Origin of the sequence: Agathobaculum ammoniilyticum (genome assembly GCF_025567315.1) — a bacterium.
GTDB classification, from domain to species: Bacteria; Bacillota; Clostridia; order Oscillospirales; family Butyricicoccaceae; genus Agathobaculum; species Agathobaculum ammoniilyticum.
In genome coordinates this window covers 1-56,358 of the sequence record NZ_JAOQJE010000002.1, presented here as the reverse complement: position 1 = coordinate 56,358, position 56,358 = coordinate 1, and the positions used below count along the sequence as shown (strand labels likewise).

57 protein-coding genes and 1 tRNA gene (1 of these 58 only partly in view) are annotated in these 56,358 nt (G+C 55.1%); 42 read left to right on the top strand and 16 right to left on the bottom strand.

All coding sequences use genetic code 11. The annotated features are described in order from the left end of the window. The 7 genes from dnaN to gyrA all read left to right on the top strand — a co-directional run. Positions 1 to 971, top strand: partial view of a DNA polymerase III subunit beta gene (dnaN, locus tag OCV66_RS02810; protein ID WP_107631350.1) — the 3' portion only. Its footprint begins 139 nt before the window's first position; the window shows 971 of its 1,110 coding nt (coding positions 140–1,110); its start codon lies beyond the left edge, outside the window; it ends in the stop codon at positions 969 to 971. Then, positions 964 to 1,206, top strand: a complete 243-nt coding sequence (locus tag OCV66_RS02805; RefSeq protein WP_107631349.1) for an RNA-binding S4 domain-containing protein — start codon at positions 964 to 966, stop codon at positions 1,204 to 1,206. Before dnaN ends, OCV66_RS02805 begins: the two co-directional genes overlap by 8 nt. Then, the gene (locus OCV66_RS02800; protein WP_107631348.1) at positions 1,190 to 1,714 is read left to right on the top strand and encodes a hypothetical protein; all 525 of its coding nucleotides are present in this window, start codon (positions 1,190 to 1,192) and stop codon (positions 1,712 to 1,714) included. The genes OCV66_RS02805 and OCV66_RS02800 overlap by 17 nt, the downstream gene beginning before the upstream one ends. Further along, a complete protein-coding gene (gene recF / locus OCV66_RS02795) occupies positions 1,711 to 2,811 on the top strand; it encodes a DNA replication/repair protein RecF (RefSeq protein WP_054326597.1) in 1,101 nt (366 codons plus the stop codon). Before OCV66_RS02800 ends, recF begins: the two co-directional genes overlap by 4 nt. A gap of 174 nt (positions 2,812 to 2,985) precedes the next feature. Then, the gene (gene remB / locus OCV66_RS02790) at positions 2,986 to 3,246 is read left to right on the top strand and encodes an extracellular matrix regulator RemB (protein ID WP_054326598.1); all 261 of its coding nucleotides are present in this window, start codon (positions 2,986 to 2,988) and stop codon (positions 3,244 to 3,246) included. Positions 3,247 to 3,301: 55 nt separating this feature from the next. Next, complete coding sequence (gene gyrB, locus OCV66_RS02785; protein ID WP_054326599.1) at positions 3,302 to 5,242, top strand: DNA topoisomerase (ATP-hydrolyzing) subunit B; 1,941 nt, start codon at positions 3,302 to 3,304, stop codon at positions 5,240 to 5,242. 70 nt (positions 5,243 to 5,312) lie between these two features. Continuing rightward, the gene (gyrA, locus tag OCV66_RS02780; RefSeq protein ID WP_054326600.1) at positions 5,313 to 7,853 is read left to right on the top strand and encodes a DNA gyrase subunit A; all 2,541 of its coding nucleotides are present in this window, start codon (positions 5,313 to 5,315) and stop codon (positions 7,851 to 7,853) included. Positions 7,854 to 8,033: 180 nt separating this feature from the next. Here gyrA and rpsR read toward each other — a convergent pair whose 3' ends face one another. The 3 genes from rpsR to rpsF are packed head-to-tail and all read right to left on the bottom strand — an operon-like array spanning position 8,034 to position 9,127. Next, on the bottom strand, positions 8,034 to 8,306 hold the full coding sequence (gene rpsR / locus OCV66_RS02775; RefSeq protein ID WP_054326601.1) for a 30S ribosomal protein S18: 273 nt from the start codon (positions 8,304 to 8,306) through the stop codon (positions 8,034 to 8,036). Between the two features lie 21 nt (positions 8,307 to 8,327). After that, positions 8,328 to 8,816, bottom strand: coding sequence for a single-stranded DNA-binding protein (locus OCV66_RS02770; RefSeq protein ID WP_054326602.1), 489 nt, complete (start codon positions 8,814 to 8,816; stop codon positions 8,328 to 8,330). Positions 8,817 to 8,830: 14 nt separating this feature from the next. After that, positions 8,831 to 9,127 carry a 30S ribosomal protein S6 gene (rpsF, locus tag OCV66_RS02765; RefSeq protein ID WP_054326603.1) on the bottom strand — a complete coding sequence of 99 codons (297 nt, stop codon included), beginning with the start codon at positions 9,125 to 9,127 and terminating at the stop codon, positions 8,831 to 8,833. A 163-nt stretch (positions 9,128 to 9,290) separates the two neighbouring features. Here rpsF and OCV66_RS02760 point away from each other — a divergent pair. The 4 genes from OCV66_RS02760 to OCV66_RS02745 all read left to right on the top strand — a co-directional run bounded on the left by OCV66_RS02760 (position 9,291) and on the right by OCV66_RS02745 (position 11,321). Further along, a tRNA-Thr gene (locus OCV66_RS02760) sits at positions 9,291 to 9,366 on the top strand. 191 nt (positions 9,367 to 9,557) lie between these two features. Continuing rightward, positions 9,558 to 10,091: a methylated-DNA--[protein]-cysteine S-methyltransferase gene (locus tag OCV66_RS02755; RefSeq protein WP_107632159.1), complete on the top strand. Its 534-nt coding sequence runs from the start codon at positions 9,558 to 9,560 to the stop codon at positions 10,089 to 10,091. A gap of 278 nt (positions 10,092 to 10,369) precedes the next feature. Next, a complete protein-coding gene (locus OCV66_RS02750; RefSeq protein ID WP_082396878.1) occupies positions 10,370 to 10,846 on the top strand; it encodes a phage holin family protein in 477 nt (158 codons plus the stop codon). A 115-nt stretch (positions 10,847 to 10,961) separates the two neighbouring features. After that, entirely contained in the window at positions 10,962 to 11,321 is a 360-nt protein-coding gene (locus tag OCV66_RS02745; RefSeq protein ID WP_107631347.1) for a molecular chaperone Hsp90, read from the top strand. An 83-nt stretch (positions 11,322 to 11,404) separates the two neighbouring features. On the opposite strand, the gene OCV66_RS15600 is transcribed toward OCV66_RS02745, so the two are convergent. Continuing rightward, positions 11,405 to 11,671, bottom strand: coding sequence for a DNA-3-methyladenine glycosylase family protein (locus OCV66_RS15600; RefSeq protein WP_390125103.1), 267 nt, complete (start codon positions 11,669 to 11,671; stop codon positions 11,405 to 11,407). Between the two features lie 696 nt (positions 11,672 to 12,367). Between OCV66_RS15600 and OCV66_RS02735 the strand changes: the two genes are divergently transcribed. The 3 genes from OCV66_RS02735 to OCV66_RS02725 all read left to right on the top strand — a co-directional run bounded on the left by OCV66_RS02735 (position 12,368) and on the right by OCV66_RS02725 (position 14,927). Continuing rightward, a complete protein-coding gene (locus tag OCV66_RS02735) occupies positions 12,368 to 12,925 on the top strand; it encodes a VOC family protein (protein WP_054326605.1) in 558 nt (185 codons plus the stop codon). 16 nt (positions 12,926 to 12,941) lie between these two features. Then, complete coding sequence (locus OCV66_RS02730) at positions 12,942 to 13,790, top strand: sugar phosphate isomerase/epimerase family protein (RefSeq protein WP_082396880.1); 849 nt, start codon at positions 12,942 to 12,944, stop codon at positions 13,788 to 13,790. A 387-nt stretch (positions 13,791 to 14,177) separates the two neighbouring features. Further along, positions 14,178 to 14,927 (top strand): DeoR/GlpR family DNA-binding transcription regulator, encoded by a 750-nt coding sequence (locus OCV66_RS02725; RefSeq protein ID WP_054326607.1) that lies wholly within the window; start codon positions 14,178 to 14,180, stop codon positions 14,925 to 14,927. 100 nt (positions 14,928 to 15,027) lie between these two features. Here OCV66_RS02725 and OCV66_RS02720 read toward each other — a convergent pair whose 3' ends face one another. Further along, entirely contained in the window at positions 15,028 to 16,080 is a 1,053-nt protein-coding gene (locus OCV66_RS02720) for a zinc-binding dehydrogenase (protein WP_054326608.1), read from the bottom strand. 424 nt (positions 16,081 to 16,504) lie between these two features. Here OCV66_RS02720 and OCV66_RS02715 point away from each other — a divergent pair, with 424 nt between their 5' ends. From OCV66_RS02715 to OCV66_RS02635, 17 genes are all read left to right on the top strand, one after another. Next, on the top strand, positions 16,505 to 17,617 hold the full coding sequence (locus OCV66_RS02715; RefSeq protein WP_082396882.1) for an ABC transporter substrate-binding protein: 1,113 nt from the start codon (positions 16,505 to 16,507) through the stop codon (positions 17,615 to 17,617). A gap of 105 nt (positions 17,618 to 17,722) precedes the next feature. Then, positions 17,723 to 18,514, top strand: a complete 792-nt coding sequence (locus tag OCV66_RS02710; RefSeq protein ID WP_147573751.1) for an ABC transporter permease — start codon at positions 17,723 to 17,725, stop codon at positions 18,512 to 18,514. Beyond that, on the top strand, positions 18,511 to 19,299 hold the full coding sequence (locus OCV66_RS02705; RefSeq protein ID WP_054326611.1) for an ABC transporter permease: 789 nt from the start codon (positions 18,511 to 18,513) through the stop codon (positions 19,297 to 19,299). The genes OCV66_RS02710 and OCV66_RS02705 overlap by 4 nt, the downstream gene beginning before the upstream one ends. Next, positions 19,269 to 20,030 (top strand): ABC transporter ATP-binding protein, encoded by a 762-nt coding sequence (locus tag OCV66_RS02700; protein WP_054326612.1) that lies wholly within the window; start codon positions 19,269 to 19,271, stop codon positions 20,028 to 20,030. The genes OCV66_RS02705 and OCV66_RS02700 overlap by 31 nt, the downstream gene beginning before the upstream one ends. A 41-nt stretch (positions 20,031 to 20,071) precedes the next feature. Beyond that, entirely contained in the window at positions 20,072 to 20,815 is a 744-nt protein-coding gene (locus OCV66_RS02695) for an ABC transporter ATP-binding protein (protein ID WP_054326613.1), read from the top strand. Between the two features lie 235 nt (positions 20,816 to 21,050). After that, positions 21,051 to 21,527 carry an RpiB/LacA/LacB family sugar-phosphate isomerase gene (locus tag OCV66_RS02690; RefSeq protein WP_054326614.1) on the top strand — a complete coding sequence of 159 codons (477 nt, stop codon included), beginning with the start codon at positions 21,051 to 21,053 and terminating at the stop codon, positions 21,525 to 21,527. 117 nt (positions 21,528 to 21,644) lie between these two features. Continuing rightward, entirely contained in the window at positions 21,645 to 22,247 is a 603-nt protein-coding gene (locus tag OCV66_RS02685; RefSeq protein WP_147573750.1) for a DeoR/GlpR family DNA-binding transcription regulator, read from the top strand. After that, a complete protein-coding gene (locus OCV66_RS02680) occupies positions 22,240 to 22,392 on the top strand; it encodes a hypothetical protein (RefSeq protein WP_262563675.1) in 153 nt (50 codons plus the stop codon). Before OCV66_RS02685 ends, OCV66_RS02680 begins: the two co-directional genes overlap by 8 nt. Before the next feature lie 30 nt (positions 22,393 to 22,422). Further along, positions 22,423 to 23,508, top strand: a complete 1,086-nt coding sequence (locus OCV66_RS02675) for an alcohol dehydrogenase catalytic domain-containing protein (protein WP_054326616.1) — start codon at positions 22,423 to 22,425, stop codon at positions 23,506 to 23,508. 6 nt (positions 23,509 to 23,514) lie between these two features. Continuing rightward, positions 23,515 to 24,294: an N-acyl homoserine lactonase family protein gene (locus OCV66_RS02670; RefSeq protein WP_054326617.1), complete on the top strand. Its 780-nt coding sequence runs from the start codon at positions 23,515 to 23,517 to the stop codon at positions 24,292 to 24,294. 13 nt (positions 24,295 to 24,307) lie between these two features. Further along, on the top strand, positions 24,308 to 25,345 hold the full coding sequence (locus tag OCV66_RS02665) for an NAD(P)-dependent alcohol dehydrogenase (RefSeq protein WP_054326655.1): 1,038 nt from the start codon (positions 24,308 to 24,310) through the stop codon (positions 25,343 to 25,345). Positions 25,346 to 25,378: 33 nt separating this feature from the next. Then, positions 25,379 to 26,209, top strand: a complete 831-nt coding sequence (locus OCV66_RS02660; RefSeq protein WP_054326618.1) for a transketolase — start codon at positions 25,379 to 25,381, stop codon at positions 26,207 to 26,209. Between the two features lie 26 nt (positions 26,210 to 26,235). Beyond that, positions 26,236 to 27,207: a transketolase family protein gene (locus OCV66_RS02655; RefSeq protein ID WP_054326619.1), complete on the top strand. Its 972-nt coding sequence runs from the start codon at positions 26,236 to 26,238 to the stop codon at positions 27,205 to 27,207. Between the two features lie 92 nt (positions 27,208 to 27,299). Then, entirely contained in the window at positions 27,300 to 28,430 is a 1,131-nt protein-coding gene (locus OCV66_RS02650) for an iron-containing alcohol dehydrogenase (RefSeq protein WP_262563671.1), read from the top strand. Between the two features lie 59 nt (positions 28,431 to 28,489). Next, complete coding sequence (locus OCV66_RS02645) at positions 28,490 to 29,335, top strand: transketolase (RefSeq protein WP_054326621.1); 846 nt, start codon at positions 28,490 to 28,492, stop codon at positions 29,333 to 29,335. After that, on the top strand, positions 29,328 to 30,260 hold the full coding sequence (locus tag OCV66_RS02640; RefSeq protein WP_054326622.1) for a transketolase family protein: 933 nt from the start codon (positions 29,328 to 29,330) through the stop codon (positions 30,258 to 30,260). The genes OCV66_RS02645 and OCV66_RS02640 overlap by 8 nt, the downstream gene beginning before the upstream one ends. Positions 30,261 to 30,807: 547 nt before the next feature. Further along, on the top strand, positions 30,808 to 31,371 hold the full coding sequence (locus OCV66_RS02635) for a manganese efflux pump MntP (protein ID WP_054326623.1): 564 nt from the start codon (positions 30,808 to 30,810) through the stop codon (positions 31,369 to 31,371). A 57-nt stretch (positions 31,372 to 31,428) separates the two neighbouring features. On the opposite strand, the gene OCV66_RS02630 is transcribed toward OCV66_RS02635, so the two are convergent. The 4 genes from OCV66_RS02630 to OCV66_RS02615 all read right to left on the bottom strand — a co-directional run bounded on the left by OCV66_RS02630 (position 31,429) and on the right by OCV66_RS02615 (position 34,755). Continuing rightward, positions 31,429 to 31,812, bottom strand: a complete 384-nt coding sequence (locus OCV66_RS02630) for a GNAT family N-acetyltransferase (protein WP_054326624.1) — start codon at positions 31,810 to 31,812, stop codon at positions 31,429 to 31,431. Positions 31,813 to 31,887: 75 nt separating this feature from the next. Further along, on the bottom strand, positions 31,888 to 32,667 hold the full coding sequence (locus OCV66_RS02625) for an ABC transporter ATP-binding protein (RefSeq protein WP_107631334.1): 780 nt from the start codon (positions 32,665 to 32,667) through the stop codon (positions 31,888 to 31,890). Then, positions 32,660 to 33,616: an ABC transporter permease gene (locus tag OCV66_RS02620; RefSeq protein WP_147573748.1), complete on the bottom strand. Its 957-nt coding sequence runs from the start codon at positions 33,614 to 33,616 to the stop codon at positions 32,660 to 32,662. Before OCV66_RS02620 ends, OCV66_RS02625 begins: the two co-directional genes overlap by 8 nt. Positions 33,617 to 33,732: 116 nt before the next feature. Further along, positions 33,733 to 34,755, bottom strand: a complete 1,023-nt coding sequence (locus OCV66_RS02615; protein WP_054326627.1) for an ABC transporter substrate-binding protein — start codon at positions 34,753 to 34,755, stop codon at positions 33,733 to 33,735. 252 nt (positions 34,756 to 35,007) lie between these two features. Here OCV66_RS02615 and OCV66_RS02610 point away from each other — a divergent pair, with 252 nt between their 5' ends. The 3 genes from OCV66_RS02610 to OCV66_RS02600 are packed head-to-tail and all read left to right on the top strand — an operon-like array spanning position 35,008 to position 37,116. Beyond that, entirely contained in the window at positions 35,008 to 35,412 is a 405-nt protein-coding gene (locus OCV66_RS02610) for a CBS domain-containing protein (protein ID WP_107631332.1), read from the top strand. Positions 35,413 to 35,427: 15 nt separating this feature from the next. Beyond that, positions 35,428 to 36,399 carry a hypothetical protein gene (locus OCV66_RS02605; RefSeq protein ID WP_153802376.1) on the top strand — a complete coding sequence of 324 codons (972 nt, stop codon included), beginning with the start codon at positions 35,428 to 35,430 and terminating at the stop codon, positions 36,397 to 36,399. A 36-nt stretch (positions 36,400 to 36,435) separates the two neighbouring features. Next, positions 36,436 to 37,116: a PspA/IM30 family protein gene (locus OCV66_RS02600; RefSeq protein WP_054326628.1), complete on the top strand. Its 681-nt coding sequence runs from the start codon at positions 36,436 to 36,438 to the stop codon at positions 37,114 to 37,116. Between the two features lie 45 nt (positions 37,117 to 37,161). On the opposite strand, the gene OCV66_RS02595 is transcribed toward OCV66_RS02600, so the two are convergent. The 3 genes from OCV66_RS02595 to OCV66_RS02585 are packed head-to-tail and all read right to left on the bottom strand — an operon-like array spanning position 37,162 to position 41,154. Beyond that, a complete protein-coding gene (locus tag OCV66_RS02595) occupies positions 37,162 to 38,748 on the bottom strand; it encodes a response regulator (RefSeq protein WP_054326629.1) in 1,587 nt (528 codons plus the stop codon). Positions 38,749 to 38,761: 13 nt separating this feature from the next. Further along, the gene (locus OCV66_RS02590) at positions 38,762 to 40,180 is read right to left on the bottom strand and encodes a sensor histidine kinase (protein WP_107631331.1); all 1,419 of its coding nucleotides are present in this window, start codon (positions 40,178 to 40,180) and stop codon (positions 38,762 to 38,764) included. After that, positions 40,177 to 41,154: a substrate-binding domain-containing protein gene (locus tag OCV66_RS02585; protein WP_054326631.1), complete on the bottom strand. Its 978-nt coding sequence runs from the start codon at positions 41,152 to 41,154 to the stop codon at positions 40,177 to 40,179. Before OCV66_RS02585 ends, OCV66_RS02590 begins: the two co-directional genes overlap by 4 nt. Before the next feature lie 364 nt (positions 41,155 to 41,518). On the opposite strand from OCV66_RS02585, the gene OCV66_RS02580 reads away from it, so the two are divergent. From OCV66_RS02580 to OCV66_RS02560, 5 genes are read left to right on the top strand one after another with little or no spacing between them, the layout of a single operon-like run. Beyond that, positions 41,519 to 42,634, top strand: coding sequence for an ABC transporter substrate-binding protein (locus tag OCV66_RS02580; protein WP_054326632.1), 1,116 nt, complete (start codon positions 41,519 to 41,521; stop codon positions 42,632 to 42,634). An 18-nt stretch (positions 42,635 to 42,652) separates the two neighbouring features. Continuing rightward, on the top strand, positions 42,653 to 44,170 hold the full coding sequence (locus tag OCV66_RS02575) for a sugar ABC transporter ATP-binding protein (RefSeq protein WP_147573747.1): 1,518 nt from the start codon (positions 42,653 to 42,655) through the stop codon (positions 44,168 to 44,170). Further along, positions 44,167 to 45,114, top strand: coding sequence for an ABC transporter permease (locus OCV66_RS02570; RefSeq protein WP_054326634.1), 948 nt, complete (start codon positions 44,167 to 44,169; stop codon positions 45,112 to 45,114). Before OCV66_RS02575 ends, OCV66_RS02570 begins: the two co-directional genes overlap by 4 nt. A gap of 11 nt (positions 45,115 to 45,125) precedes the next feature. Beyond that, complete coding sequence (locus OCV66_RS02565; RefSeq protein ID WP_107631328.1) at positions 45,126 to 46,079, top strand: ABC transporter permease; 954 nt, start codon at positions 45,126 to 45,128, stop codon at positions 46,077 to 46,079. A gap of 25 nt (positions 46,080 to 46,104) precedes the next feature. Beyond that, complete coding sequence (locus OCV66_RS02560; protein ID WP_107631327.1) at positions 46,105 to 46,935, top strand: MBL fold metallo-hydrolase; 831 nt, start codon at positions 46,105 to 46,107, stop codon at positions 46,933 to 46,935. Positions 46,936 to 47,071: 136 nt separating this feature from the next. On the opposite strand, the gene OCV66_RS02555 is transcribed toward OCV66_RS02560, so the two are convergent. Beyond that, positions 47,072 to 49,645, bottom strand: a complete 2,574-nt coding sequence (locus OCV66_RS02555) for a X2-like carbohydrate binding domain-containing protein (protein WP_107631326.1) — start codon at positions 49,643 to 49,645, stop codon at positions 47,072 to 47,074. 224 nt (positions 49,646 to 49,869) lie between these two features. Here OCV66_RS02555 and OCV66_RS02550 point away from each other — a divergent pair, with 224 nt between their 5' ends. After that, positions 49,870 to 50,925: a tyrosine-type recombinase/integrase gene (locus OCV66_RS02550; protein ID WP_147573746.1), complete on the top strand. Its 1,056-nt coding sequence runs from the start codon at positions 49,870 to 49,872 to the stop codon at positions 50,923 to 50,925. A gap of 40 nt (positions 50,926 to 50,965) precedes the next feature. Here the strand turns inward: OCV66_RS02550 and OCV66_RS02545 are convergent, their stop codons facing one another. The 3 genes from OCV66_RS02545 to OCV66_RS02535 form a co-directional block, all read right to left on the bottom strand. Further along, a complete protein-coding gene (locus OCV66_RS02545; RefSeq protein ID WP_147573745.1) occupies positions 50,966 to 51,916 on the bottom strand; it encodes an S-layer homology domain-containing protein in 951 nt (316 codons plus the stop codon). 125 nt (positions 51,917 to 52,041) lie between these two features. Continuing rightward, complete coding sequence (locus OCV66_RS02540; RefSeq protein ID WP_054326640.1) at positions 52,042 to 52,455, bottom strand: GtrA family protein; 414 nt, start codon at positions 52,453 to 52,455, stop codon at positions 52,042 to 52,044. Then, a complete protein-coding gene (locus OCV66_RS02535; RefSeq protein WP_054326641.1) occupies positions 52,452 to 53,390 on the bottom strand; it encodes a glycosyltransferase family 2 protein in 939 nt (312 codons plus the stop codon). Before OCV66_RS02535 ends, OCV66_RS02540 begins: the two co-directional genes overlap by 4 nt. Before the next feature lie 266 nt (positions 53,391 to 53,656). Between OCV66_RS02535 and OCV66_RS02530 the strand changes: the two genes are divergently transcribed. Both OCV66_RS02530 and OCV66_RS15595 read left to right on the top strand, forming a co-directional pair. Further along, complete coding sequence (locus OCV66_RS02530) at positions 53,657 to 55,918, top strand: S-layer homology domain-containing protein (RefSeq protein ID WP_262563661.1); 2,262 nt, start codon at positions 53,657 to 53,659, stop codon at positions 55,916 to 55,918. A 269-nt stretch (positions 55,919 to 56,187) separates the two neighbouring features. Continuing rightward, a partial coding sequence (locus OCV66_RS15595) for an S-layer homology domain-containing protein (RefSeq protein WP_147573743.1) occupies positions 56,188 to 56,358 on the top strand: 171 nt, incomplete at its 3' end.

The window sequence follows — 56,358 nt, the reverse complement described above, 5'->3', positions numbered from 1 at the left end:
ACGACCTATCCATGGGGATCCGCACCACGGCCGAGGCCGACGTGATCGAATCCGGAAGCATCGTCCTCAACGCGCGCCTGTTTTACGATATCGTGCGCAAGCTGCCGCAGGACACAGTTTACCTGGAAACCGACGACAAGCTGCTGACCACCATCAAATGCGGCCGCGCGGTGTTCAACCTGATTGCGACTGAGGCGGACGAATATCCCGCGCTGGCCGAGGTGTCGAGCGAAACCGGCTTTTCTCTTCCCCAATCCATGCTCAAAAGCATGATCGCACAGACCATCTTTTCGGTTTCGGATAACGAATCCAAGCCCATCCATACCGGATGCCTGTTCGAGCTGGAGGGCAGCCGCCTGAACGTGGTCGCGGTGGACGGGTACCGCCTTTCCGTGCGCCGCGAAACTGTGGAGGGCATTTCCGGGGACATGAAATTCGTCGTACCCGGCTCCTCCCTGCGCGAAATTGAGCGCATCCTCACCGAAGAGGAGGGGGATGTCGAGATCTTTCCGGACCGGAAAAACATCCTGTTCCGCATCGGCGGCACCACGCTCATCACCCGCCTGATCGACGGCGAATTCCTCAACTACCGCGCCGCGATACCGGCCGAGTTCGAGCATGTGGTCAAGGCCGACCGGCATGAGCTGATCACCTGTATCGAGCGCGTGTCCCTGATCGTCTCCGAAAAGCTGAAAAATCCGGTGCGCTTCCACTTTGACGGCTCTTATGTGCAGATGTCGTGCATCACCGCGGTCGGCAAGAGCTATGACGAATGCGCGTTCGACGGGACGATCGACGAGCTGGAAATCGGCTTCAATAACCGCTATGTGCTGGACGCGCTGCGCGCCGCGGGAGACGACACCGTGCTGCTGCAGCTCAAAGGCCCGCTCAATCCGGTCGTCGTTTCCCCGCTGGAGGGGGACAAGTACACCTACCTTGTGCTGCCGGTGAGGCTGAAGGCCAATGACTGAAATCAGGATTGACACGGAATACATCAAGCTGGACGCGCTGCTCAAATTCGCGAACCTGACCGCCTCCGGCGGGGAAGCCAAGCTCCGCATCGCGTCCGGCGAGGTACAGGTGAATGGGCAGCCCTGCACCATGCGCGGGAAAAAGCTGCGATCGGGCGATACGGTGACGCTGAACGGCGAAACCGTTGCGATACGGAACGAAGAGGAGGGGACAGGCAATGGAGATCAACTATAACCAGGATGAAGCGCTGCTCCGCCGGTTCTATGAAAAAATTTATCCGTCGCTGCCGCTTTACCGGACGCGCAGACGGTCCTCGCTGCTCAAAGCAGGGATTATGGTGCTGGTGCTGGTGCTTGCCTATCTGCCGACCCGATTCGTGCTGTTCCTGGTCGGCATTGCGGCGGTGCTGTTCTGGTGGCTGCGCAACACGTTCGGCGGCATGAACGGCAGGAGGGTAGACAAGATCCTTAAATACTATCGGGAAGAATTCGGCAAGGAAAGCGTCCCCTGCACGGTCTGCTGCAGCGATAAGGAGGTCACGGTCGGCAACGACGGCCTGGTCCGCGACTATTTTCTGCCTTATGACGAGATTACGGGCGCAGTATACGACAGCGAGATCTTCTGCTTTACGACCAAGGACAACGCCTATTATTTCCCGCTTTCCGCCATTCCGGACGGTAAGGACGCGCTGCTCGGCCTGCTGAAGAGGAAAAACCCGTCCATCCAGGTGAGCGCGCTTTGAACGTTCACACGCTTGCGCTGGAAAATTTCCGCAATTATGAAAAGGCGCGCTTCGCTTTCGACCCGTCGGTCAACCTGGTCTGCGGCGAGAACGGGCAGGGCAAGACCAACCTGCTCGAAGCGGTGGCGGTCTGCTCGACCATGCGCCTGTTTCGCACGGCGCAGAAAAAAGAGGGCCTGCGCTTTGAGGCCGACCATGCGTTCATCCGCGCGGATTTTGCGGCGCACGATCGGGATTTTACCGTAGAGCTGCGCCTTTCGCGCGCCAAAAGCATGGAAATCTACAAAAACGGAGTGCGGCAGAAGCGCCAGGCGGATATGCAGGGGCTTTTGAAAACCGTTTTATTTTGTCCGGAGGATTTGATGCTGGTGCGCGCGGGCGCGGGCGCGCGGCGGCGCTTCCTGGATGTGGCGCTGTGCCAGCTTCGGCCCAATTACGCGCGTTATCTGGAGGAATACAACCGCCTGCACGACCACAAGACGCGCATCCTGCGCGACAGCGAGGAAAAACCCACCCTGCTGAACCTGTGGGAGGATTTCTCCCTCCGCATGGCGTACTTCGGCGCGCGGATCATCCGCTACCGCGCGTACTACTGCCGCAGGCTGCTGGAAGCGGCGGCGGCCGTCTACGCCGATATCGCGCCGCAGGAGGCGCTTTCCGGCGCGTATCAGACGGTTTCCTCGGTCACCGACCCGTTCGCGGACGCAAAGCAGATCGAGCAGCAGCTTGCCGCGCATGTTTACGCCCACCGATCCGCGGAGCTGGCGGCGAAAAGCTGCCTGTCCGGTCCGCATAAGGACGACCTGACGCTCCTGCTGAACGGCCGCAGCGCGGCCGCGTTTGGCTCGCAGGGGCAGGTGCGGACGTGTACGCTTTCCCTCAAACTCGCCGAGCGCGAGCTGTTCTTTCAGGAGGATGGGGAGTACCCCGTACTCCTGCTCGACGACGTGCTTTCCGAGCTGGACCGCCGGCGGCAGGATTTTGTCCTCAACCGCATCGCGGACGGACAGGTGATGATTACCTGCTGCGAGGACGGGATATCGGACAAGCTGCGCGCCGGCGCGGTTTTCCATATAAAAAACGGTAAAATTATTTGACCTTTTCGCGCTTTTCAGTACACAAATGAAGAAAAAAGTGGTATAATCTATAATAGAATGCCACGTTGGGGCAGGGCCGGTGGCGCATGCCAGGCACGGCGGGAGAAAACGCCGGCCGATGCATGCTCCATTGTGTTTTCTTCTGCCCATTTTTCGTGAAAACAGGGGTTTTTTATGTATCTGCATTTGGGACAGGATTATATCGTTCCCCTGCAGACCGTGGTGGCGGTGTTCGATATGGATACGGCGACCGCGTCCAAACGGACGCGTGGGCTGCTCTCCCGCATGCAGGAGGAGGGGCGTATCATCGAGCTGTACGAGGACCTGCCGCGCGCGGCCGTGCTGTGCGAGAACGCGCTGGGCGAAACGCTTTACCTGACCCAGCTTTCGCCGCAGGCGCTGCAAAGGCGCGCGGAAAAGGGGTATGCCGTATAACGCCGCGCATGAAGGAAGTATGTTACCGCAATTTCTCGAAAGGAAATCTGGAAATATGAGTGAAGAATTGGAAATTAAGGACGAGGTACTCGACCTGAAGGTGACCGACGCCTATGACGAGAGCCAGATCCAGGTGCTCGAGGGGCTGGAAGCGGTCCGCAAGCGGCCGGGCATGTACATCGGCTCGACCTCCGCGCGCGGCCTGCACCATCTGGTTTACGAGATCGTGGACAACTCGATCGACGAGGCGTTGGCGGGCTACTGCACCCATATCGAGGTCACGATCGAAAAGGGCGACATCATCCGTGTGGCGGATAACGGCCGCGGCATCCCCTGCGGTATCCATCCGCAGATGGGCATTCCCACGCTCGAGGTCGTGCTGACCGTGCTGCACGCGGGCGGCAAGTTTGACGGTTCGGGCTACAAGGTGTCCGGCGGCCTGCACGGCGTGGGCTCGTCGGTCGTCAACGCGCTGTCCGACTGGATGGAGGCCGAGGTGCGCGACGGGCATACCAGGCACTATATGCGCTTTGAGCGCGGCGTGACGGCCGTTAAAATGCGCGATACGCCCTGCGAGAGCGAAACCGGCACCACCATCCGCTTCCATGCCGATCCGGAGATCTTCGAGACGACCGAATTTGATTACGACGTGCTGGAAAAGCGCCTGCGCGAGCAGGCGTTCCTCAACGCGGGCCTCAAGATCACCCTGCGGGATGAGCGCGACGACGAGCCGGTGGAGGATGTGATGCACTACGAGGGCGGCATCCGCCAGTTTGTCGAGCATCTCAACCGCACCAAGACCCCTCTGCACGAGCAGGTTATTTATATGGAGGGCAGCCGCGATACCTCGATGGCCGAGGTCGCGATGCAGTATACGGACAGCTATAACGAGTTGATCCTTTCCTTTGCCAATAACATCAACACCACTGAGGGCGGCACGCATGAAACCGGCTTCAAGGCTGCGCTTACCCGCGTGCTTAACGATTACGGCAGGAAATATAAGCTGCTCAAGGACGACGAATCCTTCAAGGGCGAGGACGCGCGCGAGGGACTGACCGCGATTATCTCGGTCAAGCTGCAGGAGGCGCAGTTCGAGGGCCAGACCAAGACCAAGCTGGGCAACAGCGATATGCGCGCGCTGGTAGACACCATGGTGTCCGACAAGCTGATGACCTTTTTCGAGGAAAATCCGCAGGTCGCGCGCACCATCATCGAAAAGGCGCAGACCGCCGCGCGCGCCCGTGAGGCGGCCAAAAAGGCGCGCGAGCTGACGCGCCGCAAATCCGCGCTGGACTCGGCCTCCCTGCCGGGCAAGCTGGCGGACTGCATCGAAAAGGACCCCACCTATACCGAAATCTACATCGTGGAGGGTGACTCCGCGGGCGGCTCGGCCAAGGAGGGCCGCGACCGACGGCACCAGGCTATCCTGCCGCTGTGGGGCAAGATGCTGAACGTGGAAAAGGCGCGCCTGGACCGCGTATACGGCAACGACAAGCTCACCCCGATGATCACCGCGTTCGGCGCGGGCTTTGGCGATGATTTCGACCTGTCCAAGCTGCGCTACGGCAAGATTATCCTCATGGCTGATGCCGACGTGGACGGCTCGCACATCCGCACCCTGCTGTTGACCTTCTTCTTCCGCTTCATGCGGCCGCTGATCGAGCACGGGCATGTGTATATCGCCCAGCCGCCGCTGTTTAAGAACGAAAAGGGCAAGGATGTGCGTTATACCTATACGGAGGAGCAGCAGCGCACCTGTATTGCCGAGATGGGCGACAATGTGCGCGTGCAGCGCTACAAAGGTCTGGGCGAGATGGATCCTGAGCAGCTTTGGGAAACCACCATGGATCCGGCAAACCGCACGCTGCTGCAGGTGACGATGGACGACGCGGCCGCCGCGGACGAGACGTTCGCGCTGCTGATGGGCGAAAAGGTCGAGCCGCGCCGCGAATTTATCGAGAAAAACGCGAAATACGTAATGAATCTGGACGTATGATGCGGTTTTCGGCAGGCTGTACCGTATCAGGCCGGCCGGTCAATAACGCCAACATTTTCGGAGGCATAGAATGAGTCAAGAATACGAACAGCAGAAAATTTTACAGGTGGACCTGGAAAAGGAGATGCGCAAGAGCTATATCGATTACGCGATGAGCGTGATCGTCGGCCGCGCGCTGCCCGACGTGCGCGACGGCCTCAAGCCGGTCCACCGCCGCATCCTGTACGCGATGTATGAGGACGGCCTGACCTCGGACAAGCCCTACCGCAAGTCCGCGACCACGGTCGGTAACGTGCTCGGCCGCTATCATCCGCACGGCGACGCTTCGGTATACGACGCGCTGGTGCGCCTGGCGCAGCCGTTTTCCCTGCACTATCCGCTGATCGATGGCCACGGCAACTTTGGCTCGGTGGACGGCGACCCCCCGGCGGCCTACCGTTACACCGAAGCCCGCATGGCCAGGATCGCCAATCATATGCTGGCGGATATTAAGAAAAACACAGTGGATTTCGGCCCGAACTTCGACGAGGAGCGGCAGGAGCCGCTCGTGCTCCCCTCCCGTTTCCCCAACCTTCTGGTAAACGGCTCGTCGGGCATCGCGGTCGGCATGGCGACCAACATCCCGCCGCATAACCTGACCGAGGTGATCGACGGCATCTGCTATGTGATCGACCATCCGGAGGCCGAGCTGGACGAGATCTGTCAGTTCATCAAAGGGCCGGACTTCCCGACCGGCGGCGTCATCATGGGCCGCAGCGGCATCCGCGCGGCGTATGCCACCGGCCGCGGCAAGATCAAGGTGCGCGCCAAGGCCGAGATTGTCGAGCTGGCGAACGGCCGCAGCCAGATCCAGATCACCGAGATCCCGTACATGGTCAACAAGGCGCGCCTGGTTGAAGCGATGGCTAACCTGGTCAAGGACAAGCGCGTGGACGGCATCACCAATATTCAGGACCATTCCTCGCGCGAGGGCATGCAGATCGTGGTGGATATCCGCCGCGACGCCAACGCGCAGGTCATTCTCAACCAGCTTTTCACCTATACCCAGCTTGAGGATACCATTTCGATGATCCATATCGCTCTTGTGCCGACTGGCGCGGCGGGCAAGCTGCAGCCGCGCGTGCTCACGCTGCGGCAGATCATCGACCAGTATGTCGCGTTCCAGAAGGACGTGGTCGAGCGCCGCACGCGCTTTGATCTCAAAAAGGCGCAGGACCGCGCGCATATCCTCGAGGGCCTAAAGGTCGCGACCGATAACATCGACCGCATCATTCAGATCATCCGCGCTTCCAAAAACGAGGCCGAGGCCAAGGAAAACCTGATGGCCGAGCCGTTCTGGATCGACCAGATCGCCTTGCTCGGCATCGTGGACGGATCGGAGCATTTTGAGTTCCATCTGGACGAGCCGCAGGCACAGGCGATCGTGGACATGCGTCTGGGCCGTCTGTCCGGCTTGGAGCAGGAGAAAATCAATGATGAGTACAAAGAGCTGGAGGGGCGCATCGCCTCGTTTGAGGAGGTCCTGTCGTGCGACGCGAACATCCTCGCGGTGGTCAAGGACGAGCTGCAGGAGATCAAGCAAAAGTACGGCGACGAGCGCCATACCGAGATCGCCAACGTCGCGGACGAGATCGACATTGAGGACCTGATCGAGCAGCAGGACTGCGCATATACGCTGACCCATTTCGGCTATATCAAGCGCCAGCCGACCTCGGTTTACCGCGCGCAGCGGCGCGGCGGGCGCGGCGTTTCCGCGATGAGTACGCGCGAGGAGGACTTTGCCAAGGATATTTTCACCGCCTCGACGCATGACACCATCCTGTTCTTCTCCGACCGCGGCAAGGTGTACAAGCTTAAGGGCTACCAGATACCCGAGACCGGCCGCTCGGCCAAGGGCATGAATATCGTCAACCTGCTGGAATTGGAAAACGACGAAAAAATCACCGCCATGTTCCCCATCAAGGAATTTGCGGATGATAAATTCCTGTTCTTCGTCACCCGTCAGGGCGTCGCCAAGCGCGTGGTGCTGAGCGACTTGCAGAACATCCGGCGCGCGGGCCTGCGCGCCCTGAACCTGAACGAGGACGACGCGCTGGTCGATGTGCGCCTGACCGACGGGGAGCAGAATATCCTGATCGCCACGCATGAGGGCCGCGCGATCTGTTTTGACGAAACCGAGGTCCGTGCGATGGGCCGCACCGCGACCGGCGTGCGCGGCATCCGGCTGAACGAGGGCGACTATGTGGTAGGCGCGGCGCGCGCCAGAAAGGGCGCGTATGTGCTTTCCATCACGGAAAACGGCTACGGCAAGCGCACGCCGGTGGAGGACTTTACCATCCACCACCGCGGCGGCGGCGGAATGACGCTGCATAATCTGACCGCCAAAACCGGCCTTGTGGCGGGCATCGCGGTCGTGGATAATGAAAACGACGTGATGATTATAACGGACGACGGCGTAATTATCCGCACCGGCTGCGAGGAGATCCGCGAGTGCGGACGTGGCAGCCAGGGCGTTATTGTGATGCGCACAGGCGAGGATGTCAAGGTGATCTCGATTGCGCGCACGGATAAGGAGGAAGAGGAAGCTTCCGAGGAAGAAACGCAGGCGTAAGCTTTTTGCCGCCCCATTAGGGGCGGCTTTTCCTTTATTCGGAAAGCGAGAAAATTGTCCACATCCTTGTGGACAATTTTTATAAGCAGGCCGTCTGCTCTCCTTTTGGTAAATAAAAAAAGACCGTCTTTCCGAAGAAAAACGGTCTTTCTGTATCCTTTTTTGAAAAAACGTAACGGATTACTCTGCGGTGTAGGGCAGCAGAGCAATGTGACGGGCGCGCTTGATCGCCTCGGTCAGCTGGCGCTGGTGATGCGCGCAGGTGCCGGTCATACGGCGGGGCAGGATCTTGCCGCGCTCGGACATATACTTACGCAGCTTGCCGGCATCCTTATAATCAACGTGCTCGATTTTATCAACACAGAAAGCGCAAACCTTGCGGCGGCGACGGCCGCGCTGCGGGCGCTCTGCACGCTCCGGACGGGGCGTGAATTCCTTTTTGGTTTCTTCCATTGTCGCGTAACCTCCTCTTTGTTAGAATGGGACATCGCCGTCGTCGTCGGCCAGCTCCTGAAAATCCGAATCGCCCGCGGGCAGATCGAATGCGGGAGCAACCTGGGACGCGGCAGGCTCGGGCCGCATCTGCGATCCGTTATCATAGCCGTAACCGCCGCCTGCGTAGCCGCCGTTTGCTTCACGGGACTTTTTGGTTTCGCCGAAGGAAACCTCGTCGCAGTTGACCTCAATGGCCGTGCGGTTGTTGCCGTTCTGGTCCTGCCACTGGCGGGACTGGATGCGGCCGACTACGATCGCCATGACGCCTTTCGCAAACCACTGTGCAACGAATTCCGCCTGACGGCCCCATGCGACACAGTCGATGAAGTCGGTCTGACGTTCGCCGTTCGGGCCCTTGCGGTCGCGGTCGATCGCAAGGCGGAACGAACACACAGCCATATTGCTCTGGGTATGGCGCAACTCGGGATCGCGGGTCAAACGACCCATCAGAATCGCCTTGTTGAGCATTTCAGTTCACCGCCTTAGTCGTCCAGGCAGACGATGATGGAACGCATGATACCGTCCGTGATCTTGTAGATACGGTCCAGTTCAGCCGGAAAAGCGGGAGCGGACTCAAAACGGATCAGGGTGTAAACGCCCTCGGTCTGGTCCTCGATCGGGTACGCCAGACGGCGCTTGCCCCAGTCTTCCACTTCCACGTTCGTGCCGTTTGCCTCGACGAGAGACTTGAACTTGTCCGCAACAGCGGTAGCCGCTGCTTCTTCCAGCGTGGGGTTGACAATGAAGATCGTCTCGTACTTGCCAGAAATCTTTGCCATTTTCTTAGCACCTCCTTTTGGACTTTTGGCCCACATCCAATGATGTGAGCAAGGATACCTTACTATTATATCGAACAGGGAGAAAAAGTCAAGTAAAATCAAGAAAAAAACATTGACGAAACCGCAGAATCATGGTATACTAACAAGGCTGACAAGTTGAAATGCTTGCGTGGCTCAGTTGGTAGAGCAGCGCATTCGTAATGCGCAGGTCGCCGGTTCGAGTCCGGCCGCAAGCTCCAAAAACCCGTTATTTCCAAAGAAATAACGGGTTTTTTACTCTTTTCCAATAAGCTTTCTGAATACCTGACAGTGTCTCCTCGGGTTCCGATAATGCTTCTGCTGTTGGCAATTATGGAGCTTGTATGGTAAAATTATAATAGAGCAGAAAAAGAAACGGGAACAAAGGGTGCTTCTGATAGGTAGGGATAATATGCAGTATATCAGTCATTACCAGTCTCCCCTGGGGGAGATTTTGCTGGCCGCAGATGAGCTCGGCCTAACCGGATTATGGTTTGCGGGGCAAAAATATTTTGCGTTTTATCTGGACAAAGAGCGTGAGGAAAAGGAGATTCCGGTATTCGAACAAGCTAAAAAATGGCTTGCTATTTATTTCTCGGGGAAAGAGCCGGATTTCAAAATCCCGCTCCATTTTATCGGCACGGATTTTCAAAATGAGGTATGGGAAATCCTTTCCTCTATCCCTTATGGACAGACCACGACATATGGGGAGATCGCAAAGCAGCTCGCGGCCAGGCGCGGTTTGGAACGTATGTCTGCCCAAGCGGTGGGCGGAGCCGTTGGGCGAAATGAGATATCCATTATCGTCCCCTGCCATCGCGTTGTTGGAGCAAACGGCAGCTTAACGGGATATGCCGGCGGCATTGATAAAAAAATTGCCCTTCTCCAATTGGAGGGCGCCCTGAAGAAAGAGTATTTTGTGCCAAAACACAGTACGGCGCCTTAAAAGAAAATATAAGCGTCTTTCTGCATCATTCCTTTTCAAAGCGGAAACCGCGCCTCCCTTTTGTGGGCGGGCGCGGTTTTTTTATCGCGAAATCCGTATGCCTGCCCTTGCTTTGCTGAACGCCCCAACATATCAAAAAATATAGGCGGCGGGATTGACCACCAGAGGTCAAAAGGACAGGGATTTTAACGATATCATGACCGGACTGTGGTATGGCATGCGGCGGGGATGGGGAGTTATCCATAGGTATGGGAAAAATCAGAAAAAGGAGAGAAAAAATGCAGGAATTTTTTGACAAGGCAAATTTGCTGTGGGGCGCAGTGATCGCGGTTCTGACGTGGATATTTGGGGAATACTGGTTTGTGTTCCTTCTGTTCCTGGCGCTCAATGTGATCGACTGCATATACGGGTATGCAAAATCAAGGGCAACCCAAACGCTGTCGAGCGAGAAAGGGGCGCGCGGCGTTTTGAAAAAGGTCAGCTATTGGGTGATTATCGCAATTGCGTTCTCGGTATCGGGCTTCCTGATTTCACTGGGGGCGCAGCTTGGAGTTGATTTGGGCTTTCTGCAGCTTTTGGGCTGGTTTGTACTGGCGGTGTATATCATCAATGAACTGACCTCCATTGTGGAAAATATGGTGGCGCTGGGCATCGACGTACCGGAAATATTCGTCAAGGGACTGAACGCAGTGCGGACGGTTGTAAATGATGCGGGCGATCGGGTGATTCCGAAGGACAGCGGGGAAGAAAAGTAAAAAAAACGACAGAGTAGGATGTTTTTTTCAGGGGTAGACGGTGCCATCTTGCGCTTTGTGTACTGGCATGATAGAATAAGGACAAATCCTTATAAAGAAAGCGGGGATATGATCAATGGATAGACAAATACTGGAGTATGTTACCGCCAAAACGCATGAACTGATGCAGGCGCCAACCTGCAGCAGCGAAACAAAAGCCGCTGCGCAAGCCTGGCTGTCTGCGGTCGGTACGGCTGCGGAAAAGGAGCAGACAGGCAAGTATGTTGAGGAGCTGGAAGCGGATATCATGCCGATCGATAACCTGATTGGATTTGCAGGGTCGGAACAAGGCGCGGCGTATTTCGGCGCGGATACTGCGGCCGGTATTGTGGCTCATGCCAAAGAGATAAAGGCGGCAGGAGCACAATATTGTGATTGCCCCGCGTGCGCGATTGTAGCGGACATCCTTGCGAAAAAGGAAGATATTTTAAAATAAGCGTTAATCGTTGGAAAAAAGCCGGAGAAAATCTCCGGCTTTTTTATTTTCCCGCGCTTTTTTGTGTACTGGCGCGTAGTCGTTCATCTTTCCACAGCCCCACCTGCGACAGCCCATAGATACAGGCTTGCAACACTGCAAAAGGGGCTGAACCGGCGGCGGTATTTCTCAAACAAACGGCGGTCGATCTTTCTGTGATGGTACACCATGCACAGCCCGCGCTGGATTGCTAGATCATCAAAGCTGAATACATCCGGTCGCTCCATACAGAACAGAAGGATCATTTCCGCGGTCCATGCGCCGATCCCCCTGAGGGAAGAAAGCGCGGCGACCGCCTCCGCATCCGACATATGCCAGACCTGTTCCAGATCAAACGCGCCATTTTGGACCTTGCGGGCAAAATCGAGGATATATTCCGCCTTGCGGAACCGGCGGATATGACGGTTTTCGCGTCAACTGTGCCGAGCGCTTCCCGCATCCGGTTCCAGATGGTAGTCTGGGCTTTGGTGGATATCTGCTGCCCGACAATGTGGTGGACAACTGCGGAAAACAGGTCGGGGTCGGTCTCACGGCGGATCGGACCGATTTGATCGATCAACGCGCCCAATCGGGCGTCTTTCTTTTTTAGATAATCCGTTTCCGCTTTGCCATATTGAAAATACAAGTGGCAGACACCTCATTTGCAGCAGGATCGTGCGGTTTACATATTGGTTCTATCATATTGCAGGATGGAAAACAAGGATAATGGATAGGTGGGGGAAGGACCGTCAATATGGCAATACCCTTTTTTAGTAGGATTTAACTATAGGTAGTTAAAGGATGTATAACAAGAAATAAGAATCTGATTTGTATAATGCTACAAAAAAACAGGTTATATGGGAAAAAACTTGCATATTCAATATATATAAATTAAAATATAATCAAATAATATCATATTACAATCAATAATACATAATAAAACGTATTTTTAATGGAATAATCTAAAATAATATATTTGGTTGCAAAAAATATTATATATAAAGAATAATAGAAAGGAAAGGATAAAAATGAGTGATAAAATAAAAATTGATCTTATATTTCAGGTTAGTATTTGCGTGAATGATATGGAAGCGGTAATGAAAAATTTTCGTGAACTATTTGATATAGATGAATCAACTTTGATTAAAAGATGTACAAAAGATTTTTATGACCGTGGTGAATTCGATGGGGCTAGATATCTTGGGAAGCACTGTGAATTTTATATAAAGTATTATCGGTTTGATTTGGGTGGAATCGACTTTGAAATCATTGAACCGTTGGATAAGAACTTAGGAAACCCATATTCAGATTTTCTGATCCAGAATGGTGGAAAGAATGGAATTCATCATATCGCATGTAAAATCCATGACAGGACGGTATTTATTCAAAAAATGGAACAAATGGGAATCCCACCGCTGACCTGTGGTACGATGGGCGCACCCATGCCGAATGGAGAAAAGAAAGATTTTTATTTTTACGATTTACGCGATCTGCTTGGAATTATTATTGAGGCCGGAAATATTGTTGTTGGTCCATTGGCCAACCATCCCCTTGCAGGAAATCCAGAAGGATATGTCGGAAACTGACGATAGGAGGATATAGATGACATATATGGATAGTAACAGGAAGCGAGTAGGGATTTGCGAATGGGTATTACCTTTTGTTGGTGTAGAGGCAATAGAATGTGCAGCCCGTATCGGCTTCGATTGCATACAAATTGCAGAGAGGGGAGGATCGGAGGCCGGTTATCCATTATCAGATCAACGAATTCAGGATGAATACCGCCGGGCAATCGATCATACAGGGCTACAAATCCATTCACTACATTTATGGACATTATGCAGGCAGGCCTGTATGATTCATCCCTTGGATAGTGCATGTGGAAGAGTTGGTTTGGAAAGCATATGTGAAGCTGTCAAGGCATGCTACGCACTGGAGATCCCACGTTTGATGCTTACATCCGGCTTCATGTGCCAGATAAAAAATGAAAGGGATTTTGTTCAGTTTTCTGAATCATTGCGCGCGGCGTGCGAAATTGCAGGGGAAAAGGATATTACGGTCGTATTTGAAAGCGCATTAGATGTTTGGGAAATCAAACGGATGTGTGATATAGTCGGCCCTTCCTTACGAATATGCTATGATATTTTTAATCCCATCCGATTCCATACCGCTGATCCCCGAGAGGAAATCAAACAGATCGGGTTAAATAAAATCGATCATTTTCACCTGAAGGATGGACCAGATAATTGTATCGGATGCACCCTGCTCGGGCAGGGCTGCGGACATTTTGATGAAGTTATGAACATCATTCAAACGCTTGGCTATCAGGGAAGCTACATTACGGAAAATTACTATACAGCTTCCCCGCTCTCCGAGCAAGATAACTTTGACGCACTTGCCCATATGGATTTGAAAACCATCCACAGAGCACTGCAACAACAGGTGCTATGACAAAAACAATCTTACACAGACGATATATGATGGCTTCATTGGATGTGATAGTGCTTTTATTTCAGGGTCTGCTGTTCTGGCTTGGCGGATATGTGCTTGTATTTCCAGCTTTTATTGGATATGGATTGCTTTCAATAGTATTTGGTATCATACCATATAAAAGCAGGCGACTGCTTTGAAGTGGCATGATGTTAGGCTGGAAACCGGTTTGTATTTTCAGAAACCGGCAGCTCCTCTGGAAAGAAAAAACAGATTGTCAGAAAAAGGATGTATCAGGCAAAAGATAATTGACATTACTTTCTTGTACTGTTAATATAAACATATACAGGATTTTAGACTTTTTTTGTCATTTTAAAGGGAAATAATAATAAAATAGAGGGGCTCATTATGAACATAGAAAAGCGGCGACAGGATATTATTCATTATTTAATGAAAAATGGTATTGTTTCCGTCAATCATTTGATCGAAATAATGAAAGAGTCTCCAGCAACAATCCGAAGAGACTTAACTTTTTTAGAGGAAAACGGATATATCAGCAGAAGCCGTGGCTATGCGAAATATATCCAGCCTGATATTGTCCACCAGATCAGGATAACGGATGGGCAGGTAGCGGTTGCCCGGGAAGCAGCAAAACTGATACCGGCAAATTCGACGATCTTTTTGGACTCCGGCGCTTCTGCTCTGGCATTGGCGCAGCAAATAACGAATCGTGATGATATTACGGTGATTACTAATTCACTGACCGCTGCTAATGTTTTGGCGGCAACCAACGTTACGACTTATGTGATCGGCGGATATCTGGAGGGAAGGCAGGAAGCTCTGGTTGGTCCGGAGGCGGAAAATTATATTCGTACAATGAAATTCCCTATTTTGTTTTTAACAACCACAGGTGTGCGGGGAACACAGGGGCTGGCTTGTGTTACACCGTTCCAAGCAAACCTGAAGAGTGCGTTGATTGAAGCTTCGGAAAAAGTTGTTGTACTCGCCGACGCAAAAAAGTTTGAAAAGGATTCGCTTCGTGTATTTGCAGACTTCAAAAATTTAGATATTATTATTGTGGATCAGCCCATCAGGAATCAGGCGCAGTTGATGGCCTTGGAAAAGAATCAGGTGGAATTGATTATTGCGGAACAATGAATACATATAGCTTTATGCTTTTGCAGTATAGGTTTTGAATAGAATCACAATAAAAAACTGGTTTGGGAACTATGTCCCAAACCAGTTTTTTATTGAAAGGTTAAGGCTGCAGGAGTATTTTTATGCCCTCACGGTTGCGCATCATATGGATGCCGCGCTCCCATTGTTCCAAGGGGAGGATATGCGTAATAAGCGGATCAAGCCGAAGCATGTTTTTAGAAAGAAGGCCAAGGCAATTTCTCCATGAGATGACATCATAGGCATGGTGGCCCTTCACAATCTGCGCGCGGTATGTTAAATCATTCAATGAAAAATTTAGTGGAGCAGTACTCGCGCCAACCTTAACAATGGTCCCATCCTTGCGCACACCAGAAATGGCCTGGAGGAGTACTGAGGGGGCTCCGGCACAGTCTATCGCTACATCAGCCCCTTCCACTCCACAAACCTCGTGGATGCGGGAAACAAAGTCCTCGGCATCCGATGCAATGAATTCAGTAACCCCCATTTCATATGCTACATCAAGCCGAAGCGCTTTATCAGCAGAAAGGCCAACCATTATGACATCCTTTGCGCCCATGATATGGCAGAACTGCGTCGCTAAAAGCCCGATTGGACCGGGGCCAAAAACAATTGCGCTTTCGCCCGGGCGTAAGCCGGATTCCTGAGCTACAGCTTTATAAGCATTACAGATAGGGTCCAGGATGGCAGCGTATTCATAAGGGACCCCATCAGGGATACGCATTAAAGCCCATTTATGGATACGAAGGATCTCTCCTGGTATTTTGACATATTTGGCAAAACCGCCATCCATGCCATAGCCAAGGGCAACTCGTTCCATACAGTTGAGGAATAACCCGCTGGTACAGGCATGGCATTTTCCGCAGACATGTCCTGTGTTATCGGAAACAACACGGTCGCCGGGCTTCCAATCGGATACCTGGCTGCCGACCTGCACTACAGTACCGGCAAATTCATGCCCGACAATGCAAATGCCTCCCTTTTCACCCCCATTAAAATATGTAGCAACATCAGAACCGCATATGGCAGCGTATTTGACCTCTATAATGACATCTTCCGGACCGCAGGTTGGATCCGGCATATCACGGAATTCATATTGCCTTGGCTCATAACCATACCGGTAGACAGCCTTCATTATAATCACTCCTTATTCTTTTATAATGAGGATAAAACACATTAATTGATTTTATAGTGATTGTAAAATTGATTATACGATAGATATAGGATATATTATTTCAAAAAGAAAGTCAAGAATAAAGCGGCGATGTACACACAAAACTACGAAAATGAATAAAATAATATCTATCTATTTGTGTTATATAACAAATAATTTATAGGATTTAAAATATAAGAAAAAAATAGTTGTGAAATGATCATAAAATGATTGATAAATATTTATATAATTTATCAATATTGACATATCAAGTGAGCGAATATATAATTGTGATCATAATAAAGCTGCAACAGAGCAGAAAAAGATTATAAAATAAGAGCAGAAAAAGATTATAAAATAAGAAATGCTGATTTTTTCTGTAGCGCAGCAAAATTAGGAGGATATTATGAAAAGGTTAGTCAGTACTATTTTAGCATTGTCCCTGATCTTTGCACTGGTTGGCTGTGGCAACAGCAACGATGATGTCTCCACTAGCTCTGATGGAAGCGAACTGACCACATTGCTCTATGGCGCACCCTCGACTGCAACCTCTGTAACGGTTTGGTATGCGCTGCAGCAGGGGTATTTTGAGGACTACGGCGTTGACCTCCAGATTACATTTTTCAACAGCGGTACTTCGATCAATGACGCGGCCCGCGCTGGGGAGATCGATTTGTATTCTCTTGGAAGCATGATGTCGACGACTGGCGCAACGACTTTTGGCTCCCAGCTGCTTTGCTATCTTGCCCCGGACAACGCGGCCTACCGTGTGTATGCGCGCAATGATTCCGAGATCATTACTTCGGGTCAGGGGCATATTGAAAAGTATCCGAATATTTATGGATCGGCGGATGCATGGAAAAACTCGACTGTGCTTTGGACCAAGGGCCAGTCCGGACACTATACGATCAATGCCATTCTTGAGATGCTGGGTCTGACAAGCGATGATGTGACCTCGATCGATATGGAGCAGAACCAGATCCCCGCAGCGTTTGCAGCTGGTGAGGGAGACGTTATGGTAGCAGGCATCCCCAACTGGAATGAATTTGAGGCGGATCCGGAGCACTATACAATGGTAGCTTCCCTGGATGAACTGTATCCGGATTATGATAATATCGCAACCATCATGGCCTGCCCAGATGCTCTGGAAAATAAACAGGAAGCGCTGAAAGGGTTTGCAAAGGGCGTCATGCGCGCGCAAAATGAGTTTGCAAACGATGATGACCTATTTAAAGAATGGATGTACATTTGGCAGAGCGAATATAACGTCGATGTTACCGAGGAGAGCGCAGCAAATGACTGTGCATTTTACAAGATGCCTACACTGGAATGGAGCCGTCAATATTTTGAGGGCGGCGAAGACAGCATCTGTGCCAATGGGTTTATGAAGATTGCAGAATTTATGAACTCTGTGGATCAGATGAGTGATGAGGTGTTTGCAGAATATAACGCTGATGATTATATTGCCGACGACATTATCCTTGCCGCGTTGGATGAGCTGGAGGCGGAACAAAGCTAACTCCTTGACCTGACGTGTGATATTAGGTAACGCTATGGATTGGTATATGGCTGCTTTCACCTACCTGTGCAAGCAGCCATATCTTTAAAAGGAGATCATTAGTAAATGCAAAAGAAGAAAAAGCTGAACCGGTATACGGTGATAAGCGTAATTTCGCTGATCGTTTTTTTTGTGGGATGGGAACTGATTGTCCGTCTGGGACTGGTGGACCCAGGCAAGCTTTCTGCACCGTCTTCAGTCATTGAGTTGTTTATCGAAAAGCTTAGTTCAGAATATCCGGACGGCGCCACCATTCAGGCGAATACCTGGGCGAGCCTGCGTATTGTTTTAGAAGGCTTTGCCATGGCTTGTATCATTGGTATCCCCCTTGGCCTGCTGATGGGATTCTTTGAGGGGGCAGAACGCTTTTTTCGCCCGATATTTGAAATGCTCCGTCCGATTCCAACGCTTGCATGGGTGCCGATCGTATTACTGATATTCGGGATTGGCGACAGCGGCAAGGTTTGCATTATTTTTATTGGTTCTATGGTTTCGCTGACAATCAATACATGGACGGGCATCAGAGGAACCAAAAAGGTGCTTTTGAATGTTGCACAGGTTGGAGGAGCCTCGCGGGCGCAGATGTTTTTCAGAGTGGGTATCCCATCTGCCATCCCCATGATTTTTACAGGCCTGCGCATTTCTCTCGGTATTGCTTTTGCTACGCTGGTAGCGGCTGAAATGGTTGCTGCAACGATTGGCTTGGGTTATATGATGAATCAGGGAAGAAAGCTGATGGATACAGACCTGATCTTCCTCGGTGTTGTGGTAATAGGTATCATCGGCTTCTTGATTAACTATGTGATGAGTATTCTGGAACGGAATATAGCGCCCTGGTCTACGGAGGAACCGAAATGAAGCAGTTAAAAAATTTAGAATTTTTCAGTAATTGGAAATGGATTCTCTCCATTATTTCCGTTGTTCTGTTTTTTATTGCCTGGCATATCTACGGACTCAATACCCGCGTACCGACACCGATTGAAACCGTCTCTATGCTGGTGGAAATGTTTGAGCGGAAAAGAGTAGGCAGCGCATCCCTTCTGGTCCATATTGGCGCGAGCATGAAGCGCATTACGCTAGGTTTTGTATTCTCATGTATTATAGGCATCGTACTCGGTGTACTTATGGGATGGTTCAAAACCTTCCGGGCGATTTTTCAGCCGATTTTTGAAATGATCCGTCCGGTGCCGGGTCTTGCGTGGATCCCATTATTTATCCTGTGGTTCGGGATTGGGGATAAAACAAACATCATCATGATCGTATTCGGTGCGTTTGTGCCGATCTGCCTCAATACTTACCATGGTATGACGCATGTTGACCCCACACTGATAAAGGCAGGCAAAATTTTGGGTGCCAACAATACAAACATGCTAAAGAATATCGTCCTTCCGGACAGTATTCCGGCTATTGTGGCAGGGATGAGAACCTCGCTAGGCAGTTGCTGGATGAGCGTTGTTGCGTCAGAGATGATCGTCGCCCGGTCGGGCCTCGGATATGTGATTTTATCTGCAATGGACAGTATGAATTATGAGATGGTCATGGCGACTATGATTCTGATAGCAGTTGGTTGTGCTGTATACAATTTTCTATTTACAAAACTGGAAAGGGTGTTATGTCCGTGGCTATACCTGAAACAAAAGTAGTTCTAAAAGACATTAAAAAGAGCTTTACGACCAAAAACGGTACTCTGCAAGTATTGGATGGTATCAGCCTGGAGGTACGCGAAAATGAATTCCTTGTTCTGTTTGGGCCAGGCCAATGCGGAAAAACCGTTTTGTTAAATGTTATGGCGCAGCTGGAGGAGCCGGATGCAGGACAGGTCATTTATTCTGATAATCGAAAGGTATATGGAAATATAGGCGTTGTATTTCAGCAGTATGCGATCTATCCCTGGAAAACCGTTCTGGAGAACGTGGAGATGAATGGAAAATTTAAAGGGGTTCCAAAGGAAAAGCGACGCAAGGAAGCAATGGAATACATTAAACTAGTGGGACTAGAGGGATTTGAGAAAAGTTATCCATCCCAGCTATCCGGAGGAATGAAGCAGCGAGTCGGTATCGCACGGGCCTATGCGACAAATTCTGACATTATTTTAATGGATGAACCCTTTGGCGCGCTCGATGCGCAAACGCGGTATCAAATGCAGGAAGAGATCCTGCGTATATGGCAGCAGAAAAAATGCACGATTGTATTTATCACCAATAATGTGGAGGAAGCGGTTACCTTGGGTGATCGGATTGTTTTGCTCAGCAATAAGCCCTGTCAAGTGGTGGAGGAGTTTGTTCCTGATCTGCCCCGTCCACGCAACAATATGGATCCGCGTTTTTTGGAACTGCGCAATGAAATTGCTTCCAAAGTGGATCTGGCGCTGTAATTCAGGTTCCTATTACTTTATCAATAGCTGGAGGTGCTTTTGTGAGCGAGGAAACCAAGGTTAAAGTCCGTAATTTAACAAAGAAATTTGGCGATCTGCTGGTTTTGGATAATGCTTCGTTTGATATAAAAAAGGGGGAATTTGTTTGCATTGTAGGTCCCACAGGATGTGGGAAAACTACCTTTTTAAACCTTCTGGTAAAGCTGATTGAACCGACCGCAGGGGAGATCCTGATTGATGGAGAGCCTGCAGACCCCAAAAAGCATAATTTGAGCTTTGTATTTCAAGAGCCATCTGCCTTTCCTTGGCTGACCGTAGAAAAAAATTTACGCTTTAATTTAGAGATCAAGCATTATTCAAAGGATGAAATTGATAAACGTGTTGCCCGGATGGCAAAATTACTCGGATTGGAGAAAGTAATGAACGCTTATCCAAGAGAACTATCTGCCAGCGCGCAGCAGCGCGTTGTCATTGGCAGAAGCTTTGCGATGTATCCAGACCTGCTGCTTATGGATGAGCCATACGGACAAATGGATATCAAAATGAGATACTATCTGGAGGATGAGGTCATCAAGCTTTGGAAAGAAACCGGAGCCACCGTTATATTTATTACCCACAATGTCGAGGAAGCCGTATATTTGGCACAACGCTGCCTGATTATGTCGCCCAAGCCTACAACAATCAAAGAGGAGGTAAATATTGATTTACCGTATCCTCGGAATGTTGCGGATGCACAGTTTATAGAATATCGTGAGCATATCACCGAAATGATCAAGTGGTGGTAAATATAAATGTTTGGATTTTTTAATATAACAATAAAAAAAATAGATTAACTCATAGAATAAATTCAATAAGTCTGTTTTGTTGATAGAAGTATGACTATAAAATTATTTATATACAAATTAATTAATCAATAATTGTATATAACGATGAAAAAACAAAAAAATATTGATTATTAATCAATAAAAGATTAAAATATAATCATAAAAATCTTTTTATAATCAAAAAGGAGAGGTTGAAATGAAAATTGCATTTGGTGTAGATCCTGGCGGACTGGAGCTTCGTGCTGGGGTACTGGAGCACCTGAGGGCTATGGGACATGAGGTTGTGGAAGTTGGAACAACAGATCAGGAGAATGTTGTCCCGTACATGATCGTGGGCAGAAACGTAGCGGAAAAAGTAACAGGCGGCGAATGTGATCGCGGTGTTGTGATGTGCGGAACAGGAATGGGGATCAGCATTGCAACAAATAAAAATAAAGGCGCTCGCTGTGCGTTGTGTGAAAGCTGGTATGCGGCACGCGAAAGCCGAATTGTAAATGACGCCAATATCATTGCATTGGGAGGAACGACGACCAGCCTTCGTATGGCATGCGAGATGATTGACGTTTTTATGAAAACAGAATGGGGGCAGGGTTTGCCGGAGTTCCGCGTACAGCGTATCAAAAATGGTGCTAAGGATCTTGCTACTTATGAAGACGAGCAGTTTGGCAAATAAAATACGGCAAAGCGGATAACAGGCGCTTTCGGCAGGGGAATGTAAACGGCTTCAGAAAATGACCGGAACGTAGCCGGAAAAGTCTTTGTTTTGAAGCCATGGTGGGCGAGGTAGCGTATGAAAAATGATGAGCGCAGGGAAAAAATATATGACATGCTGGTGCGGGAGGAAAAGATGTCGGTGAACGACATTATCCGCAGGGTCGGAGATTCACCCGCTACAATTCGTCGCGATTTGACGTTTCTGGAAAAGAACGGATATATTTTGCGCACGCACGGCTACGCCAAATATATCCAGCCTGAAATAGTACATATGAAGGAATTTTCAGCCGATAAAATTGCGATTGCCCGTGCGGCAGTCAAGCTGGTTGAGGAGGGGGACGCTCTGCTGCTCGATTCTGGTTTCTCAACCCTTGCGCTTGCCTATCAGATGGTTGGAATGAAAAACCTGTCCATTGTCACAAATTCCATCCCAGTCGCACATTTGTATTCAACGCATGGAGAAATACAGACCTATCTGACCGGCGGTTTTCTGCGGGTGCGGGAAGCCGCGCTGGTTGGAAGAGAAGTGGAGGAGTATGTAAGCCGGATTCATGTTTCTAAGCTGTTTTTATCCACAACCGGCGTGCGGGGGACGGAGGGACTGAGCTGCGTTACACCGTTTCAGGCCGAAGTCACGGGCGTTTATCCGTGCTGCGGACCAGGTAATCTTGTTGATTGAACACGGAAAATTTGACATTGACGCGCTTATGGTATTTGCGCGATTTGAGGAGATAGACTGCATCGTTACCTCCGAGCCGATCGCCTCCCCAGATCTTGCCACCCATTTGGATAAGCTGGGCGTTAAGGTGATCGTGGCAAAGTAAATAAAATCGAAAAGGAGAGGAAAGCACAGCATGAAGATGATGAAGGCGCTGGTCTATGAAAAGGCCGGCAGAGAAAACGCTTCTGTCAAGCTGGTTCCATATCCATCCTGCGGAGCGGATGACGTGATTATCAAGGTGATGGCGTGCGGCATCTGTAAATGGGCAGAGATCGGGCATGATACCACCGGCACCGGATTGGCGCGTTACCCTGTGATTAACGGGCATGAATTCGCAGGCTATGTGCAGGAGGTCGGGGAAAATGTTACGACATTCCAGCCCGGCGACCGAGTGACCGCGGATAATGCGGTTCCATGCGGCAAGTGCTGGTACTGCAAAAACGGGAAGGCGCTGTTCTGTGAAAACTTTGGCTCCCTCGGACATAACATCAATGGCGGTTTTGCCCAGTATCTGGTTATCCGTCAGGATAATGTTGTCAAGCTGCCTGACACCCTCTCCTTTGATGAAGCAAGTGTGGCCGAACCGGTTGCCTGTGCGATAGAAGCTCTCGATCGAGCGAATATTCGGCCGGGCGAGCAAGTTGTCGTCAGCGGTATGGGACCGCACGGCATCATCCTTGCACAGCTCTGCCATTTCTCCAACGCGATGCGGTCGGTCGCGGTCGGGCTGGTGCAATCAAGGTTGGACACTTTGGCAAGCTATGGTGTACCAACACTGCTGATTGACCGGAATGACCAGCAAGCTAACCTGAAAAAGCTGCGCGCGGCATTCCCAGATGGGATAGACTGCATCATTGATACTTCTGGCGCTTGGTCTATGGTGGAAACCCTTGTCAAGCTGCTTAAAAAAGGTGGCCGCATGATTCAGTATGGCAGCTATCATGCTGCTATTTCCCTGGAAAACCCGGCTCAATTCCTAAATAATTTGCATTATAATAACCAGAGCTATATTGGCGTAAGCTGCCAGGTCAATAATTTTCCGCGCGCGGTCGAATATATGGGGAGTGGTAAGTGCAATGTGAGCACACTTGTCACACATACCTTTTCGTTGGATGACTATTTCCACGCGCTGGACACCAATAAAACAGATAAATCCGCGCTTAAGGTGGTTATTCATCCAAATGGAGACCCAAACGCCCCATTCGTACCGGAGGCTTGAACGCGTATGAAAATGTATGTGCTGGATAACGGTGTGATCCGTATTATAAGTGACAACAAGGTAACAGGCGGAGGCACAGCGGATATACCGATCCACAGCTTTCTATTTGATACGCCGGAGGGATATGTACTGTTTGACACAGGATGCGATCCGGACGGCATGAGCGGCGCCTGGCCTGCGCATATGCAGGTGAACCCTTACATCGCGGGCGAAAACGGGTATGTGCAGGAACGGCTTGCACAACTCGGCCTTGCGTGTGACGATATCCGGTATGTGGTGGTGTCGCACCTGCACATCGATCATGCAGGTGGGTTGAAATTTTTTCCGAATGCCGAGGTAATCGTCAGTAGGACGGAACTCTGCAAAACTCTGCGTGATTATGTCCGCCGTGATTTCTCCGGCTTCCATATGCAGTCGGATATCGAAAGCTGGCTCAAGGCAGAAATCAGATGGAGGCCGGTGCCGGAGGATATAGAGGAATTTACTCTGTTGCCCGGGCTTCGTATCCTGAATTTTGGACCGGGCCACTCCTATGGCATGCTGGGAATCCTGGCAGAACTGGACAGCGGCGCGAAATATCTGCTGGCAGCGGATACTATCTATACAAAGGAGCACATCGGCCCACCGGTACAGATCGCCGGTATCGCATATGATGCCAAGGGTTATGTAAAAACCGTGGAGCGTATTGTCCAGCGTAGTCAAGACGAAGGGGCAGATATCCTGTTTGGCCATGATATGGAGCAGTTCCGCACGCTGACCAAATCAATGGAGGGCTATTATGATTGAAAGGTGGAGCAATATGCAGAACCAAGCAATGGTCATGACGGATGTACGCAAATTTGAGCTGTGCAACGTTTCCATGCCGGAGGTCGGCACAGACGAGCTGGGGATTGCGGTTAAGAGCGTTGGCATTTGCGGCTCAGACATGCATTTCTATGAGGGAAAGGCGTTTTCAATTTTCCCAAATTCGCTGCCGTTTGTTTTGGGGCATGAAGCGGCCGGCGTTGTGTACCAGGTCGGGGAAAATGTAAAGGATTTTCAGGTAGGAGACCGTGTAGCAATCGAGCCGGGTGTCCCCTGCGGAAAATGCGCGTTTTGTGAGAGCGGGCGTTATAATCTCTGTCCGGATGTTGTCTTTCTGGCAACGCCGCCGGTGGAGGGCGCGCTCAAACGCTACATTAAATATCCGGCATTCAAAACATACCGGCTGCCGGATAATCTGTCTATGACAGAAGGTGCGCTGCTGGAACCGCTTTCCGTCGGCATACACGCAGCACAGCGCAGCGGTGTAACGATTGGGAAAACGGTCGCTATATTGGGCGGCGGCTGTATTGGTCTATGCACGCTGCTTGCGGCAAAGGCTTGGGGCGCATCGCGCATTATCGTTTGCGATCTGTTTGACAGCCATCTGAATAAGGCGCTCGCACTCGGTGCGACCGACACGGTAAACTCAGGTACACAGAATACGGTCGAACAGATTATGAAACTGACCGGCGGGGCAGGAGTTGATATCGTTTTTGAAACAGCGGGCAGTCCGGTTACGGCAGCGCAGACCAGCCATATCGTTGGGCGCGGGGGAACGATTGTCATGGTCGGCAACATCATGCCGGACGTGCCGTTCAGCTTTCGCAATCTATATAAAAAAGAAGCAGAGGTGCGCGCGGTATTCCGCTACTGCAACACTTATCCTATCGCGCTTCAGGCCGTTGCATCAGGTCGGATTGATGTAAAGCGGATTGTTTCCGCCTCCTACCCGTTTGAACAGGCACAGCAGGCGTTTGATCATGCGGTGGATGACAAAGTGAACTGCGTCAAAGCGGTTATCACAATGGAATAGAGGATTATTTCAAATAAGGAAAGGACGAAAAACATGAGCAATGTAACAGAAATGAAAAGGCTGGCATATGAGATCCGTATTCATGTGCTAGATATGCTGGCCGAGCACTCGCACGGCCATGTCGGCGGCAGCTTGTCGATTGCGGACGCGATTGCGGTATTGTATGCCGGCGTGCTGCGGCATGATCCGAAAAATCCGCAGTGGGAGGATCGTGATTACCTGGTACTGTCCAAGGGGCACTGTGGGCCGGCACTGTATTCGGCGCTTGCGCTGCGCGGCTTTTTCCCGATGGACTGGTTGTATACGCTCAACCACCTGGGTACGCATCTTCCCAGCCATGTGGATAAAAATCTGACACCGGGCATCGATATGACGGCCGGTTCACTGGGACAGGGTGTTTCGTGCGCCTGCGGAATGGCAATGGGCCTCAAGCTTTCCGGAAAGAAGAACACGGTTTTCGCTATTATCGGTGATGGGGAAGCGCAGGAGGGACAGGTCTGGGAGACTATGCAAATCGCACCCGCACAAAAGCTGGATAATTTCATCATTATGCTGGATAACAACAAACAACAGCTTGATGATTTCACCGATACCATATGCCCGTTGGGCGACATGCGCCGGAAAGCAGAGGATTTCGGTTGGTTCGCACTTGATGTAGATGGCCATGATTGTGCCGCGATCGCGGATGCGGTCGCGCAGTGCCGCGCCGCCGGCAAGCCGGGTTTCATCAACCTGCGCACGGTTAAGGGCAAGGGCTGGCCGGAAAAGGAGGCCGTGAACGGTAACCACGGCGTTAAGGGCATGGATCATGCGATGGTCGCGGGCGCAATCGAGGCGCTCAAGGCCGAGCTGGCCGCGCTTTGAGATTGGAAAGAGGAGGAAAACAGGACATGATCAAGCTTGCAAAGGAAAATATTGTCGAGGAACTTGACCTCAAGGGCGCCTATATGGATGAGTTGCTCGCGCAGGCCGCGAAAAACGAAAATATCGTTGACGTGGAAGCCGATCTGGCCAACTGCATTAACGCGCCACAGTTTAAAGCAGCATATCCGGAGCGTTTTTTTGATATCGGCATCGCAGAGCAATCGCTAGCTTCGGTTTCCGCCGGGATGGCAGCAGTCGGCAAAATCCCATTCTGTCATTCATTTGCCGCGTTTGCGTCGCGCCGCATGTGCGACCAGAATTACATCTCCTGTGCTTATGCGCAGAACAACGTTAAAATCGTTGGATCCGATCCCGCAATCTCTGCAGGGGAAAACGGAGGCACGCATCAGGCGAACGAGGATCTGGCACTCATGCGGCCCATCGCGGGAATTACGATCCTTGAGCCGACCGATACAGTAATGATGAAATGGGCAGTCGATCAGGCAGCGAATACCGAGGGTGTGTTTTATCTTCGTGTCCAGCGCACGGGTAATATTAAAATCTATGAGGAAGGCTCTACGTTCGAGATCGGCAAGGCCAATGTAGTGGTTGAAGGTACGGATGTGACACTGATTGCGGAGGGCAACCTGATGTTGACGACCTGCATGGAAGCCGCGAAAAAGCTGATGGCAGAAGGCATCTCAGCCCGTGTCGTGGATATGTTCTGCATCAAGCCGATCGACAAGGTGTGCATCCTGAAATGCGCGGCCGAAACCGGTGCGATCGTAACCGCGGAAAACCATTCCATAATCGGCGGACTTGGTTCTGCAGTTGCAGAGGTATTGGCCGAGGGCGGCTGTGCTGCACCGCTGCGCCGTATCGGCATACAGGATCGCTTCGGAGAGGTCGCTACCACGCCCGAGCTACAGATCTGCATGAAAATGACTGCGGCCGACGTGGCGGCGGCGGCCAAGGACGCGATTTCAGCCAAAAAATAACCGGGGGTATGTCTCGTGAAGCCAGCCGCCTGCCCAAGACAGGGGCGGGCGGCTGGAACGATCATTGCCTTTCTGTAGGGGAGGAGATATCTATGCAGTTATTTTGTGTCAAGCCTAAAGTCCATTGTATTGATACATTTGCCGCGTTTGCAGCAGAGTTTGCACTTGGTCCGCGCGACCTGCTGCTGACCGAGACGTTTTTGTACGAACGGTTTATCAAAGCTGCGGGCCTGTCCTGCCCGATCATTCTCAAGGACAAATACGATGCGGGGGAACCGAAAGAGGAAACCGTAGATCAGATACTGGCCGATATGCAGCCGTTCCCAATCGACCGCGTGGTTGCAGTTGGTGGCGGCAGCGTGATCGACATTGCAAAGGTGCTGATCATTCGCGATGCCCGGCCGATAGGACGGATAATACGGGGAGAACAGCCCTTTGAAACGGATAAGCAGCTTATTATTCTGCCGACGACCTGCGGCACGGGCAGTGAGGTAACGTTTGGCGGCATTATCACAATGAAAGACACCGGCCTTAAAACCGCGATTATGGATGAACGCCTGAGCGCGGACCATGCGGTGTTGGTACCCGAACTGGTAGCGGAACTGCCGATTAAATTTTTCATTCACTGCTCGGTAGACGCGCTGGGACATTCGATGGAATCCTATGTATCCGCCGCGCGTGGTAATGAGATGGCGCGCGCGGTTGGGGCGCGGGCCGTGCAGTTGATCCTGAATGGCTACAGGCAGCTGATCGAAAAAGGTGCCGCGTATAAAGCGCTGCTGGCAAAGGATTTTATCCAGGCAAGCTGTCTGGCGGGCATGGCGGTGAATAATGGCGGCGCGGGTCCGGTACATGCATTGGCATATCCTCTGGGAGAAAAGTACAAAATAAGCCACGGTGAGTCTATCTACCAGTTTTTGACTGCCGTATTCTCCATGTATGACCAGATTAGGCCGGAGGGGGCGCTTGCCGAGTTGAAAGACATTGTAGAAAAGCCGCTACAGGAAGCGGGCTTTGCCGGGGAAGCACCTGTGTTTGAGCGTTTGGAGAAAATGCTGAACCAGCTGTATCCCAACCGTCCTTTGCGGGAAACGGGAATGACAGAGCAGGATATCAAGCCCTTTACCGAAAGCATTTTTGCCTCAAAGCAGCGTTTACTTGTAGCGAGCTATGTGCCATTCACCCGGGAACAGGCAGCTGAGATCTACCGCCGCCGTTTTTAAGCGGCAAAAGAAAAACTGAACAAAAGCCTTGTGACGATCAGAAAGGTGTGAATTGATTTATGAACAACACAGAACTCAAGGAACTACGGGTTACGGCGGCAAAATGCCGGCAAAAGATCCTCCGCATGTGCAAGGCGCATAAGGCGGGACACTTGGGCGGCGCGAATTCCTGTATTGATATCGTGACTGCGCTGTATTTCCATACAATGAAAGTAGATCCCAACAATCCGGAGCTGGAAGACCGCGACCGGTTCGTGCTTTCCGCAGGACACAAATGCCTTGCACAATATACCGCGCTGTGCCAAAAAGGCTTTTTTCCAGAGGACCTGCTGGATACTTATGGCTGTCTGAACTGCCGCATGCCCGGGCATCCAGATATGAAAAAGCTGCCCGGAATTGAAGCAAATACCGGCGCGCTGGGACATGGCCTGTCGATTGCCTGCGGTATGGCGCTGGCATTACGCGCAAAGGGGCTTGACTCCCGGGTTTTTACCATCTTAGGGGATGGTGAACTTGCCGAGGGGACGAACTGGGAGGGGGCAGCAATCGCCCACCATTATAAACTGGATAATCTGACTGCCATTGTCGATAACAACGGCCTACAGATTGGCGGAGATGTGACCCGCATCATGGATTTTTCACCGATTCGTGCGCATTTCGAGGGCTTTGGCTGGGTGGTTCGTGAGATCGACGGACACGACATGGCACAGATCGTGCAGATATTGGATGCGCTGCCGTTTGAAAAGGGAAGACCTTCGCTGATTATTGCGAAAACCATTAAAGGAAAGGGCTTTTCCAAGGCCGAAAATGTAGGGAAATACCATTTCTGGCTGCCGACTCCTGAGGAGATGGAGCTGGCGGAACAGGAAAATGCTGCAGAATTGGAGGCGCTTGAGAATGAGTAATCAGGTAAAGAGCTTTAAAAATGCGCTTAGTGACTGCATGATGGCGGCGGCGGAAAAGGACCCCAGCATTGTTCTGCTGTCCGCGGACAGCGGACCGAATTCCGGTTTTGGGCCGTTTATTGAAAAGTACCCTGACCGGTTTTATGAAATGGGTATTATGGAGGCCGGTGCGGAAAGTGTGGCCTCCGGTATGGCGACCTGCGGCCTGACGCCAATCTTTTGCGCCCCCGCCCCATTCGTCACTGGCCGACCGTATGAGTTTTTCCGCATCGATCTCGGCTATATGCACCAGAATGTTAAGGTGATCGGCCGGAATTGCGGCTTCAGCTATTCAGATCTGGGACCGACTCATTATGGACTGGATGATATTGCACTGGTACGGGCGATACCTGATGTGATGATTCTTGCACCGCAGGACGCCTATGAGCTGGAGGATTGTTTCCAGGCCATGCTGACCTATCGCGGGCCAGTCTATATGCGCGTTCACAATTCCGCGTTGCCGGTACCGGAAGTGCGCCGCCCTTTTGAACTGGGAAAAGCGGTCATTTACGAGGAAGGATCCGATATTTCGATTATTTCGACCGGAAACCTGACACCGAATGTACTGGAGGCTGTGGAACAGCTCAAAGCCTCCGGCCTGCGTCCGACAGTGGTGGGGATCCACACACTGCGGCCGATCGACCGTGATGCCATCCACAAAGCGGCAGAGACAGGAAAGATCGTCACGGTGGAGGAGCATTTTACCGTCGGTGGATTAGGCTCGATCGTGGCCGACATATGTGCAGAGGACTGTCCGGTCCGCATCAAACGCATCGGCGCTCCGCATATTTACACCAGCTCCGGCGAATATCCCGATATGGCGCAGCTATACGGCCTTGACGCGGCAAGCATTGCCCAAGCCGTGGCCGCCTTTGCGCAGGCATAAAAATACCCCCATCCGAAGCATTCGCTTCGGATGGGGGCATCCCTTTGGCGCAGGCTCAGCCGCGCTTTTTCTTTTCCGGCATGTTGTACTGACGGATCAGATAGCGCACATAGGTATTATTCTCGATCGAGCGCTCGCTCATGGTGCAGATCGCCTGCAAAAACTTGTTCATGTTCTGTGGCCTCCCTTGCGGTTTGATTTTTGGATGGTATTTATCATACGCGGTTTGAGAGGAGAAAACAAGACGATATTTAAACAAATAGCACAAAAGTAAATATATTAATTTGTATAATATGATGAAATATACGCTGTAAACCCGCATCTCCTGCCGCAGATCATATTGACTTCTGCGCCTGCATATGGTATGATAAAGCGCAATAAGGGAGTAGTCGGCACGGAGCGTTCCAGCCGTGCGGCAGGGCCAACATACTGGGGAGGACGCTCCTCTGGCTTTGCATGAAATGACGAGACTTATCTGTTCGAGGAGGCAGATGGGTCTTATTTTTTATGCTTTTCTGCCGCCCGTGTACGACAAGGAGGACAAGAAATGGGTTTGTTGGAGCTGTTCATTATCGCGGTGGGGCTGTCCATGGACGCGTTTGCGGTATCCATCTGCAAGGGGTTGAGCGTACGCACGCTCAGGCTGCGGCATGCGCTGGTCACGGGGCTGTATTTCGGCGGTTTCCAGATGCTCATGCCGCTGATCGGGTTCGCGCTCGGGGTGCGGTTCCAAACGCTGATTACCAGCGTGGATCATTGGATCGCGTTTGTGCTGCTGGCCCTGATCGGCGGCAACATGGTCCGCGAGTCGCGCGCGCAGGAGGAGGAAAGCCTGAGCGATTCCTTTTCCTTTGCCACAATGCTGCCGCTCGCGGTGGCGACCAGCATCGATGCGCTGGCCGTGGGCGTGACGTTCGCGTTTCTGCAGGTGGATATCGTGTCGGCGGTGTGCTTTATCGGGGCCACGACCTTTAGCCTGTCCTGCGCGGGCGTTAAGATAGGACACGTATTCGGGGCGAAGTATAAAGCCCGTGCGGAGCTGTTTGGCGGCGTTGTGCTGATCCTGATGGGGCTCAAGATCCTGCTTGAGCATCTGGGCGTGTTGGGGTAATGGTCGCCAAAACAGGAGAAAAGGACGCCGGAAGGCGTCCTTTTCTGCAAAAGCGGATCAGCGGTGGTCTTTGGGGATAGTGTACGCGGTCAGCCCGCGCGGGCAGCCGTTTTTCTCATAAAACGCCTGCGCCTCCGGCTGCGCGCCGAAGTACAGCATGGTCGGGGTATGCGCTTGGGCGAGCCGGAGCAGCCGGCTGCGGATCCCCCGCCTCTGGTGCGAGGGAAGGACGAGTAGCTCGGTGATGGTCCCAAAGTAATAACCGTCCGAAAGGATGCGCAGGCATCCCACAAGCGTCCCGCTGTCATACGCGGTGATATTGATGGTTTTGGATAACGCGGTCTGCGTCCGCTCCCGATCATATTCCCCCGGCCATACCGCATTGACGAAAGGGAGAAACACATCCGCGCGCAGCGTCCGGTCGTCCACCTTGTATTCCATATTCATCCTCCTCTTATCATATGGGAAAAAGGGCGCCTAAACAAGCGCCCTTTTTCCTGAAACCGGCTGCCGCCGTTATTCGCTGAGCAGCATGCGGTCGTTTTCGATATTGAACTTTTCCAGCAGGTCGCGCACGGTGAGGTTTTTCTTTTCCTCCCCGCGGATATCGACGATCACCTTGCCCGCGTCCATCATAATCAGGCGGTTGCCGTACTGGATCGCGTTTTTCATGTTGTGCGTGACCATCAGCGTGGTCAGGTTGTCGCGCGCGACAATCTCCTCGGTGAGCTGCAGCACCTTGTCTGCGGTCTTGGGGTCGAGCGCGGCGGTGTGCTCGTCGAGCAGCAGCAGATCGGGCTTCTGCAGCGTCGCCATCAGCAGCGTCAGCGCCTGGCGCTGCCCGCCGGACAGCAGGCCGACCTTGCTGGTCATGCGGTCCTCCAGCCCGAGGCCGAGCGTGGCGAGCTTTTCATGGTAGAGGGCGCGTTCCTCATTGGTAATGCCGTGGCCCAGGCCGCGCGACTTGCCGCGCCGGTAGGCCAGGGCGAGGTTTTCCTCAATGCCCATGGTGGCGGCCGTACCCATCATGGGGTCCTGAAATACACGGCCGAGGAAGCGCGCGCGCTTATGCTCGGGCAGGTTCGTGAGGTTGAAGCCGTTTAAGCGGATCAGGCCCGCGTCCACCGGATACACGCCCGCGATCAGGTTGAGCGTGGTGGACTTGCCCGCGCCGTTGCCGCCGATAACCGTGACGAAATCGCCGTTTTCCAGCGTCAAATCCAGGCCGTCGATGGCGCGCTTTTCGTTGACCGTACCCGCGTTGAACGTTTTATAGATGCCCTTCAGCTCAAGCATTGCCGTCCTCCTCCTTTTCCGTGCCGCCGGACTTGGCGACCGCCTTGGCCGCGCCCTTGAAGTATTTGTTCTTCCAGTAGGGGATGGCGAGGAAGACCGCCACGACCGCTGCGGTGATGAGCTTGAGGTCGTTGGTGTCCAGGCCGGCGGTCAGCACCACCTGGATGACCACATAGTAGATCACCGCGCCGAACGCCACGCCCAGCAGGCGCAGCGCGAAGTTGCGGAAAATGCGGCTGAACACGACCTCGCCAATGATGACCGCCGCCAGGCCGATAACGATCGCGCCGCGGCCGGCGTTGACATCCGCGAAGCCCTGGTACTGGCAGTACAGCGCGCTGGCCAGCGCGACCAGGCCGTTGGACAGCATCAGGCCGAGCACCTTGTTGAAATTGACGTTGATGCCCTGCGCGCGGCTCATGTTCGGGTTGGCGCCGGTGGCGCGGATAGCGCAGCCGAGCGAGGTGCCGAAGAACCAGTACAGCGCCGCAATCACGATCACGGTGAACACCCCCGCGACAAAGATTGGGTTTTCGAGGGTGAGCTGCTTGACGTTGCGCAGCGATACCAGCAGGTCATAATTGTTCGGGTTGATCGCCATGTTGGCCTTTTTATCCATGATGCGCAGGTTGATGGAGAACAGCGCAAGCTGCGTCAGGATACCGGCGAGGATCGCGGGTATGCCCATAAAGGTATGCAGGATACCGGTAATCAGGCCGGCCAGCATGCCCGCGATGAACGCGCACAGCAGCGCCACCCAGACGTTGACACCGCTCGTCATCAGCATGATGCACACCGCGCCGCCTGTGGCCATGGTGCCGTCTACCGTCAGGTCGGCCAGGTCGAGCACGCGGAACGTGATGAACACGCCGATCGCCATCAGGCCCCAGATCAAACCCTGTGCCGCCGCGCCGGGCAGCGCGGACAGCAGGTTGGAGAAGAATTCCACTTTGATTCCCCCAATAAGTAATCATCTGATAAAGTGCAAAAGCACATTACATATAGTATAACAAAAAAAAGCGGAAAAGCAAAGCCTTTTCCGCTTTTTTCGTCCGGTGGGTCGGGTTATTGGCCGATCGCCTCGTAGCCGTCCGGAATGGTGACGCCGAGCGTCTCGCAGTTGGCGGCGTTGTACATCTTGGTGAAGTTGGGCGCGGGTTCGATGGTCATTTCGCCCGGGTTCGCGTCGTTTACAAGGACTTCGAACGCCATCTCACCGGTGACCTCGCCCAGCTCGTAATAGTCGATGGACAGGGTCGCCACGCCGCAGCCCTCGCAGATGCCCTGCTCGCCCGCGATAACCGGCACGCCCGCTGGCAGGACCACGTTGGCGATCGCTTCCGTGCAGGAGGCGGCGGTGTTATCCGTGGGGATATAGATGACATCGCAGGCGGAAGCCGCGTTCTGGGTGACGGAGGCTACGTCATTCGAGTCGGTAAAGGCGTACTCGGTGCAGGTGTAGCCCATCTCCTCCAGGAAAGGCTTGATGGTGTCCACCTGGTAGCGGGAGTTCGGCTCGGCCGAGCAGAACAGCAGGCCCACGTTCTTTGCATCCGGAAACAGCTCCTGCAACATTTCGGCCTGCCCGTCAAGCGGGGCGAGGTCGGTCGTGCCGGAGATATTGGTTCCGCTGGTAGAGGTGCTGGTCCAGTTATCCACGCCGAGCGCGGTGCCGTAGTCCGAGATCGAGGTGCCGAGGATCGGGATATCCGCGGTCGCGGCCTGCGCGGCCTGCAGCGCAGGCGTTGCGTTGGCCATGATCAGGTCCACGCCCGAAGAAACAAAGCCGTTGACGATGGTGGAGCAGTTGGCCGAATCATTCGCGGCGTTCTGGTAAGCGTATTCGACCGAGCCGCCGGCCGCCTCAATCAGCTCTTTCAGTTTATCCTGAAAGCCCTGGGTTGCTGCGTCGAGCGCTTCATGCTGTACAAGCTGCACGATACCGACATTGTAATCGCCGGCCTGTGCGGCGGCATCGTCCCCGCTGCCGGTGTCCTGCGTCGTAGAATCAGTGTTGGAATTGCCGCAGGCAGCCATGGAAAGCGCCATCGCGCCGGCCATCAGTGCGGCGAGCAATCTCTTTTTCATGAGTAAACCCCTTTTCTGCATAAAATGCGTGTCAAAAACCGGTAAAGCCTGTTGACTTTTACAGTTTAGCAGTTAAAAGAGCATAAGTCAAGGCTGCAGGGCACATTTTTTTGCTGCGGTCGCGGCTGGCTGTCAACTTTTACAAGAATACCCTGCCAAATTGTAAATAAACTGTAAGTATTGACCGATAACGGTTGACCGAAAGGCCGCGGCATTATACAATAACAAAGGAATCAAACGGAGGAAAACCATATGAACATATCTTTTTTTCTCAAACCGAAAATAGAGGTTTCGTACCTGTTCGACGACTGTCCGGTGCGGCAGGCGCTTGACGATATGATGAAAAGCGGGTTTACCGCGATTCCGGTGATCGACCATAATGGGCGTTACATCGGCACGATCGGGGAAGGGGACTTCCTGCGCCTTCTGCTGCGCAAAACGCCTGAGCAGCTCGAAAAAATGACCGTGGGCGAGGTCGAGCGCCGTGTGCGGCACCGGTCGGTGAGCATCGACGCCAAAATGGAGGATATGGTGGATCTCGTAACCGCGCAGAACTTTGTGCCGGTCGCGGATGGACGCGGCATGTTCATCGGCATCGTCACGCGGCATGACGTGATCAAGCACCTGCGCGATACCTGCAGGGCGGAAAAAAACTGACGGAGGGGGAACATAATGGGAAGATCAGGCGGCGGCGGAGGCGGGTTCCGCGGCGGGGGCGGCTTTCGCGGCGGCGGACGGTCCTCCGGCGGTTTTTCCGGCGGCGGGGGACGCAGCGGCGGCAGCTTTGGCGGCGGCGGGTTCCACGGCGGCTTCGGCGGGTTCCGCACGGGACCGGTTATTATTCACAATTCGCGCCGCTACTACGGTGGAGGCGGGCCGAGCGGCGGGAACGGCGGCGGACGCGGTATGACGGTGCTGGTCGCCGTGATCGCCGTGCTGCTGTTTATCGGTGTTCTGCTGGCTTCGGGCGGTATTCCCTCAGGCGGCGGGGTGGCCAAGTCCACGGTGGAGCGGGAAAAGCTGCCCGCCTCGGCCGTGCAGGAGACCGGCTATTATACGGACGAGGGCGGTTGGTTTGGCAACGCCAACCGTCTGGAGGCCGGCATGAAGCAGTTTTATCGGGAAACGGGCGTGCAGCCCTACCTGTACCTGCTGCCAAACGGCGCGGTTACCTCGGTCAGCGAGCTGACCGAAAAAGCGGAGGAGCTGTATCCGCAGCTATTTCAGGATGAGGGGCATTTCCTGCTGGTGTTCTGCGACGACGGGCATGGCTCCTATAACTGCGGCTATACGGCCGGTAGCATGGCCAAGTCCGTGATGGACGACGAGGCGGTCGGCATCCTTGCCGACTATCTGGACCGGTATTACAGTGACTATTCGATTAGTGAGGAGGAGATTTTCTCCAACGCCTTTGCCAAAACCGGCGAGCGGATCATGACCGTGACCCGATCGCCCGTGGTGCCGGTGGCGGTCTGCGCCGCCGTGGTGGTCGTGGCGGTTCTGGTGTTCCTGACGCTCAAAAAGCGCCGCGAGCAGCGGGAGCGGGAGCAGAAGCGCACCGAGGAGATCCTGAAAACGCCGCTGGAAAAGTTCGAAGACCAGGAAGTTGAGGATCTGGCAAAGAAATATGAGGATAAACCATAAGCAAAAAGAAACCGTGTGGAAAAGGAGTAAAAAATCATGGGCATTCTAGAACGTTTCACCGACATTATCAAGGCAAACATCAACGACCTGCTCGATCGGGCGGAGGATCCGGCGAAAATGATCGACCAATACCTGCGCGACCTGACCGAGAACTTGGCCGAGGTAAAAAAGGAGACCGCGGGCGTGATGGCGCAGGAATCTCGCGCAAGGCGCATGGTGGAGGATAATCGGGTCGAGACCGAAAAATACGACGGTTTGGCGCGCAAGGCGCTGCAGGCTGGAAATGAGGGCGACGCGCGCGTGTTCCTCGCCAAAAAGCAGCGGCTTACTGAAAAGGCCGCCTCGCTGCAGGCGACCTATGACGCCGCGCACGAAAACGCACAGAAGATGCGCCAGATGCACGATAAGCTGGTCGAGGACATTGGCACGCTGAACGCCCGCCGCGAAATGATTAAGGCAAAGGTCGCGGTTGCCAAGACCCAGCAGAAGGTCAACGAGTTTTCCTCGTCCGCGGACAAGGCCGCGGGCGCGATGAGCGCGTTCGAGCGCATGGAGGCCAAGGCCGACGAGATGCTTGACCGTTCAAGCGCGATGGCCGAGCTGAACGGGCAGCCGAAGGACGAGGCCGCGGAGCTGGAAAAGAAATACGCCCAAGCGGGCGCTTCCTCCGCGGTAGACGAAGAGCTTGCCAGACTGAAAGCAGAGATGGGCCTGTAACCGGTCAGCCAGAGCAAAGGGGAGAGCGAAGCCGCTCTCCCCTTTTTATTGCGCCTGTTTCCGGTAGACACTGGGCGATATGCCGGTGTATTTTTTAAAAATATAGCTGAAATAGTGCGGCTCATTGTAGCCGATGGCGTAGGCGATGTCGGCGAGCCGCAGGTCGGTCTCGCGCAGCAGGCGTTTGCTCCGCTCGACGCGGAACCGCGTCAGGTATTCCACAAAGGTCTGTCCCATCTGCTGGGAAAATACCGTGCTGAAATGGTTGGGGCTGAAGCCCACCTCGGCCGCCACCGTGTTGAGCGAAAGGTCGTTGTCCGCAAAATGCCGGCGGATATAGTCCTTGGCGCGTTGCAGCTCCTCCCCGTACCGCACGCCCTGCTTGCGGTCGCGCTGCAGGATGACGGCCTCCACCAGCGAGCGGGCAAAGGCAAGCGTGTCCGGATAGGTCACAACAGCTTTCATCAGGGTATCGCTGTTTCCAGCGTCCCGCAGGATGGCGGGCTGCTCCGCGTCGATGCTCTGCAGCAGGCGCATGGAGGAAACGACCAGATCGGCCAGCAGGTAATACCGGTACAATAGGCTGGAGCCGTTTTCCTCACGCGCGGAGCCGAAGTGGTGCTCGAGCAGGAAATCGATATCCTCCTGCGACACGTGGCGCAACCGTTCCGCAAGCGGGACTGCTTCGGTGAAATCGAACTGGGGGAACAGGCCGTGTTCCAGATCAAGCGCGCTGAGGATTGAGCCGTGCGGCTGGCCGACCAGCCCGCCGAGCGAGCGCCTGGCATCCTGATAGGAGCGCGGCAGCTCGCTCAGCCGCGGCACGATCGAGCCGATGCCGGCGGAAAGGCTGGCGTTCATCATGCGTTCGGCCTCGTGCTTGAGCGCCTGCGCGGTTTCATAGGCGGTTTCAAGGAGTCCATCATTTTCTCCGGCCTTGAGCAGCAGGAGGAAGCCGTCCCCGCGGCCGCACCACAGGATATCCTCCCGTTCGTCGAGCATGCGGCCGAGCAGCAGGCAGAATTGGCGGCGCAGCAGACTTTCCGAAACATCCCCTGTATCCGAGCGGATGTCCAGGCAGCAGATCAGATATTGCCGCGCGGCGAGCGAAAGGCCGAGCTTTTCCGCCCGCGCCAGCGCGTCCGAGGCGGAAAAGACCTCATCCAGCAGCTCGTTGAGGAAATGGCTGACCATTACACCGCGTTTGCGCGCGGAGGCGTTTTCCGTATCCAGGCCGGTGAAATAGGAGGCGCGCTCCTCCTCGATCTTGCGCGCGGTCTTTTCCAGGCTTCCCAGAAGCTGCGGCATGGTGACCGGCTTGAGGATGTATTCATCCACGCCGAGCGAGACCGCCTTGCGCGCGTATTCAAATTCGTCGTGGCCGCTCAAAATGAGGATATGCACCCAAGGCATTTTCGCGCGGATCATTTCGCACAGCTCCAGGCCGTCCAGAAAGGGCATGCGGATATCGGTCAGCAGGATATCCGGCTTAAGCTCCTGGATCATGGGCAGGGCCAGCTCGCCATCCGAGGCTTCCCCGCAGATGGCGTATTGGTTTTCCGCGCTCTGCAGGAGTTCGCGGATGCCTTTGCGCACGACCTCCTCGTCGTCCACAATAAATAATTGATACATGGTGTTTCCTCCGTCAGTCCATACGGCAGGGGATGGTGAATGATATGGTCGTGCCGGACCGGTAGGCGCTTTGAATATCCAGGCCGGAGTTGTTGTAATAAAGGCGGATACGCTGGTTGACGTTGTACAGGCCGAAGCCGGCCTGCGGGCCGGCGTCCGAGGTCAGCGCCGCGCGCACCTCTGCCAGCCGCTCCGCGGGCATGCCGATGCCGGTATCCGACACTGAGAACGTCATGGTCTGGTCGGGATTGCGCCGGCCGGTGACAGTGATCAGGCCGCGCCCCCGCTTTTTCTTGATGCCGTGATAGATCGCGTTCTCCACAAGGGGCTGAAGCAACAGCTTGAGTATGGGACAGGGGGCGAGCGACGCCTCCACATCGATGCGGTACTGCATGATGCTTTCATAGCGCACGGCCTGTATTTTCAGATAGCTTTCCACATGGGACAGCTCCTGGCCGACAGTGATATAGTCGCTGCCGCCGCTCAGCGAGATACGGAAAAACTGGGTCAGCGCCATAGTGATATCCACGACCGCCTGATTTTCCTTCTGCTGTGCCAGCCAGACGATCGTATCCAGCGTGTTATAAATAAAATGCGGGGTGATCTGCGCCTGCAGGGTGCGCATTTCTGCTTTGCGCAGACTGCGCTGGTCCGCAATGCGGTTCTCGATCAGCTCGTCAAGCTGGTCGGCCATGGTGTTGAGGCTGCGGGTCAGGGTGTCCAGCTCGGATACGGAGGGCGGCGCGGCGCGCGCCTCCAGATTGCCCGCCGCGAGCTGGACCGACATGGCCTCCAGCCTGCCGATCGGCTCGCGGATGTCCCGCTGCACCGACCGGCAGGAATCCACCGCCGCCATGATGATCACCAGCAGCAGCAGTGCGGCGAGAAAGGTGATTGCGATCGAGCAGGAGCGCAACTGTCCGTTGATATCCGAGATCACGCCGATCTCAATGAAAATATACTCCTGTAGGACCGTGTGGAGCAGGTCGGACACGCTTCGGATCTCGCGCAGGATCTGCTCGTTGGAATACATGACCGAATGGCGGTAGGAGGGTGCGCCCAGCTCCTCCATATAGGAGGACATCGTATCCACGAGCCGCACGGCGGCCTCTACCTGCTGGCGGCTTTCATAGATTTCGGTTTCGTAAAGCAGGCGGTCCAGGCGGGTGGAGATCTCATCCATGATGTGCTCCTGCGCTCCTGCCTGGTAAGCCTGGTTTCCGGCAACGATATCCCAAAGCTCGCTTTCCAGGCGGGCGCCGGACAGATCGACGATGGCGCGCGCATCCGAGATATAGTTGATATGCTGGTGGTAACGCGCGGTCGTGGGAAGCAGGAACAGGAGCAGAAGTACGGTCGGCACGGACAGCAGGCCCACGATGAACAGATAAGAGGAATGCAGGCGGCGCTGAATGCTCTGCTGTTTTTTCATGGCCCGATCCCTCCGTTGACCAGCAGGGTCCCGGGGAGAAGCGTGTTCTCAGCGGGCGACCCGCCTTGTTCCAGCATCCAGACCAGATCGATGACCGTTGTGCCGAAATCGGTGAGGTCGCACTGGCCGAGCGCGTTGATTTTGCCATCGGAAAAGGCCTGCATCACGCTTTCCCCGCCGCCGAGGGAAAATATACGCACGTCGCTGCCCGGCCGCAGGCCGTTTGCCTCGAGCGCGTCGATCACGCCGAGCGTCATTCCATCGTTATAGGACAGCACGGTGTCGAATTCATATTCGTTGCGCAGCAGGGAGCGGATCAGCTCATAGGCGCGCGAGCGCATATAATCCCCGCCCACGCTGAAGCAGAGACGGTATTGGCTGCTTTGGGAAAGCGAATCCTGAAACCCGTCCGAGATATCGTGCGCCGCCGAGGAGGCTACCGTGCCGCCGAGCTGGACGAGCTGGAACCCGTCGCTGCCGCTCTGGCACAGCGTTGCCGCAAGCTGTCCGGACAGGGCGTAATAGTCGAAGCCGACATGGTAGACCTGACAGGCGCTATCCTGCGGGCCGCCCGCGGCGGATTGGGACAGACGCTCGTTAATCGTAATCAGCGGGATTTCAGCCTCTGCGGCTTCGGACAGGATGTATTCCCAGCCGTTTTCCATTACCGGGGAAAAGATGATGGCATTCGTCCGGTAAACCAGGAGCGTGCGGATCGCGTCGATCTGGTCGGCCTGCGTGCGCGCGGTCTGGATGGTGGTTACCTGGATATGGCTGCGGCGCGCGGCCTGCTGGATGCTGTCGTACATCTGCTGCTTCCAGTCGTCCTCGCAGTCGGTCAGCACAAGGCCGATCACAACGTCAGGCGTGGCCGTGCCGCGGCCGGAGGGCTGGAACAGGATCACGCTTTCCACCAGCAGCATGCCGGCGACAATCGCGGCGATCGCGAGCAGGAGCGGTTTTCTGACCGGCATGAGCATTCCTCCATTTCCGTCCGGCGCAGCGGATAAAACGCGCGGCCGCAACAGTATACCATAATAAAAAATCATATCGGAAACCGGAGGCTGTTGCAACTGGAAACAAATTCCGCATGGGTGCATTGTGTAGGAAAATGTTGTATATTTGCAAAAAATACGAAAAATAAATGGGGAATGTAGAAAAAATAATGCGGAAAATGGAGGAGGTACGAATTTTTCTGATATTTTTTTGTTAGTGGGGCGGGCTGCGAAAATTTCTCGTAAGTTTGTGCATTTCCATGCGGGGAACTGACCCTTATACTAAAACTGCGATCCGACAGGAGACGGAGAAGAAAGAGACAAGAGATAAGGAGGCAATATTATGAAAAAGAGAATGCTATCATTACTGAGCCTGCTGCTGGCGGGCATGCTGACCCTGACCGCCTGCGGTAACGGCGGCCAGACAACAGGCGGCCAGACCGATGAGGATATGGGTGACGCCCAGGCCGAAACCACGGATGTGGGCGAGGGCATGGTGGATACCTCGCAGTTCAAGAAGGACGGGCCGTATACCATTGGCTTTTCCAACATCTCGGTGGTCAACACGTTCCGCGTGCAGATGGTGCGCGAGCTGGAATACGCGGCCGAGCAGGCGGGCGTGACCCTGTATACGACGGACGCGGGCGGCGATACCTCCAAGCAGGTATCCGATATTCAGGACCTGATGGCGCGCGGCATCGATGCGCTGCTGGTCGCGCCGGGCTCCACGACCGCCACCAACGCGGTGACCAGGAAAGCGATCGACCAGGGCATACCGGTCATTGTCTTCAACTCCGAGGTAGAGGACGAGAGTGCGTTTACCGGCTATGTGGGTACGGACGCGATCGAGTTCGGCTATGTTATGGGCAAATGGCTGCTCAATGAGCTGGATGGCAAGGGCAACATCATCGTTCTGGACGGCACGGCCGGCGCGGGTGTTGGCGAGATGCGCCACCAAGGGCTGCAAAAAGCGCTGGACGAGCTGCCGGACGGCGGCAAGAACATCAATATCCTCGCCACCTATTATGCCGACTGGGCCTATGACAAGGGCAAGCAGGCGACCGAGCAGGCGCTCGCGGCCTATCCGGATATTGACGGCGTATGGTCGCAGGGCGGTGCCATGACGCAAGGCGCGATCGAAGCGTTCCAGGCGGCAGGACGCCCGCTGGTACCGATGACCGGCGAGGACAGCAACGGTTTCCTCAAGCTGTGGAAAGAAGCGCAGTCCGAAGGCTTCAAGTCCATCGCGGCGAGCGATGCCGCTTGGCAGGGCGAGGTCGCGCTTGAGGCCGCGCTCAAGGCGCTGGCCGGCGAGCCGATCGAAAAGTACAACTATATTCCGGTGCCGACGATTACCGACGCCGATATTGACCAGTATGTCCGGCCGGAATACTCGGATGCCTATTGGTGCAACACCAAGATGCCCAAGGAGGTAGCGGACCAGTACTATCTTGAGTGACTGACAGGAAGAGAGGGAATGGATTTGCGACAGACGGTTCTCGAAGCTAAGGACATCTGCAAATCGTTTTACGATAACCTGGTGCTTGATCATGTAAACTTTAGCTGTACGTCCGGCGAGATCCATACCCTCGTTGGGGAAAACGGTGCCGGAAAATCCACGCTGATGCGTATTTTTTCCGGCGTCTACCAGCCGACGTCGGGCGAGCTGTACCTGAACGGCAAGCCAGTCAAATTCACCGGCACGCTGCAGGCGCAGCAGGCGGGCGTCAGCATCATCCATCAGGAATTTAATCTGGTGCCGCACATGAGCATCGCGGAAAATATCTTTTTAGGGCGTCAACTGCGGAAAAAGGGTGGGAACCTTGATTTTCCAGCCATGCGGCGGCGTACAGAGGAGCTGTCCCGCATGATGCGCATGGAGCTGGAACCGGATGCGCCGGTGTGCAGCCTGACGGTGGCGCAGCAGCAGATGGTCGAGATCATGAAAGCGATCGAGCTGGATACCCAGATCATCATTATGGACGAGCCGACCGCGGCGCTCACGCCGGTAGAGGTAAGCTCGCTGTTCGCAGCCATGCGTCGGCTGCGGGACGAAGGACGGACGATCATTTACATATCCCACCGCCTAAACGAGGTGTTTGATATCTCGGACCGTATTACCGTGCTCAAGGACGGTGTTATGGCCGCGACCCTGCGCACGGAGGAGACGACAAAGGACGAGGTGGTTAGCCTGATGGTCGGCCGCAAGCTGGATAATATTTTCCCGCCGCGCGACGAGGCGGCGGCGGGAGAGGTACGGCTGCAGGCCGAAGGCCTGGTGATTGCGCCCGGCAAGGGGCCGGCAAGTTTTTCCGTCCGCGCGGGAGAGATACTCGGCGTGACCGGACTGGAGGGACAGGGACAGCGGGAGCTGCTGCGTGCGCTGTTTGGGCTGCACCGGCTGGCCGCGGGGAAAATCTTTATTGACGGGCAGGAGGTCCGTATCCGCAGCACCAGGGAGGCGATGGCGCACGGCGTCACCTTCCTGACCGATGACCGGAAGAACGAGGGCTTGTGCCTGGACCTGCCGATCTATCGCAACATCAGCCTGCCGGTATTCCGCAGGCTGAAGACCGGACCGTTCCTCACCGTGCAGGCGGAACGGCAGGAAACGCAGCGCTACATGGAGCTGATGAACATTAAGGCGGAAAGCTCGGCCAAGCTGGTGCGAAAGCTGTCCGGCGGCAACCAGCAGAAGGTATTGCTCGGGAAATGCCTGTCGCCCGCACCCAAGGTCCTTTTGGTGCATGAGCCCACGCGCGGCATCGACGTGGCGGCAAAGATCGAGATTTATACGCTGCTCAAAAAGCTGGCGCGCGAGGAACAGGTCGCAGTCGTGATGTTATCAAGCGACCTGATGGAGGTGCTCAATGTCAGCGACCGCATCCTGGTTGTTTACGGCGGCGGCATCAGCGGCGAGCTTGCAGCGGCGGACGCGACCGAGGAAAGCGTGATGCGCCTTGCGACGGGCGTGGCGAAGGAGGCGGCGGTATGAATCTGCGTGCGTTTATCAAAAGGCATGACAATCTGTTTATCGTTTACGCGATCCTGCTGGCCGTTGCGGTGGTGGGCGCGGTATCCTCTCCGCGCTTCCTGACCGGAATCAACCTCGGCAACATCATGGAGCAGGCGGTGGGGCTTGGCATCGTGGCGCTCGGCCAGGTGCTGACCATACTGCTGGCGGGCATTGACCTGTCGGTCGGCGCGGTGGTCAGCATGTCTACCGCGATCATGTCGCTGGAGCTGTCCGGCGGCGCGGCGGGTATCCTGCTCAATATCCTCCTTACGCTGGCCGCGGGCGCGCTGGTCGGTGTGTTCAACGGCTTCGGCATCGTGCGCCTGCGCATCCCGCCGTTTATCATGACGCTGTCCACCATGTGCATCGTCAACGGCGTCGCGCTCAAAATCCGGCCCGTACCGGGCGGGTCGATCCCCTATGAATTCATGGATCTGCTGTTCGGGCGGATCGGCATTTTCCCGCACGCGGTGCTGCTGTGGGCGGTGGCCGGCGCGCTGCTGGTCTGGCTGCTGGGCAGCCGCCGTCTGGGACGGAATCTGTATGCGGTCGGTGGCAACCCGACGACCGCCGCACTTTCCGGCATACCGGTCGGGCGGGTGCGCATGCAGGCGCATATCCTGTGCTCGGTCCTGGCGGCGGTGGGCGGCATTTGCGTCGCCGCGCGCATGGGCTCGGGCGACGCCACGCTGGGCGAGACCTACAGTATGGATTCCGTGACCGTGTGCGTACTGGGCGGCGTGAGCCTGTTCGGGGGCCAGGGCAATATCGTGGGCCTGTTGGCCTCGACCTTTATCCTGACCGGAATCAGCAATATCCTGAACATGGTCGGCGTCAGCTCGTATTATCAGTATGTTTTCAAGGGCTTAATCCTGCTGGTCACGGTGCTGGTATTCTCAATCAAGGATAAGCAGAAAGGGTGAGGGCGGTGCAAATGGAAAAAAGCATAAAATGGAAAGACCGCTTTGCCAGGCTGAACGTTCCCATCATTTTCTGGGGCCTGCTCCTGCTGGTGGTGATACTGGGCTTTGTGTCCCCGAACTCGGTCAAGCCGGCGCACCTGCTTGACTTTACCCGACAGGCGGCGCCGATGATCCTGGTCGCGATCGGCCAGACCATCGTTATGATGATCGGCGGGCTGGATCTGTCGGTCGCGGCAGTCATGGTGCTGATCGACGTGGTTGCCGCGCAGATGATGATGAACGACCCGTCCCGCGCCGTGCCGGTCGCGCTGTTATGCCTGTGCATCGGCATGGTGGTGGGTCTGGTCAACGGCTTCCTGTGCGCGGTCATGCATATGCCGAGCTTTGTGGTTACATTGGGCATGAGCACGCTGCTGCTGGGCGTGACGCTGCTGTACAGCGGCGGCTCGCCGAAAGGCTCGATTCCGGATAACTTCCGTTTTCTGGGTACCGGCTTTGCCGGAAAGATACCGATGGCCGCAATCGTCTGGCTGGTGATAGCGGCGGTGGTGATACTGGTCATGCGTTTCCTGCCGATCGGACGGTATATCATGGCGACCGGCGTCAATCCAATGGCAGTGTACCAGTCGGGCGTTGATCCAGTGCGGATACAATTGACCTGCTATGTGCTCTGCGGCCTGTTTGCCGCGCTTGCAGGGCTGCAGATATCCGCCTATATCGGCACCGCCAGCCTGCAGCTCGGCGAGGACTACCAGACGCGCTCGATCGCGGTCGCGCTGCTCGGCGGCGCGGCGTTCACCGGCGGCAAGGGCAGCATTTTCGGCACCATACTCGCCAGCCTGTTCATGGTGGTCATGTCCAGCCTGATCGCGGTACTCAACATGGACGCAGGGGACCAGAATATCATCCAAGGTGTAATCATCCTGGTGGGCCTGCTGCTCAGCGGAATGAAGAAAGACGACTAACCCCCTGCATAAAGGAGCAAAACAAATGAAAGGACTTGAATTTGCCATCATCCGGTATGGGTCGATCTGGAACGATCCGGCCTTTAACGTGGCGGTACCCAATCCGGCGACCGCGCACCAGCCGCGGACGGAGAGCGTGTTCTCCGAGTTTCCCGCGTCGTTTATCCTGATCCGCCATCCGGAGGCTGGCTATATCCTGTATGATGTTGGCGATTTCCCAGACGGGGAAGACGGCATCCCCCGTCCGGATTACTGGAAGGAATATTTCCAGCCCCGCATGGAACGGGAGGATTATGTCGATCGGATATTACCCAGGCACGGCATCGAGCTTTCGGATATTTCCTGTATTATTTTGTCCCATATGCATTATGACCACGCGGGCGGCATCAAGTTTTTCAAGGGTACCAAAGCAGCGCAGAACGTGTATGTACCCCGAGAGGATTTTGCGTATGCCTGCCTCTCCGCACTGACCAATGACGAGGAGCGGAAGACCACCTCCCCCTATTGGCGCAGCGTCGTCACCGCGGGCGGGATTACCTATCACCTGCTTGAGGAGGACGTCGAGCTGTTCCCAGGCGTCCGGCTGTTCCTGATGTCCGGACACACGCCGGCGGTTGCGGTGCTGCTGTTGGAGGCGGAAAACGGGAACTACCTGTTTCCGAACGACGCCTGCTCCTGCCGCCTCAATTACGGCCCGCCGACCAGGCCGACCACCATCCTGTACGACAGTCTGGGCTATGAAAAAAGCGTCAGACGCCTGCGCAGGCTCGAGCGGGAATACCAGGCTAAGCTGATTTTTTCGCATGATCTGGAGGAGGACCGCAGCTACCGCCATTTCCCATCATTTTACCGGTAAACGAACTTCTTTTCTTCTCTTTATACCAGTCCCTTGTCAGGACAAACGAAAGGCCGGATAAACCGGCCTTTCGTTTTGGGAAATAACAAACGCCGCCCAGCCTGCGCCGGGCGGCGTTGTTGTTCCGGTATAGCCGTCACTCAAGCTGCACCTGTGTGCGGATACTGCCGGTGACTGTGATGGGTTTGGTCGTTGTGGTATAGCCGCTGCAGGAGACCTGGATGACATAATTGTCGCGGCGGAGGCTGAACGAGGCAACGCCGTCCGCGCCGGTGGTGGCCGCCTTGCCGCCGATCGAAACGACCGCGCCCGACAGCATGGCGCCGTATTTGTTGGTGACGACAACCTGCACGTTTTCCAGTATCTCGCCGGTCATCTTGACCGTGCGGGAGGAGGATACGCTCGTTGTCTGCGAGATCGATTCGGTAAAGCGCTCATGCGCCGCGGTCAGCGTATAGGAGCCGCGCTTGACGTATACGGTGGCTTTGCCGTCCTCGTCTGTGGTGGCGGTCTGGGTGGCCGTGCCGGTGGCGGAGTCCGCAGGCGTAAAGGTGACGGACGCGCCCTCGATCGGCAGGCCGAGGTCGTCCACGACGCTCGCGGTCAGCGCATAGGTGGTGACATAGTTGACGCGGAGCGTGGGGTTCTGGCCGTTCGACATGACGAAGGTGAAATCCGCATAGGACGCGCCCTTTTCCGCAAATTCGGAAATCGCGGATTTGTTCAGCGTGACCTGGTTGCCGCTGACCTTATACTGCCAGTCCTCCTCCAGCTCCTTGTTATTGCAGCGGATCCTGCGCAGCTCCGCGCCGTTGGCGGGCGTCAGGGTGACGGCGATATCGCGGTAGCCGCCGGAGCTGGTGTTCGCGTCAAAATCGACCTCCTCCGGCGCGATCTTGTTGACCGGCTTGGAGTCCGTGATGGTCAGAGAGCAGGTGGTGGTCGAACCCTTGCTGGGTACGAAGCTGATGGTGTACGAACCCTTGCTCTTTTTGGCGAGCGTTTCGGCCATCAGCACCACCTGGCCGGTGGAGGTGTTGTAGGTGTAGTCCGTGCCGCGTTCGAGTACTGTGCTGCCGAGCTTGATGCTGCTGAGCGTCACGCCGGCCGGTGTGGAGACCGTGAGCGGCACATTGGCGTAGCCCGCGGATTCCTCGTATTTGTCAAACGTGATTTGCGAAGGGCTGACCGCCATCTGGCCGGAATTGCTCGTGATGATAGTGAGCGCGGCGGTCGAGCGGTCCGAGAACGTGAGCTTGGCCGTATAGGTGCCGGCCTCGAGCGTGGTGAGATAGGTCTTGTAAATGCGGATGCCGTTTTTATCGGTCAGCAGGTTGTAATCCTCGCCGAGCGTGAGCGTGTCGCCATCCACGGTGATGCGGACCAGGTCGTCCTTATCCGCGTTGAAGGTAAAGTCATAGGAATGGGCGATGGAATCCGCGTTGCCGGCGTCGAACGTCAGCGCGGCGGGGGAGATGGAAATGCTGTTGGAGGACTGCACGCTCTCTCCGGCGATGGTCGCGGTCACGCCGCTGGCCAGCTCGACAGTGGAGGGCTCCATCACCAGGTCGCACCCGCTGACGTTGAGCGCGGCCTTCTGTACCGAGCCGCCGCCGGTGAGCGTGACCTTGCCGTCCGCGGTCAGGCTGTCGATCGTGGTGCTGCCGGTCGTGAGGATGGTGCAGGCCTGCTTGACGTTGACGTCCCAGAGTGCGGCGTCCAGCGTCAGCGAAAGGTTTTCGCCGTTGACGTCCAGATCGGAGAGGCCGCCTGCGCTGATGCCCAGGCCGCTTTCATACAGCATGGCGTCCGACTGCACCTCAGTATGCGCGATGCTGGTGTTGCCCGAGCAGGTGACGGAGAGCGTCTGGTCGCAGGGGCTGGAAACGGTCAGGTCGAGCGCGGACACGCCGTTCAGCACGACCGAGCCGCCGGAGACGATGATCCTGCCCTCCACCGTGACATTCTGCAGGGTCACGCTTCCGGCACCAACCCCCTCGGTGATATAGAGGTTGCCGTCGATGGTTGCGTTGGACAGGGTGCAGGGCCGGGTGATGGAGACGTTGTCGGTAACGCTGTCCAGATCCGCGCCAGTGTAGCTGCCGCCCTCCTTATGCAGGGAGGTGCCGAGAAAATAATATAGGATCTTGGCGATCTCGCCGCGGGTGATGGTACCCTGCGGCTTAAAGGTGCCGTTGGGATAGCCGTTGATGTACTTGAGCGCGACCGCCTCGGCGACGTATGCGCGGGCATAGCTGCTTACCGCGGATTTGTCCGAAAACGTCATGTCGTCCGGATCGGCGTCCGGCGTATACTTGTGCAGGCGGCCCAGGATGGTTGCGGCCTGCTCGCGCGTAAGCGTACCCTGCGGGTCCATTTTGTTGTTGCCCACGCCGTTGATATAGCCGTAATAGACAGCGGTGGCGACGATGTCGTAATAAGCGGAGCCGGAGGGTACGTCGGTAAAGCTGATGGACGCTTTTTCGGTGAAGTCAAACGCTCGGTTGATATAGCGCATGAATTCCCAGCGGGCGATCGGCTGGTCCGGCGTGTACTGGCCGGACGAGGACGGGTTGATGATCTCCAGCTCGTGCAGCTCGGTCAGATAGGTTTTTGCCCAGTGGTTTTCGATATCGGACGCAGCAAGCGCGGCCGGCAGCATGCACAGCAGCATGGCGGCCGCCAGCACTGCGGATATCAGTCTTTTCACAGCGATCACCTCTTCGGTATTGTTATTCCTATTTTACCATTAAAAGAAATGTTTGTGTACTGTTATTTTTTGAAAACGCGGCCGAACCCTAAACAATGTAAAAATCATACATAAATGGAAGCATCTGCCCCTTAATCCATAATAAACCGACAAAATTCGACGAAATACGAATTTTTGTGATAAAATAAAATCCAATCAAAAAAGCGGAAAGGGGATTTATCAAGATGGACATGTCACCTGTTATGGGTATGCCGCATATTTATGAGGAGGACGGTTACATCCACTTCATGCTGCGTCCTGAGGACCTGATGCGGCTGCGCTATTCGGAGGAGGCCAAAACCTCTTTCGTGGATTTTATGGACCAGTGGCTCGACCAGATGAAAACGCAGGTCCGCGAAAACACGATGGACGGCTACCGCTACGCGTTTGAAAAGCACATCCGGCCGTTCTTCACCGCGCGCGGCACCACGCTCGCCACCGCGCGGCCGATGGATTTCCAGGACTTTGTCAACCTGAAGTTTTCGCAGGGCCTATCGCCGACCTCGATCGTCAAATTCCACTCCATCATGCACAAGTGCCTGAAATACGCGGTCGCGCTGCAGATCATCCCGCTCAACCCGTCGGACAACGTGATGCTGCCCAAGCGCTACAAATACCGTGGGCAGGTATACAGCCGCACGCAGATCAACGTATTCCTGGCCGCAGCGCTGCACTCGCCGGCCGAGGCGGCGTTCGTGCTGGCGGCCACCTACGGCCTGCGCCGCAGCGAATGCGCGGGCCTGCGCTGGAGCGCGATCGACCTGCGCGCCCGCACTATGGTCATCAACCATACGGCGGTGCAGTCGGGCGGGCGGGTCATTTACGCGGACAGCGTCAAGACCAAGTCCAGCTACCGCACCCTGCCGCTTTCCGACTCACTCAAGCGCTATCTGAGCGACCTGCGCCGCCGCCAGAACGAAAACCGCAAGCGGTACGGCAAAAAATACTGCAAGACCGACTATGTCTGCTGCCATGAGGACGGTTCGCCCCTCCGGCCGGACTATATTTCGCGCGAATTCGAGCGGGTATGCCGTAAGGCGGCGCTGCCGCGCATCCGCTTCCACGACCTGCGCCATTCGGTTGCGACCATCCTGCTCCAGCAGGGCTTTTCGCTCAAGCAGATCCAGGAATGGCTGGGCCACGCGGATATCGCGACCACGGCGAACGTTTACGCGCATGTTCCCTATGTGGAGAAGATCTCGATCGCCAAGGGCGCGACGCCCGCGATCGTGCTGCAGTAAAGCGTAAAAAGCGGCCTTATGGCCGCTTTTTACGTTTGCTTTATGCGAATGCGCGGTACAGGAAGGTGACGATCTGGCCGCGGGTGCAGGTATCGGACGGGGAGAATGTGGTATCGCTGGTGCCGGTGGTGACGCCCTGCTCAACCGCCCAAGCCACCGCGTCCGCATAGTAGTCCGGAACGTCGGTGAAAGCGGCGGGCGCGGCCGATTCCGGCTTGCCGTCCATTTTCCACATGAAGTCCACCGCATCCGCGCGGGTGCAGGAATAGTCCGGATCAAAGCCGATTCCGGTGGTCATATCCTGCTCATTTGCCCACTGCGTAGCCTTGAAATAATAGCTGTCCTTCGAAACGTCGGCAAAATATCCCGCCATGCTTTCCGGTTCGGGCGAACCCGCCGCGCGCCACAGGAAAGTGATGATCTGGCCGCGGGTGCAAAGCTCCTCGGGCGAGAAGGTGGTGTCGCTGGTGCCGGTGGTGATGCCCTGCTCAACAGCCCAGGCAACTGCGTCCGCGTAGTAGGCGCCGCTCTTTACGTCGGAAAAGCCGGTATCGGTTTCCGTGTCCTGTGCGGGCTGGGTCGTGGAGCCGCCCTGCTCCACGGCGCGGAAAGCGGTTCGCTGCTCGCCGGCATACGCACCGCCGTTGTCCTGGACACACATCACTGTCTTGCCGGTTTCCAGCGCAAGCGTATTGATGTGGAGATCAAATGTGGTGATCCAGCCCCTTGTTGCATCATAGGTGCTGACACAGAAGCCGCGCGGCGCATCCACCGTCAGCACCGTGCCGGCAGGAACGAGAAGCACGGTAAACTCGTCTCCCCCAATAACGTCCTGCACGGTTTCCGTGCCGATGATCGGCTGGGACAGCGTGTACTGCCAGCCGTGGATATCGGTCAGCGTGGTGTCCCCAGCCTGTGCGGCAAACGCCGGAACGGTTAACCCCATGCACAGAGACACGGCCAGAATCAGGGAAAGCAAACATTTTTTCACAAAAAACCCTCCTCTTTTTCTCAGAGAAGGGCCTTTCCGGCTCCCTCTCTGGATGAAACCGGTATGCCCGCCGTGGCGGACCTCCTTTATAAAAAAGGTAGCACAATACGGGCCGGATTGCAAGCTTATTTCCCGCGGAACGCAAAAAACCGCTGCCCAAGGTAGTTGAAGCCGGTAAACAGGCACATGCCCGCGAACATGGAGACGTTGTCCCGCACGCCCGCGGCCACGCCGGACAGGAGTGCGCGGCACAGCGGCTTGGCGATGCCGTAGGCCAAAAGATAGCATGCCGCGATGTTGAGCGCGAAGCGGACGATCTCCCCCGCGCTCCTTTCGCTGCTCTGGAAGGTAAAGTATTTATTGAGGAAAAAGCTCAGGATGCTGGTCAGCAGGTAATTGGCCGCGCTTGACACCCAGTAGGAGCAGTGGGCAAGGTTGTACAGCCCGAACATGATCGCCGTGCCGACCAGCGTGTTGACCACGCCCACAATCAGGAATCTGGCGAGCTTTTGGTCAATAATGCCGGACAGCCTGCTCATTTGATGCCTTCCTCCGTTTCGCGCACCAGATAGATCGGCCGTCGCTTGGTTTCCAGATAGGTTTTGGAGAGGTACTGACCGAGGATGCCGATGCACAGAAGCTGCACGCCGCCGAGGAACAGAATGACACATATCATGCTCGGCCAGCCGCCGACCGGATCGCCGAACGCCAGCGTCTTGACCAGCACCACCAGGATGAACACGAACGCGATCAGGCACAGCAGCACGCCCAGCACGGATGCGAGCGCGAGCGGCACGGTCGAGAAAGCCACGATCCCCTCCAGCGAATAGCGGAACAGCTTCCAGAACGACCACTTGGTTTCGCCGGCCACACGCTCGACGTTGACGAACGGGATCCATTTGGTGCGGAAGCCCACCCAGCCGAATATTCCCTTGGAAAAACGGTTGTACTCGCGCATGGACAGGATCGCGTCCACCACGGCGCGCCGCATCAGGCGGTAATCGCGCGCGCCGTCCACGATGTCCGCGTCGGATATTTTATGGATCAGCCGGTAAAACAGGCGCGCGAAAAACGACCGGATGGGAGGCTCGCCTGCGCGGGTGGTGCGGCGGGTGGCGGCGCAGTCGTAGCCCTCCTCGGTGACCGCGCGATACAGCTCGGGCAGCAGGGCGGGCGGGTCCTGCAGGTCCGCGTCCATCAGGGCGACGTAATCGCCCGTCGCGGCCTCCAGACCGGCGAGCATGCCGGCCTCCTTACCGAAATTGCGTGAAAACGATACGAACCGCACGCGTCTGTCCGCCGCGGCAAGGCGGCGCAGCACGGACAGGGTATTATCGCGCGAACCGTCGTCGATGAATACGAATTCAAAATCGATCCCTGACATTTCCCCGGCAACACGGGTTGCCTCCTGATAGAACAGGGGCAGCGCCTCCTCCTCGTTATAGCAGGGGACCACGATCGAGATTATGGGCATGGCTTTTCTCCTCTCTGAAGCGGTCAAAGGCAGGCACTACGTTGGAGCCGCGAAAGACCGCGCGGATGGGGCAGTGGAGCCTTATACTCTGGAATTATTTTAATCCCTTGCCATATCGATGTAAAGAAAAAACGGCCGCATTGCAACAAACCTGTAACATTATACCCGCTTATGTCACGATTGTTACACTTTTCCGCCTGCTATTGTGAGAAATGGGAGGAAACGCTATAATTTAATTACGATAATATCCAAGGATGGAAATGACTATGCTCAAAAAAACAATTTCCGCCCTGTTTGTGGCGTGTATCATGGTGATAGGAGCCGCGGCGGCGGGCACGATCTTCCCCGTGACCCGCACGGATATCGACGGCGTGAGCCGATCCGGCTATCTGGACGAAGAGGGCAGGACCGTACTCTCGTTCGCCTATGCGCAGGCGGGCGAGTTCGCGGACTGCGGCCTGGCCGCGGTCGAGGATGAAAAGTGGCAGACCGCGGTGATCGATCGGGAGGGGAGACTGGTCATCCCTTATACCGCGTCGCCGGTGTCGGTCGATTTTTCCGAAGATATGGTGGCGTACCGCTACGCCGACCACAGCGTTTACTACACCCTGCAGGGGGAGCTGGTCGGCTCCTACGCGGGCGCGTTGGATTTCTTTTCGGATGGCCTGCTGCTCTGCAAAAGCCCGGCCTCCGGCCTGTATTCCTACGTCAGGCAGGATGGTACGGCGGCCTTTGAAGGGGAATACAGCGACGCAGGCGTTTTCCTGAACGGCCGCGCGCTGGTGCGCACGACCGATGGCGCCTACCTTGCCATCGACACGCAGGGGCAGACCCTTTACACGCTGGAGCATCATATCACCCCGTCCTATATGACCATTTTCGGCACAGATACGGTTGTGCTTTCCGACGGGACCAATCAGGCGCTGTATTCTCTGGAAAGAGGCAGCTATATCACGGATTTCCTGTATAACACGATCTCGGAATTCCACGGTGGCGTCGCCATGGTCCGCCAGGCCAACCGTTGGGGGCTGATGGACACCACAGGCAAGCTGCTCACCCCGCCGACCTACTATTACCTGTCCTATATGGGGGACGGGCTGTACGCGGCGCGTAGCGAGGACGGCTCGGCCGCGGCGGTGGACGCCAACGGCAACATCGCCTACCGCACGCTTAGCTATGTCGGCGGCTTTGATGAGCTGCGCTACGGCCTGGCATGGCACGGGACCTCGGACGGGAGCCTGATCTTTTTCAAAAAGAACGGCGGCTATTTCGCCAGCCTGAAGAATGCGGAAAATCCGACGCTGCTCAGCGAGAACGTGGTGCGCGTCACGCAGGACGGAAAGCAGAAGTATGTTAACCTTTCCGACGGGCGGACGCTGTTCGAGCAGCCGACCTCGTTCGATCTCGGCAAGGGCATCACGGCGACCACCGTGCATTACGAGCGCTTTTTCGGCTATCAGGCGGATGGGAGCGAATATGGCTGGAACGTGGATTTTCCGGAGATCTCCGGTCTGCCGGATGCCGATGTGCAGAAGAAGATCAATGAGGCCATCCGCAAATTTTTCCTGGAAGGTCCCTCAGTGTCGGCGGAGTATGAGGCGCTCGAAGGCGGTTACGGCGCGTCGCTGGAGGGTTCCGTGCTGGTGGTTTGGGCGAACTGCGTCAGCGGAAAGGGCGCGGGCTCGTCAGTCTGGAACAATAACCTGGCGTTTGATATCCGCACGGGCGAGCAGTATGGGCTGAACGATCTTCTTTCGAGCGGCTATGTGGAAACGGTCAAGGCGCTCCTGCCGGATACGCACGCGTTTTACCTGTACAGCTTCCCGCGCATGAGCACAAAGGGCGTGACCTATTATTATAATGAATATGAGAGCGAAACGCGCCGCGCCTATACCGAGAGTTACCTGCTCACATTCGAGCAGCTGCAGGAGGCGGTCGATCAGTCGGGCGAATGCTACCAGGCGCTGAAAACGCCGTTTATTCGCGAGACCAGCCTGACCGGCTTCCGTGACGTTCCCAACAGCCATTGGGCCGCGGAGTATATTCAGCAGGTCAAGCAGGACGGCGTTATGCAGGGCGACGCGGACGGGCTGTTCCGGCCGGACGACCTGCTCACAGGCGCAGAGCTGTGTGCGACCATCGCGCGGAGCGCGGCGCTCGAGACGCCGGATACGGTGCTGGAGGGCGTCAGCGCGGACGCTTGGTATGCAAAGGATGTCAGCGCGATGCAGGCCGCAGGCCTGCTGGATGGTCTGGAGCTTGACTTTACCGCCCTGATCAGCCGAGAGGAGGCCATGCAGGTGTTCGCGAACCTGCTTGTCGGTAAAGGTAGCGCGCTGCCGGACGAGGCGGAAACGGACGAGCTCCTGTCGTCCATTTCCGACCAGGAGACGATCACACCGGAGTACCGTGCCGCCGTGGCGTTGTGCATGCAAAAGGGACTGGTCAAGGGCTATGCGGACGGTACGCTGCAGCCGGCGGGTAATTTTACCCGCGCGGAATTTGCCAAGCTGCTGACGATGCTCTGAATAAAAGGTGAATAAAGCAGCCTTTCTGCCGTGGATACTGACGCGGCAGGAGGGCTGTCTTTTTGTAAAAAAGCGGCCGGAAACTGCGGGAGGAGGAGAAAAAAGCTTTTCCTGTTTTCAGGGGAACGGCGAAAAAGCGTTTTTTTCGATTTGTTGCAAAATAGAAGATATTTGGCCGAAAACGGGGCGATTAAGGGGAAAATCAGGAACAGGCCCGCCATCAGAAAAAGGTTCTCGCACTGGTACTGGCGTTCGCATGCGCGTTCACCATGTTTGCCGGTGCGGCGTTCACGGACGAGGCGGACATTAAGGCCACCGACGCCGTGAACATGCTGACGGCGCTGGGAGTAATCGAGGGCGACCCCGATGGCTCCTTCCGTCCGGACGCAACCGTTACCCGTGCGGAAATGGCGAAGATGATCTTCGTTGTCCGCAACAAC

What these genes read in the sequence shown, in the direction of transcription:
- OCV66_RS02630 (WP_054326624.1), bottom strand. Translation starts at nt 31,812, where the DNA reads ATGGAATACAAGGTGGACGACCGGACGCTGCGCGCGGATGTGTTTCTC.
- OCV66_RS02645 (WP_054326621.1), top strand. Translation starts at nt 28,490, where the DNA reads ATGAACAACACAGAACTCAAGGAACTACGGGTTACGGCGGCAAAATGC.
- OCV66_RS02605 (WP_153802376.1), top strand. Translation starts at nt 35,428, where the DNA reads ATGGGAAGATCAGGCGGCGGCGGAGGCGGGTTCCGCGGCGGGGGCGGC.
- OCV66_RS02585 (WP_054326631.1), bottom strand. Translation starts at nt 41,154, where the DNA reads ATGCCGGTCAGAAAACCGCTCCTGCTCGCGATCGCCGCGATTGTCGCC.
- OCV66_RS02640 (WP_054326622.1), top strand. Translation starts at nt 29,328, where the DNA reads ATGAGTAATCAGGTAAAGAGCTTTAAAAATGCGCTTAGTGACTGCATG.
- OCV66_RS02535 (WP_054326641.1), bottom strand. Translation starts at nt 53,390, where the DNA reads ATGCCCATAATCTCGATCGTGGTCCCCTGCTATAACGAGGAGGAGGCG.
- OCV66_RS02530 (WP_262563661.1), top strand. Translation starts at nt 53,657, where the DNA reads ATGCTCAAAAAAACAATTTCCGCCCTGTTTGTGGCGTGTATCATGGTG.
- OCV66_RS02750 (WP_082396878.1), top strand. Translation starts at nt 10,370, where the DNA reads ATGCAGGAATTTTTTGACAAGGCAAATTTGCTGTGGGGCGCAGTGATC.
- gyrB (WP_054326599.1), top strand. Translation starts at nt 3,302, where the DNA reads ATGAGTGAAGAATTGGAAATTAAGGACGAGGTACTCGACCTGAAGGTG.
- OCV66_RS02725 (WP_054326607.1), top strand. Translation starts at nt 14,178, where the DNA reads ATGAACATAGAAAAGCGGCGACAGGATATTATTCATTATTTAATGAAA.
- OCV66_RS02575 (WP_147573747.1), top strand. Translation starts at nt 42,653, where the DNA reads ATGGATTTGCGACAGACGGTTCTCGAAGCTAAGGACATCTGCAAATCG.
- OCV66_RS02615 (WP_054326627.1), bottom strand. Translation starts at nt 34,755, where the DNA reads ATGAAAAAGAGATTGCTCGCCGCACTGATGGCCGGCGCGATGGCGCTT.
- OCV66_RS02685 (WP_147573750.1), top strand. Translation starts at nt 21,645, where the DNA reads ATGAAAAATGATGAGCGCAGGGAAAAAATATATGACATGCTGGTGCGG.
- gyrA (WP_054326600.1), top strand. Translation starts at nt 5,313, where the DNA reads ATGAGTCAAGAATACGAACAGCAGAAAATTTTACAGGTGGACCTGGAA.
- remB (WP_054326598.1), top strand. Translation starts at nt 2,986, where the DNA reads ATGTATCTGCATTTGGGACAGGATTATATCGTTCCCCTGCAGACCGTG.
- OCV66_RS02625 (WP_107631334.1), bottom strand. Translation starts at nt 32,667, where the DNA reads ATGCTTGAGCTGAAGGGCATCTATAAAACGTTCAACGCGGGTACGGTC.
- OCV66_RS02670 (WP_054326617.1), top strand. Translation starts at nt 23,515, where the DNA reads ATGAAAATGTATGTGCTGGATAACGGTGTGATCCGTATTATAAGTGAC.
- OCV66_RS02595 (WP_054326629.1), bottom strand. Translation starts at nt 38,748, where the DNA reads ATGTATCAATTATTTATTGTGGACGACGAGGAGGTCGTGCGCAAAGGC.
- OCV66_RS02690 (WP_054326614.1), top strand. Translation starts at nt 21,051, where the DNA reads ATGAAAATTGCATTTGGTGTAGATCCTGGCGGACTGGAGCTTCGTGCT.
- OCV66_RS02770 (WP_054326602.1), bottom strand. Translation starts at nt 8,816, where the DNA reads ATGCTCAACAAGGCGATTCTGATGGGTCGTTTGACCCGCGATCCCGAG.
- OCV66_RS02650 (WP_262563671.1), top strand. Translation starts at nt 27,300, where the DNA reads ATGCAGTTATTTTGTGTCAAGCCTAAAGTCCATTGTATTGATACATTT.
- OCV66_RS02550 (WP_147573746.1), top strand. Translation starts at nt 49,870, where the DNA reads ATGGACATGTCACCTGTTATGGGTATGCCGCATATTTATGAGGAGGAC.
- OCV66_RS02600 (WP_054326628.1), top strand. Translation starts at nt 36,436, where the DNA reads ATGGGCATTCTAGAACGTTTCACCGACATTATCAAGGCAAACATCAAC.
- OCV66_RS02660 (WP_054326618.1), top strand. Translation starts at nt 25,379, where the DNA reads ATGAGCAATGTAACAGAAATGAAAAGGCTGGCATATGAGATCCGTATT.
- OCV66_RS02805 (WP_107631349.1), top strand. Translation starts at nt 964, where the DNA reads ATGACTGAAATCAGGATTGACACGGAATACATCAAGCTGGACGCGCTG.
- OCV66_RS02610 (WP_107631332.1), top strand. Translation starts at nt 35,008, where the DNA reads ATGAACATATCTTTTTTTCTCAAACCGAAAATAGAGGTTTCGTACCTG.
- OCV66_RS02565 (WP_107631328.1), top strand. Translation starts at nt 45,126, where the DNA reads ATGGAAAAAAGCATAAAATGGAAAGACCGCTTTGCCAGGCTGAACGTT.
- OCV66_RS02745 (WP_107631347.1), top strand. Translation starts at nt 10,962, where the DNA reads ATGGATAGACAAATACTGGAGTATGTTACCGCCAAAACGCATGAACTG.
- OCV66_RS02655 (WP_054326619.1), top strand. Translation starts at nt 26,236, where the DNA reads ATGATCAAGCTTGCAAAGGAAAATATTGTCGAGGAACTTGACCTCAAG.
- OCV66_RS02715 (WP_082396882.1), top strand. Translation starts at nt 16,505, where the DNA reads ATGAAAAGGTTAGTCAGTACTATTTTAGCATTGTCCCTGATCTTTGCA.
- OCV66_RS02720 (WP_054326608.1), bottom strand. Translation starts at nt 16,080, where the DNA reads ATGAAGGCTGTCTACCGGTATGGTTATGAGCCAAGGCAATATGAATTC.
- OCV66_RS02590 (WP_107631331.1), bottom strand. Translation starts at nt 40,180, where the DNA reads ATGAAAAAACAGCAGAGCATTCAGCGCCGCCTGCATTCCTCTTATCTG.
- OCV66_RS02560 (WP_107631327.1), top strand. Translation starts at nt 46,105, where the DNA reads ATGAAAGGACTTGAATTTGCCATCATCCGGTATGGGTCGATCTGGAAC.
- rpsF (WP_054326603.1), bottom strand. Translation starts at nt 9,127, where the DNA reads ATGGCAAAGATTTCTGGCAAGTACGAGACGATCTTCATTGTCAACCCC.
- OCV66_RS02675 (WP_054326616.1), top strand. Translation starts at nt 22,423, where the DNA reads ATGAAGATGATGAAGGCGCTGGTCTATGAAAAGGCCGGCAGAGAAAAC.
- OCV66_RS02730 (WP_082396880.1), top strand. Translation starts at nt 12,942, where the DNA reads ATGACATATATGGATAGTAACAGGAAGCGAGTAGGGATTTGCGAATGG.
- OCV66_RS02570 (WP_054326634.1), top strand. Translation starts at nt 44,167, where the DNA reads ATGAATCTGCGTGCGTTTATCAAAAGGCATGACAATCTGTTTATCGTT.
- OCV66_RS02580 (WP_054326632.1), top strand. Translation starts at nt 41,519, where the DNA reads ATGAAAAAGAGAATGCTATCATTACTGAGCCTGCTGCTGGCGGGCATG.
- OCV66_RS02800 (WP_107631348.1), top strand. Translation starts at nt 1,190, where the DNA reads ATGGAGATCAACTATAACCAGGATGAAGCGCTGCTCCGCCGGTTCTAT.
- OCV66_RS02710 (WP_147573751.1), top strand. Translation starts at nt 17,723, where the DNA reads ATGCAAAAGAAGAAAAAGCTGAACCGGTATACGGTGATAAGCGTAATT.
- OCV66_RS02635 (WP_054326623.1), top strand. Translation starts at nt 30,808, where the DNA reads ATGGGTTTGTTGGAGCTGTTCATTATCGCGGTGGGGCTGTCCATGGAC.
- OCV66_RS02705 (WP_054326611.1), top strand. Translation starts at nt 18,511, where the DNA reads ATGAAGCAGTTAAAAAATTTAGAATTTTTCAGTAATTGGAAATGGATT.
- rpsR (WP_054326601.1), bottom strand. Translation starts at nt 8,306, where the DNA reads ATGGAAGAAACCAAAAAGGAATTCACGCCCCGTCCGGAGCGTGCAGAG.
- OCV66_RS02665 (WP_054326655.1), top strand. Translation starts at nt 24,308, where the DNA reads ATGCAGAACCAAGCAATGGTCATGACGGATGTACGCAAATTTGAGCTG.
- OCV66_RS15600 (WP_390125103.1), bottom strand. Translation starts at nt 11,671, where the DNA reads ATGTCGGATGCGGAGGCGGTCGCCGCGCTTTCTTCCCTCAGGGGGATC.
- OCV66_RS02700 (WP_054326612.1), top strand. Translation starts at nt 19,269, where the DNA reads ATGTCCGTGGCTATACCTGAAACAAAAGTAGTTCTAAAAGACATTAAA.
- OCV66_RS02735 (WP_054326605.1), top strand. Translation starts at nt 12,368, where the DNA reads ATGAGTGATAAAATAAAAATTGATCTTATATTTCAGGTTAGTATTTGC.
- OCV66_RS02755 (WP_107632159.1), top strand. Translation starts at nt 9,558, where the DNA reads ATGCAGTATATCAGTCATTACCAGTCTCCCCTGGGGGAGATTTTGCTG.
- OCV66_RS02540 (WP_054326640.1), bottom strand. Translation starts at nt 52,455, where the DNA reads ATGAGCAGGCTGTCCGGCATTATTGACCAAAAGCTCGCCAGATTCCTG.